Origin of the sequence: Streptomyces sp. NPDC050315 (assembly GCF_040655775.1) — a bacterium.
Taxonomy (GTDB): Bacteria; Actinomycetota; Actinomycetes; order Streptomycetales; family Streptomycetaceae; genus Streptomyces.
Window position 1 is genome coordinate 1 of the sequence record NZ_JBFAKN010000007.1, and the last position, 55,271, is coordinate 55,271.

The 55,271-nt window shown below is 70.8% G+C and carries 56 protein-coding genes and 4 pseudogenes (1 of these 60 running past the window's edge); 33 read left to right on the forward strand and 27 right to left on the reverse strand.

Annotation, left to right across the window (positions count from 1 at the left end):
* The 3 genes from AB0I82_RS25345 to AB0I82_RS25355 form a co-directional block, all read right to left on the reverse strand.
* On the reverse strand, positions 1–323 hold a 323-nt coding region (locus tag AB0I82_RS25345; protein ID WP_363259667.1), incomplete at its 3' end, for a DUF2637 domain-containing protein.
* Positions 324–462: 139 nt separating this feature from the next.
* On the reverse strand, positions 463–1,173 hold the full coding sequence (locus tag AB0I82_RS25350) for a DUF3558 family protein (RefSeq protein WP_363259668.1): 711 nt from the start codon (positions 1,171–1,173) through the stop codon (positions 463–465).
* A 150-nt stretch (positions 1,174–1,323) separates the two neighbouring features.
* Complete coding sequence (locus AB0I82_RS25355) at positions 1,324–2,421, reverse strand: hypothetical protein (RefSeq protein WP_363259669.1); 1,098 nt, start codon at positions 2,419–2,421, stop codon at positions 1,324–1,326.
* A 211-nt stretch (positions 2,422–2,632) separates the two neighbouring features.
* On the opposite strand from AB0I82_RS25355, the gene AB0I82_RS25360 reads away from it, so the two are divergent.
* On the forward strand, positions 2,633–3,826 hold the full coding sequence (locus tag AB0I82_RS25360; RefSeq protein ID WP_363259670.1) for an RtcB family protein: 1,194 nt from the start codon (positions 2,633–2,635) through the stop codon (positions 3,824–3,826).
* A gap of 99 nt (positions 3,827–3,925) precedes the next feature.
* Here the strand turns inward: AB0I82_RS25360 and AB0I82_RS25365 are convergent, their stop codons facing one another.
* The 5 genes from AB0I82_RS25365 to AB0I82_RS25385 all read right to left on the reverse strand — a co-directional run bounded on the left by AB0I82_RS25365 (position 3,926) and on the right by AB0I82_RS25385 (position 7,838).
* Positions 3,926–4,348 (reverse strand): peptidoglycan-binding domain-containing protein, encoded by a 423-nt coding sequence (locus tag AB0I82_RS25365; RefSeq protein ID WP_363259671.1) that lies wholly within the window; start codon positions 4,346–4,348, stop codon positions 3,926–3,928.
* 134 nt (positions 4,349–4,482) lie between these two features.
* Positions 4,483–4,902, reverse strand: coding sequence for a VOC family protein (locus AB0I82_RS25370; RefSeq protein ID WP_363259672.1), 420 nt, complete (start codon positions 4,900–4,902; stop codon positions 4,483–4,485).
* A 32-nt stretch (positions 4,903–4,934) separates the two neighbouring features.
* Complete coding sequence (locus tag AB0I82_RS25375; RefSeq protein WP_363259674.1) at positions 4,935–5,690, reverse strand: SDR family NAD(P)-dependent oxidoreductase; 756 nt, start codon at positions 5,688–5,690, stop codon at positions 4,935–4,937.
* A gap of 191 nt (positions 5,691–5,881) precedes the next feature.
* The gene (locus AB0I82_RS25380) at positions 5,882–6,217 is read right to left on the reverse strand and encodes a YnfA family protein (protein ID WP_363259675.1); all 336 of its coding nucleotides are present in this window, start codon (positions 6,215–6,217) and stop codon (positions 5,882–5,884) included.
* A gap of 64 nt (positions 6,218–6,281) precedes the next feature.
* Positions 6,282–7,838 carry an FAD-dependent oxidoreductase gene (locus tag AB0I82_RS25385; RefSeq protein WP_363259676.1) on the reverse strand — a complete coding sequence of 519 codons (1,557 nt, stop codon included), beginning with the start codon at positions 7,836–7,838 and terminating at the stop codon, positions 6,282–6,284.
* A gap of 108 nt (positions 7,839–7,946) precedes the next feature.
* Between AB0I82_RS25385 and AB0I82_RS25390 the strand changes: the two genes are divergently transcribed.
* Positions 7,947–8,525, forward strand: coding sequence for a TetR family transcriptional regulator (locus tag AB0I82_RS25390; RefSeq protein WP_363259677.1), 579 nt, complete (start codon positions 7,947–7,949; stop codon positions 8,523–8,525).
* Positions 8,526–8,605: 80 nt separating this feature from the next.
* A complete protein-coding gene (locus tag AB0I82_RS25395; RefSeq protein WP_363259678.1) occupies positions 8,606–8,860 on the forward strand; it encodes a twin-arginine translocase TatA/TatE family subunit in 255 nt (84 codons plus the stop codon).
* Positions 8,861–8,905: 45 nt separating this feature from the next.
* Here AB0I82_RS25395 and AB0I82_RS25400 read toward each other — a convergent pair whose 3' ends face one another.
* The 5 genes from AB0I82_RS25400 to AB0I82_RS25420 all read right to left on the reverse strand — a co-directional run bounded on the left by AB0I82_RS25400 (position 8,906) and on the right by AB0I82_RS25420 (position 13,776).
* Complete coding sequence (locus AB0I82_RS25400) at positions 8,906–9,628, reverse strand: GAF and ANTAR domain-containing protein (protein ID WP_363259679.1); 723 nt, start codon at positions 9,626–9,628, stop codon at positions 8,906–8,908.
* 56 nt (positions 9,629–9,684) lie between these two features.
* Entirely contained in the window at positions 9,685–10,530 is an 846-nt protein-coding gene (locus tag AB0I82_RS25405) for an ANTAR domain-containing protein (RefSeq protein ID WP_363259680.1), read from the reverse strand.
* Positions 10,531–10,556: 26 nt separating this feature from the next.
* Positions 10,557–12,422 (reverse strand): CheR family methyltransferase, encoded by a 1,866-nt coding sequence (locus AB0I82_RS25410; protein WP_363259681.1) that lies wholly within the window; start codon positions 12,420–12,422, stop codon positions 10,557–10,559.
* Positions 12,422–13,042, reverse strand: coding sequence for a chemotaxis protein CheB (locus AB0I82_RS25415; protein ID WP_363259682.1), 621 nt, complete (start codon positions 13,040–13,042; stop codon positions 12,422–12,424). The genes AB0I82_RS25410 and AB0I82_RS25415 overlap by 1 nt, the downstream gene beginning before the upstream one ends.
* A gap of 122 nt (positions 13,043–13,164) precedes the next feature.
* Positions 13,165–13,776 carry a hypothetical protein gene (locus tag AB0I82_RS25420; RefSeq protein ID WP_363259683.1) on the reverse strand — a complete coding sequence of 204 codons (612 nt, stop codon included), beginning with the start codon at positions 13,774–13,776 and terminating at the stop codon, positions 13,165–13,167.
* 125 nt (positions 13,777–13,901) lie between these two features.
* Here AB0I82_RS25420 and hemL point away from each other — a divergent pair, with 125 nt between their 5' ends.
* The 6 genes from hemL to ccsB are packed head-to-tail and all read left to right on the forward strand — an operon-like array spanning position 13,902 to position 20,233.
* A complete protein-coding gene (gene hemL, locus AB0I82_RS25425; protein WP_363259684.1) occupies positions 13,902–15,209 on the forward strand; it encodes a glutamate-1-semialdehyde 2,1-aminomutase in 1,308 nt (435 codons plus the stop codon).
* The gene (locus AB0I82_RS25430) at positions 15,206–15,940 is read left to right on the forward strand and encodes a histidine phosphatase family protein (protein WP_363259685.1); all 735 of its coding nucleotides are present in this window, start codon (positions 15,206–15,208) and stop codon (positions 15,938–15,940) included. Before hemL ends, AB0I82_RS25430 begins: the two co-directional genes overlap by 4 nt.
* Before the next feature lie 59 nt (positions 15,941–15,999).
* Positions 16,000–16,617 (forward strand): TlpA disulfide reductase family protein, encoded by a 618-nt coding sequence (locus tag AB0I82_RS25435; protein WP_363259686.1) that lies wholly within the window; start codon positions 16,000–16,002, stop codon positions 16,615–16,617.
* A 28-nt stretch (positions 16,618–16,645) separates the two neighbouring features.
* Complete coding sequence (locus AB0I82_RS25440) at positions 16,646–17,416, forward strand: cytochrome c biogenesis protein CcdA (protein ID WP_363259997.1); 771 nt, start codon at positions 16,646–16,648, stop codon at positions 17,414–17,416.
* 4 nt (positions 17,417–17,420) lie between these two features.
* Positions 17,421–19,148 carry a cytochrome c biogenesis protein ResB gene (locus AB0I82_RS25445; RefSeq protein WP_363259687.1) on the forward strand — a complete coding sequence of 576 codons (1,728 nt, stop codon included), beginning with the start codon at positions 17,421–17,423 and terminating at the stop codon, positions 19,146–19,148.
* On the forward strand, positions 19,145–20,233 hold the full coding sequence (ccsB, locus tag AB0I82_RS25450; RefSeq protein WP_363259688.1) for a c-type cytochrome biogenesis protein CcsB: 1,089 nt from the start codon (positions 19,145–19,147) through the stop codon (positions 20,231–20,233). Before AB0I82_RS25445 ends, ccsB begins: the two co-directional genes overlap by 4 nt.
* Before the next feature lie 64 nt (positions 20,234–20,297).
* On the opposite strand, the gene AB0I82_RS25455 is transcribed toward ccsB, so the two are convergent.
* The 6 genes and pseudogenes from AB0I82_RS25455 to AB0I82_RS25480 form a co-directional block, all read right to left on the reverse strand.
* Positions 20,298–21,659 (reverse strand): hypothetical protein, encoded by a 1,362-nt coding sequence (locus AB0I82_RS25455; RefSeq protein ID WP_363259689.1) that lies wholly within the window; start codon positions 21,657–21,659, stop codon positions 20,298–20,300.
* A 149-nt stretch (positions 21,660–21,808) separates the two neighbouring features.
* Positions 21,809–22,189, reverse strand: a pseudogene (locus AB0I82_RS25460) (DUF4291 family protein); the annotation flags it as partial.
* Positions 22,185–23,645, reverse strand: coding sequence for an alkaline phosphatase family protein (locus AB0I82_RS25465; protein WP_363259690.1), 1,461 nt, complete (start codon positions 23,643–23,645; stop codon positions 22,185–22,187). The gene AB0I82_RS25465 and the pseudogene AB0I82_RS25460, both read right to left, overlap by 5 nt.
* Positions 23,646–23,723: 78 nt before the next feature.
* On the reverse strand, positions 23,724–24,653 hold the full coding sequence (locus tag AB0I82_RS25470; RefSeq protein ID WP_363259691.1) for a 2-oxoglutarate and iron-dependent oxygenase domain-containing protein: 930 nt from the start codon (positions 24,651–24,653) through the stop codon (positions 23,724–23,726).
* Positions 24,654–24,689: 36 nt separating this feature from the next.
* Positions 24,690–25,118, reverse strand: coding sequence for a nucleoside deaminase (locus AB0I82_RS25475; protein ID WP_363259998.1), 429 nt, complete (start codon positions 25,116–25,118; stop codon positions 24,690–24,692).
* Between the two features lie 20 nt (positions 25,119–25,138).
* The gene (locus AB0I82_RS25480) at positions 25,139–25,582 is read right to left on the reverse strand and encodes a PLD nuclease N-terminal domain-containing protein (RefSeq protein ID WP_363259692.1); all 444 of its coding nucleotides are present in this window, start codon (positions 25,580–25,582) and stop codon (positions 25,139–25,141) included.
* A gap of 252 nt (positions 25,583–25,834) precedes the next feature.
* Between AB0I82_RS25480 and AB0I82_RS25485 the strand changes: the two genes are divergently transcribed.
* The 3 genes from AB0I82_RS25485 to mqnP are packed head-to-tail and all read left to right on the forward strand — an operon-like array spanning position 25,835 to position 29,857.
* The gene (locus AB0I82_RS25485; protein WP_363259694.1) at positions 25,835–27,478 is read left to right on the forward strand and encodes an IS200/IS605 family accessory protein TnpB-related protein; all 1,644 of its coding nucleotides are present in this window, start codon (positions 25,835–25,837) and stop codon (positions 27,476–27,478) included.
* A gap of 22 nt (positions 27,479–27,500) precedes the next feature.
* Positions 27,501–28,958 (forward strand): menaquinone biosynthesis decarboxylase, encoded by a 1,458-nt coding sequence (locus tag AB0I82_RS25490; protein WP_363259695.1) that lies wholly within the window; start codon positions 27,501–27,503, stop codon positions 28,956–28,958.
* Positions 28,955–29,857, forward strand: a complete 903-nt coding sequence (mqnP, locus tag AB0I82_RS25495) for a menaquinone biosynthesis prenyltransferase MqnP (protein WP_363259696.1) — start codon at positions 28,955–28,957, stop codon at positions 29,855–29,857. Before AB0I82_RS25490 ends, mqnP begins: the two co-directional genes overlap by 4 nt.
* Before the next feature lie 297 nt (positions 29,858–30,154).
* Here mqnP and AB0I82_RS25500 read toward each other — a convergent pair whose 3' ends face one another.
* Both AB0I82_RS25500 and AB0I82_RS25505 read right to left on the reverse strand, forming a co-directional pair.
* Entirely contained in the window at positions 30,155–30,901 is a 747-nt protein-coding gene (locus AB0I82_RS25500; RefSeq protein ID WP_363259697.1) for a DUF4870 domain-containing protein, read from the reverse strand.
* Positions 30,902–30,971: 70 nt separating this feature from the next.
* Positions 30,972–31,556, reverse strand: a complete 585-nt coding sequence (locus AB0I82_RS25505; RefSeq protein WP_363259698.1) for a rhomboid family intramembrane serine protease — start codon at positions 31,554–31,556, stop codon at positions 30,972–30,974.
* Between the two features lie 135 nt (positions 31,557–31,691).
* Between AB0I82_RS25505 and AB0I82_RS25510 the strand changes: the two genes are divergently transcribed.
* The 7 genes from AB0I82_RS25510 (at position 31,692) to AB0I82_RS25540 (ending at position 37,661) form a co-directional block, all read left to right on the forward strand.
* Complete coding sequence (locus tag AB0I82_RS25510; protein ID WP_363259699.1) at positions 31,692–32,429, forward strand: UbiX family flavin prenyltransferase; 738 nt, start codon at positions 31,692–31,694, stop codon at positions 32,427–32,429.
* A gap of 105 nt (positions 32,430–32,534) precedes the next feature.
* Entirely contained in the window at positions 32,535–32,990 is a 456-nt protein-coding gene (locus AB0I82_RS25515) for an Lrp/AsnC family transcriptional regulator (protein WP_363259700.1), read from the forward strand.
* 53 nt (positions 32,991–33,043) lie between these two features.
* On the forward strand, positions 33,044–34,207 hold the full coding sequence (gene mqnE, locus AB0I82_RS25520) for an aminofutalosine synthase MqnE (RefSeq protein ID WP_363259701.1): 1,164 nt from the start codon (positions 33,044–33,046) through the stop codon (positions 34,205–34,207).
* Between the two features lie 47 nt (positions 34,208–34,254).
* Positions 34,255–34,779, forward strand: coding sequence for a GNAT family N-acetyltransferase (locus AB0I82_RS25525; RefSeq protein WP_363259702.1), 525 nt, complete (start codon positions 34,255–34,257; stop codon positions 34,777–34,779).
* A gap of 94 nt (positions 34,780–34,873) precedes the next feature.
* On the forward strand, positions 34,874–35,161 hold the full coding sequence (locus AB0I82_RS25530; protein ID WP_363259703.1) for a DUF4229 domain-containing protein: 288 nt from the start codon (positions 34,874–34,876) through the stop codon (positions 35,159–35,161).
* A gap of 327 nt (positions 35,162–35,488) precedes the next feature.
* Positions 35,489–36,847, forward strand: a complete 1,359-nt coding sequence (locus AB0I82_RS25535; RefSeq protein ID WP_363259704.1) for a dicarboxylate/amino acid:cation symporter — start codon at positions 35,489–35,491, stop codon at positions 36,845–36,847.
* Positions 36,848–37,010: 163 nt separating this feature from the next.
* On the forward strand, positions 37,011–37,661 hold the full coding sequence (locus AB0I82_RS25540; protein ID WP_363259705.1) for a TetR/AcrR family transcriptional regulator: 651 nt from the start codon (positions 37,011–37,013) through the stop codon (positions 37,659–37,661).
* Positions 37,662–37,771: 110 nt separating this feature from the next.
* Here AB0I82_RS25540 and AB0I82_RS25545 read toward each other — a convergent pair whose 3' ends face one another.
* Both AB0I82_RS25545 and AB0I82_RS25550 read right to left on the reverse strand, forming a co-directional pair.
* Positions 37,772–38,644, reverse strand: coding sequence for a MaoC/PaaZ C-terminal domain-containing protein (locus AB0I82_RS25545; RefSeq protein ID WP_363259706.1), 873 nt, complete (start codon positions 38,642–38,644; stop codon positions 37,772–37,774).
* Positions 38,644–39,972: a 3-oxoacyl-ACP reductase gene (locus AB0I82_RS25550; protein WP_363259707.1), complete on the reverse strand. Its 1,329-nt coding sequence runs from the start codon at positions 39,970–39,972 to the stop codon at positions 38,644–38,646. The genes AB0I82_RS25545 and AB0I82_RS25550 overlap by 1 nt, the downstream gene beginning before the upstream one ends.
* Before the next feature lie 71 nt (positions 39,973–40,043).
* On the opposite strand from AB0I82_RS25550, the gene AB0I82_RS25555 reads away from it, so the two are divergent.
* Together AB0I82_RS25555 and AB0I82_RS25560 are read left to right on the forward strand one after the other, a co-directional pair.
* Positions 40,044–41,348, forward strand: coding sequence for an acetyl-CoA C-acetyltransferase (locus AB0I82_RS25555; RefSeq protein ID WP_363259708.1), 1,305 nt, complete (start codon positions 40,044–40,046; stop codon positions 41,346–41,348).
* A gap of 109 nt (positions 41,349–41,457) precedes the next feature.
* Positions 41,458–43,368 (forward strand): AMP-dependent synthetase/ligase, encoded by a 1,911-nt coding sequence (locus AB0I82_RS25560; protein WP_363259709.1) that lies wholly within the window; start codon positions 41,458–41,460, stop codon positions 43,366–43,368.
* A gap of 242 nt (positions 43,369–43,610) precedes the next feature.
* Here AB0I82_RS25560 and AB0I82_RS25565 read toward each other — a convergent pair whose 3' ends face one another.
* Positions 43,611–43,814, reverse strand: coding sequence for a cold-shock protein (locus AB0I82_RS25565; RefSeq protein WP_003984261.1), 204 nt, complete (start codon positions 43,812–43,814; stop codon positions 43,611–43,613).
* A 335-nt stretch (positions 43,815–44,149) separates the two neighbouring features.
* Between AB0I82_RS25565 and AB0I82_RS25570 the strand changes: the two genes are divergently transcribed.
* The 4 genes from AB0I82_RS25570 to AB0I82_RS25585 all read left to right on the forward strand — a co-directional run bounded on the left by AB0I82_RS25570 (position 44,150) and on the right by AB0I82_RS25585 (position 47,881).
* Positions 44,150–45,037 (forward strand): menaquinone biosynthesis protein, encoded by an 888-nt coding sequence (locus AB0I82_RS25570; RefSeq protein WP_363259710.1) that lies wholly within the window; start codon positions 44,150–44,152, stop codon positions 45,035–45,037.
* Between the two features lie 340 nt (positions 45,038–45,377).
* Positions 45,378–46,574, forward strand: coding sequence for a cyclic dehypoxanthinyl futalosine synthase (gene mqnC / locus AB0I82_RS25575; protein WP_363259711.1), 1,197 nt, complete (start codon positions 45,378–45,380; stop codon positions 46,572–46,574).
* A 10-nt stretch (positions 46,575–46,584) separates the two neighbouring features.
* Complete coding sequence (locus tag AB0I82_RS25580) at positions 46,585–47,145, forward strand: hypothetical protein (protein ID WP_363259712.1); 561 nt, start codon at positions 46,585–46,587, stop codon at positions 47,143–47,145.
* Positions 47,146–47,182: 37 nt separating this feature from the next.
* Complete coding sequence (locus AB0I82_RS25585) at positions 47,183–47,881, forward strand: demethylmenaquinone methyltransferase (protein ID WP_363259713.1); 699 nt, start codon at positions 47,183–47,185, stop codon at positions 47,879–47,881.
* 25 nt (positions 47,882–47,906) lie between these two features.
* Here the strand turns inward: AB0I82_RS25585 and AB0I82_RS25590 are convergent.
* Positions 47,907–48,437 (reverse strand): annotated as a pseudogene (locus AB0I82_RS25590) (NAD(P)-dependent oxidoreductase); the annotation flags it as partial.
* 55 nt (positions 48,438–48,492) lie between these two features.
* On the opposite strand from AB0I82_RS25590, the pseudogene AB0I82_RS25595 reads away from it, so the two are divergent.
* Positions 48,493–48,735: pseudogene (locus tag AB0I82_RS25595) on the forward strand (helix-turn-helix domain-containing protein); the annotation flags it as partial.
* Here the strand turns inward: AB0I82_RS25595 and AB0I82_RS25600 are convergent.
* Positions 48,688–49,200, reverse strand: a complete 513-nt coding sequence (locus AB0I82_RS25600; protein WP_363259714.1) for a GNAT family N-acetyltransferase — start codon at positions 49,198–49,200, stop codon at positions 48,688–48,690. The pseudogene AB0I82_RS25595 and the gene AB0I82_RS25600 overlap by 48 nt on opposite strands.
* A gap of 91 nt (positions 49,201–49,291) precedes the next feature.
* Here AB0I82_RS25600 and AB0I82_RS25605 point away from each other — a divergent pair.
* The 4 genes and pseudogenes from AB0I82_RS25605 to AB0I82_RS25620 all read left to right on the forward strand — a co-directional run.
* Positions 49,292–50,608: pseudogene (locus AB0I82_RS25605) on the forward strand (geranylgeranyl reductase family protein); the annotation flags it as partial.
* 277 nt (positions 50,609–50,885) lie between these two features.
* Positions 50,886–51,053, forward strand: a complete 168-nt coding sequence (locus AB0I82_RS25610) for a hypothetical protein (RefSeq protein ID WP_363259715.1) — start codon at positions 50,886–50,888, stop codon at positions 51,051–51,053.
* A 65-nt stretch (positions 51,054–51,118) separates the two neighbouring features.
* Positions 51,119–51,862: an IclR family transcriptional regulator C-terminal domain-containing protein gene (locus tag AB0I82_RS25615; RefSeq protein WP_363259716.1), complete on the forward strand. Its 744-nt coding sequence runs from the start codon at positions 51,119–51,121 to the stop codon at positions 51,860–51,862.
* Between the two features lie 89 nt (positions 51,863–51,951).
* A complete protein-coding gene (locus AB0I82_RS25620) occupies positions 51,952–52,278 on the forward strand; it encodes a putative quinol monooxygenase (RefSeq protein ID WP_030262574.1) in 327 nt (108 codons plus the stop codon).
* A gap of 106 nt (positions 52,279–52,384) precedes the next feature.
* Here AB0I82_RS25620 and AB0I82_RS25625 read toward each other — a convergent pair whose 3' ends face one another.
* Positions 52,385–53,197, reverse strand: coding sequence for an NlpC/P60 family protein (locus tag AB0I82_RS25625; protein WP_363259717.1), 813 nt, complete (start codon positions 53,195–53,197; stop codon positions 52,385–52,387).
* 724 nt (positions 53,198–53,921) lie between these two features.
* Between AB0I82_RS25625 and AB0I82_RS25630 the strand changes: the two genes are divergently transcribed.
* The 3 genes in view from AB0I82_RS25630 to AB0I82_RS25640 are tightly spaced (at most 10 nt apart) and all read left to right on the forward strand, a layout consistent with a single transcriptional unit that may run on beyond the window.
* Positions 53,922–54,281, forward strand: a complete 360-nt coding sequence (locus tag AB0I82_RS25630; RefSeq protein WP_030262580.1) for an NADH-quinone oxidoreductase subunit A — start codon at positions 53,922–53,924, stop codon at positions 54,279–54,281.
* A gap of 10 nt (positions 54,282–54,291) precedes the next feature.
* On the forward strand, positions 54,292–54,846 hold the full coding sequence (locus AB0I82_RS25635; protein ID WP_030262584.1) for an NADH-quinone oxidoreductase subunit B: 555 nt from the start codon (positions 54,292–54,294) through the stop codon (positions 54,844–54,846).
* On the forward strand, positions 54,843–55,271 hold the 5' portion of the coding sequence (locus AB0I82_RS25640) for an NADH-quinone oxidoreductase subunit C (protein ID WP_363259718.1). 345 nt of this gene lie beyond the right edge of the window; 429 of the gene's 774 nt are visible here — the first part of the coding sequence; its start codon is at positions 54,843–54,845; its stop codon lies off the right edge, out of view. The genes AB0I82_RS25635 and AB0I82_RS25640 overlap by 4 nt, the downstream gene beginning before the upstream one ends.

A 55,271-nucleotide genomic window follows, 5' to 3' on the forward strand; every position in this document is an offset into this window, starting at 1 on the left:
ATCCCGACGCCGAGCGGGTCGGGCCAGGCCGCCGCGCCGTTGAAGGCGATCGTCGCGGCCGTCAGCAGCCAGGCGGTCTGGCGCAGCAGCGGGAACGGGATGCGGATCCAGGTGAGCAGCAGGTCCAGCGCCAGCAGGACGACGATGCCCGCGTCGATGCCGATCGGGAAGACGTACGAGAAGGAGCCGAAGCCCTTCTGCTCGGCGAGCGCGCGGATCGCCGAGTACGAACCGGCGAAGCCGATCGCGGCGATGACCAGCGCGCCCGCGACGACCACGCCGATCAGTATTCGGTGCGTACGACTCAAACGCATCGCGGCCACCCGCGATCCCTCCCCGCACTCGGCTGACTGGCCTGAAACCGGCCTGATGGGCGCGCCTAGCGTGGCACACCCGATGAGCCGGGCGCGGGGAGGGCGGCAGGCGTTACGCGAGTGGTACGCCCGCGGTGCGGATATGTGCTTACTTGTTCACCTTGTTGATCTCGTAGACGGCCTGCTTCGCGGCTTCCTCCGCGTCCGCCAGCATCTCCTTGCCGTCCGGGGCCTTCGCGCCGGCCAGGCCCGCACCGTTGAAGTTGATGGTGACCACGGCGTTGGCGGTACGGGCGACGACCGTCTGGTTCTTGAAGTCGTTGCCGTCCTTCTTCAGGTCGTACGTCACCGTGGTCGCCTCTTCGCCGATGCCCTTGGCGGGCTCGCTCTTGACGTTCTTGGCGTCCTTGGTGCCCTTGGCCGCGTCGATCTGCTTGTTGTAGAAGCCGGTCGCCCGCTTCTCGCCGGAGCCCAGCGCGGGGTCGGAGTCGTAACGCTGCAGGCTGACGGCGAGCCAGCGGAACTGCGTGCCGCTGATGCCGCCCTTGCCCTGCCGCTCCTCGCTGCTCCAGGTGCAGGTGCCGTGCGCGGAGGTGTCGCTGCTCTTCCCCTCCTCGCCGCTCTCGTCCTTCACGGCGGGCAGCATCTTCTTGACGCGGTCCTTCGTGATGGCCGTGCAGGGGTCGGGGAGCTTCTTGAACTTGCCCGGTGCCACCTTGGGCGACGAGCTCGGGGCCGCGGACTTCGAGGCGTCGCCGCCCGAGTCCTTCTCCGAGTCGTCGGAGCAGCCGGCGACGAGCATCACCGGTACGGCTGCGCAGGCGAGGTAGCTGGCGAGTCGCTTGGCTGAACGGTGCATGGTTCCTTCGCTGTTCGTCGTCGTGCGAGCGGCCGTCCGCGCGCAGGGCCCGGGTGGCCCCTGCGACGCACGGTACGCGGCGGACGGGCGCCGGTCGCCGATTTGTGTGGTTACTCGCCGACGGTAACCGGTCAATCCATCCCTAACCGGTCATTCGGTCCAGTGCGCGGCCAGCTCGGCGGCCAGCGCCCGGGCCTTTTCCTGCAGCTCGCGACGGTCGGGAAGGACGGACTTGTCGGTGGACCACTGGTCGTACTCGATGGTCACAATCACATTCGACGAGCGGAACACGACCGTGATGTCGCGGTGCAGGCCGGAGTCGGCGGTGACCAGCGCGTCGTCCAGGAAGGCGGCGTCGCCGAGGTCGCCGAGCGGGCGGGGGGCGAGGCTCGCGGCGTCGTCGGGGGAAGTGGAGCTGGGGGAGCCGGAGGGGTCGGGGGCGCCGGAAGAGCCCGCGGAACCGGGGGAGGCGCTTTCGTCCGTACGGGTGCCGGAGCCCTTGCCGGGGGTGTTTCCGGCGGTGTTTCCGGCGGTGCTGCCGGCGGTTTCGGAGGTGCCGGCCTTCTCGCGGTCGGCCGTGCCGGCCGAGGGGTCGGCGGCGGGGCCCTTGCCGCCGGAGGGGCGCGTGCCGCGCTCCTCGGCACCGGAGCGTGCCCCGGTGTCGGCGCCCGACTGCTGACCCGGCTCTCCGCTCGCCTTCTCGTCCGGCGTTCCGTCCGACTTCTCGTCCGGTTTGCCGCTCGATCCCTTGGACGCGGGCGAGGTCGGGGTCCCGGTGGCGGTGTCGCTCGGGATGTGGGCCGCGAGCTCCTTCTTCGCGTACAGCTCCTGCGCCTTGTCGTCGTCGCTGACGGAGCCGTCGTACGACACCACGCGCTGCAGGTCGATGTTCAGGTGGCGGGTGCCCTCGGAGGTCTCCCGCTTCCAGTGGCAGCCGACCCGGCGGTCGGTGTCGAAGGTGATGTCGGCCCGGCCGCGGTAGACCTTGTCGGCCTCCTCCGGGGTCTCCGGGGTGCCGTCGGTGGGCAGCAGGCTGCGCAGCGTCCTCCGGGCGGGCAGCCCGCACGGCTCGGGGAGCGAGTCGAACTCGCCCGGCTCGGCGACCGGCGCCGACGACGTACTGCCGCCGCCCTTGGCGTCCTCGGCCCCCGCATCGGTGTCCGAGCTGCCGGAGCAGCTGGTGAGAATGGTGGCCAGCGCCACGGCAGCCGCCACGGCGGCCCCTCGTACGGACGACCTTCGCTGCACCGTCCCCGGCTCCTTCCGTACGAAATCCGGTTGCCGCTGAGCAGCGGCTGATGAACACAATGTCTACCGCACGCATCGCCGCACCCGCCGGTCCGTTGTCGCTGATCGGGCGCAATATCCAGCTTTTGCCTTTTATCCGCTTTGCACCTTCTGCTGCCTTCTAGCGGTATTCGTTGGTCGTCATCCATCTCATCGGGGGAACGAGGAAGTCATGTCGTACGTGGAAGTGCCCGGCGCGCAGGTCCCGATCCGCATGTGGGCGGACCCGGCCACGGTCGAGGGCGTCGCGCTGCAGCAGCTGCGCAATGTCGCGACGCTGCCGTGGATCAAGGGCCTCGCCGTGATGCCGGACGTGCACTACGGCAAGGGCGCCACGGTCGGGTCGGTGATCGCCATGCACGGCGCGGTCTGCCCGGCGGCGGTCGGCGTCGACATCGGCTGCGGCATGTCCGCGGTCAAGACCTCCCTGACGGCGAACGACCTTCCCGCCGACCTCTCCCGCCTCCGCTCGAAGATCGAGCAGGCCATCCCGGTCGGCCGCGGAATGCACGACGACCCGGTGAACCCGTCCCGTCTGCACGGTTACTCGATGTCCGGCTGGGACGACTTCTGGACCCGCTTCGACGGCATCGCCGAAGCGGTCAAGTTCCGCCAGGACCGGGCAACCAAGCAGATGGGAACCCTCGGAAGCGGCAATCACTTCATCGAATTCTGCCTCGACTCGGACGACTCCGTCTGGCTCATGCTGCACTCCGGCTCCCGCAACATCGGCAAGGAGCTCGCCGACTTCCACATCGGCGAGGCCCAGAAGCTGCCGCACAACCAGGGCCTGGTCGACCGCGACCTCGCCGTCTTCATCGCGGACTCCCCGCAGATGGCGGCGTACCGCAACGACCTGTTCTGGGCACAGGAGTACGCCAAGCACAACCGCGCGATCATGATGGCCCTCTTCCAGGACGTCATCCGCAAGGAATTCCAGAAGGCCCGCCCGACCTTTGAACCGGTCATTTCCTGCCACCACAACTACGTGGCGGAGGAGCGGTACGACGGCATGGATCTCCTCGTCACCCGCAAGGGCGCGATCCGGGCGGGGAGCGGGGACTACGGGATCATTCCGGGCTCGATGGGCACGGGCTCGTACATCGTCCGCGGCCTCGGCAACGAGAAGTCCTTCAACTCCGCCTCGCACGGCGCGGGCCGCAAGATGAGCCGCAACGCCGCGAAGAAGCGCTTCTCCACAAAGGACCTGGAGGAGCAGACGCGGGGCGTGGAGTGCCGCAAGGACTCCGGCGTCGTGGACGAGATCCCCGGCGCGTACAAGCCCATCGAAAAGGTCATCGACCAGCAGCGCGATCTGGTCGAGGTCGTCGCCAAGCTGAAGCAGGTGGTGTGCGTGAAGGGGTGAGCCCCGGCACGTGATCATCGGCTCCCGTACCGGCAACGGGGCGGGGGCCAAGGCGAAAGGGCCGGCCCCGGTGGGGCCGGCCCTTTCTGGTGTGGCGGGTCAGGCGGTGGGCTGGACCGGGCCGGCCGGGGGGCCTGCCTGGTAGAGGGCGAGCCAGGTGGTGGGGTTGACCACGCCGTTCGGGATGAGGTCGTGGTCGGACTGGAAGTGGGCCACGGCCGCCATCGTGTTGGCGTCGAAGGTGCCGCTGAGGTTGTTCCAGCCCAGGTACTGGCGGTTGGCCAGCAGGCACTGGACCTGGGAGACCTGGTCGCCCGCCGCACCGAGGGCGACGGTGCCGCGGTCCTCGGAGAAGGCACAGGCCGCGGGGCCGTGCACGACGTTGTCGCCCATCGCGGCGGAGGCGGGGGTGGCGAGCAGGCCGGTGGTCAACAGGCCCGCGCCCGCGGCCAGTACGGCCGCACGCTTGAGGGCCCTGCCGGGCTTGCGGAAACGGGGGGTGGGGATGCGAAAAGTGCTCACGCTGCCCGCGTGCCCAGTGGGTGAAAAATCATGTGGGATGGTGGTTGTGGATCTTGTGAAGGTTCGCCGCCCCGCGGTGAATTGCGCGGCGCGCGGGGTACGCCGCACGCCGCGCGTCGCGCGCACGTCGCCCCCTACGCGTCCGCCGGGTACCAGCGCAGCTCGACCGTATTGCCGTCCGGGTCCTGGACGTAGAGGGACTCGGCGGTGCCGCGGGCGCCGAAGCGCTTGCCGGGGCCGTCGAGGACGGTGAACACCCCGGAGGCGACCACCTGTTGCCAGTCGAGGGGGGCGACTACCAGGCAGAGGTGGTCGACGTTGGCGCGGGCGGGGGCCGAGTCCTCGGCCGGGGCCTGGACCAGGTCGATGATGGTCGACTCGCTCACCCGCACGGACGGGAACGGGGCCTCGCCGGACCGCCATTCGTCCACTCGGACCGGTTCGAGGCCGAGCGGGCCGCAGTAGAAGTCCAGTGCGCGTTCGACGTCGGCGACGTTCAGGACGAGGTGGTCGAAGGCGGTGACCGTCACGGGGGCGGGGGTGGCGTGACGCATGGTGGTGCTCCTTCCCTGGTAGTACCGGCCGGTCAGGACTCGCGGTGGACCTTCGTGTTGGACGCCTGGGCGCGCGGGCGGACGACGAGGAGGTCGATGTTGACGTGCGCGGGGCGGGTGACCGCCCAGGCGATCGTCTCGGCCACGTCCTCGGCGGTCAGCGGCTCGGCGACGCCCTGGTACACCTTGGCGGCCTTCGCCTCGTCGCCGCGGAAGCGGGTGAGCGCGAACTCGTCGGTCTTCACCATGCCGGGGGCGATCTCGATGACGCGTACGGGCTCGCCGCACAGCTCCAGGCGGAGCGTCTCGGTGAGGACGTGCGCGCCGTGCTTGGCGGCCACGTAACCGCCGCCGCCCTCGTACGTGCCGTGCCCGGCGGTCGAGGAGAGCACGACGACCGTGCCGTCGCCGGTGGCGGTCAGGGCGGGGAGCAGCGCCTGTACGACGTTGAGCACGCCGAGGACGTTGACCTCGTACATCGCGCGCCAGTCGGCCGGGTCGGCGGTGGCCACCGGGTCGGTGCCGAGCGCGCCGCCCGCGTTGGCGACCAAAACGTCGCAGCGGTCCAGGGTGGCCGCGAAGGCGTCGACGGCGGCGCGGTCGGTGACGTCGAGGGCGTACGCCTCGGCGTGCGGGAGCTCGGCGGCCAGCTCCTCGATGCGGTCCTTGCGGCGCGCGGCGAGGATCACGCGGTAGCCGGCCTCGGCGAGCTGCCGGGCGGTCGCGGCACCGATGCCGCTGCTCGCTCCGGTGACGACGGCGGTACGGGCGGCAGCAGCGGCGGTCATTCGTGCTCCTCGGGATTGCGGGCGTACGGAAGAAGTACGGAAGTACCGAAGTACGGGCGTACGGAAGTACGCGTCTGCTCGGCGGGCGAGTGACGGTACGCGGTCAGTGATCAGGATATGCAGGGCGGGCGGGCGCGGGGCGCGGAATTCCGGGCGGTGCGCCGCGAGTTCAGTCGCCCCACCGCGCGCGTTCACCGACCCCGCGGTGCGTACATGATCAGGGCCATGCCGGCCAGGCAGACCAGGGCGCCGGTGATGTCCCAGCGGTCGGGGCGGTAGCCGTCCGCGATCATGCCCCAGGCCAGCGAGCCGGCGACGAAGACGCCCCCGTACGCGGCGAGGATGCGGCCGAAGTCGGCGTCCGGCTGGAGCGTGGCGACGAAGCCGTACGCGCCCAGGGCCAGTACGCCCGCGCCCGCCCAGATCCAGCCGCGGCTCTCCCGCACGCCCTGCCAGACCAGCCAGGCGCCGCCGATCTCCAGGAGCGCGGCGAGGACGAAGAGGACGGCGGAGCGGACGATCGACATACGGGCAGCGTATGCCGACCGTCCGAGCCGGTCCGGGAGCGGGCCGCCTCAACCCCGGACCGCCTCAGCCCCGGGCAGGTGCCGCCGCGGCCGTCGAAGGCTCCCGCTCCGCCGGCCCCGTCCAGCGCAGCAGCGCCGCGCGCAGCGCGTCCGTGCGGGCCGCGCGGTCCATGGTGTCGGTGGCCCAGGCGATGTAGCCGTCCGGGCGGACCAGCAGCGCGGTGCGCCGGTCGCCGCGCCAGGTGCCGTGCACGAGGCGGCTCGCGTCCCGGCCGCCCAGGTCGGGAGACTCGTATGCGGGGGTGATGAGTACGAAACGGTTGCCGCGCAGCGCTTCGTAGAGGCGGCTGCCGTCCGCGAGCCGGATGTCGGGCGCGCGGCGGCCCGTCAGCGGGTGGTCGCCGCGGTGGCGGCCGTACGCGATGCCGATGCCGGTGATCATCGAGACCGCGCGGTGGGTCACCGGCGGTACCCGCTTGATGAGCTGCGTGGCCAGCCCGCGCGCCAGGCGCTGCCCGCGGGTCTGCAGCAGGGCGAACCGGATGAGCGCGCCGCTGGAGCGCAGCACCATGCGGCCCACCGGGTGGCGTTCGGCGTGGTAGGTGTCCAGCAGCGCGTCGGTGGCCCGGCCGCGCAGTACGGCGATCAGCTTCCAGCTGAGGTTGGCGGCGTCCTGCAGGCCGGTGTTCATGCCCTGGCCGCCGGCCGGGGAGTGGACGTGGGCCGCGTCGCCCGCGAGGAAGGCCCGGCCGACGCGGTACTCGGGGACCTGCCGCTCGTCGCTGTGGAAGCGGGACATCCAGCGGGCCTCCTGGATGCCGTAGTCGGTGCCGTGGGCGAGCCGGGTGAGCTCGCGGACCTCCGCCAGGCCGACCGGCGCCTTGTCGTCGGCCTGCCGGTGGCGGTGCCAGGCGATCACCCGGTACCAGCCGTCGCCGAAGCCCGCGATGAGGGCGAAGGCGTCGCCGGTGGCCTTGGCGACGAGCGGCGCGTCCGGCTCCTCGGTGAGCCGTACGTCGGCGAGTACGACGGACCGGATGACGGCCTTGCCGGGGAACGGCAGGCCGAGCGCCCGGCGGACGCCGCTGTGCACGCCGTCGGTGCCGATCAGGTAGGACGCGCGGTAGCCGCCGGTCGCGCCGTCCTTGGTGCGGACCGTGGCCGTGATGCCGTCGGCGTCCTGGTCGATGCCGGTGAGCTCGTTGCCGTACGCGAAGGTCACGCCGGCCTTGCGGGCCCGCTCCTCCAGTACCCGCTCGACCTCGAACTGCGGGGTGACCAGGATGAACGGGAAGCGGGTGGGCAGCTCGGTCGGGTCGATCGCGACATCGCCGAACAGCTGGAGCGAGGTCACCGGGTGGCCGGTGTCGATCACTTCCTCGGCGAGGCCGCGGGCGTCGAACTGTTCGAGGGTGCGGGCGTGCACGACCAGGGAGCGGGTGAGGTTGCTGATCCCGGGGGCGCGGCGCTCCAGCAGGGTGACGTCGAGGCCGGCCTCGGCGAGGTCGCCGGCGAGCAGCAGGCCGGTGGGCCCGGCGCCGACGACCAGGACGTCGGAGGTGGGGTGCGGTGTCGTCGGGCGGGCGGTGGCGCGGGCTGTGGTGGTGGGCTTGCGGTTCATGGCCGCCTCCTATGCCAACACTTGTTGGTCAACGCTTGTTGGCCGCTTATGGGCAACGTACGGCGGCTCCCCTGGCGTGTCAACAGGTGTTGGCCTACGCTTGTTGACATGGCCGACACCGATCCCTCAGCCCGCCCCCGCCGCTCCGACGCGACCCGCGCCGCGATCCTCGACGCGGCGCGCGACCGCTTCGCCGCGGAGGGGTACGAGCGCGCCACCATCCGGGCCATCGCCAGGGACGCGGGCATCGACCCCTCCATGGTCATGCGCTACTACGGCAACAAGGAGGGCCTCTTCGCCGCCGCCACCGAGATCGACCTGCGGCTGCCGGACCTGACTCTCGTACCGCGGGAGCTGCTGGGCGAGCGGCTGGTGCGCCATTTCCTGGACGTCTGGGAGCACGACGAGCGGCTGACCGGGATGGTGCGGGTCGGCGTCACGGTCGACGCGGGCGCCGAGCGGGTGCGGTCGATCTTCCGCGACCAGCTGGCGCCGGTGATCGCGGCGGTCTGCCCGGTGCCGGACGAGGCGGCGGTACGGGCCGCGCTGGTCGGCTCCCAGATCATCGGGATGGCGCTGGCCCGTTACGTCGTGCGCATCCCGCCCGCCGTGGGGCTCAGCCACGACGAGGTCGTCGCCTGGCTGGGACCCACGGTGCAGCGGTACTTGACGGCTGAGCGCCCCTGAGCGGCCGTCCCGGGGCGTATGCCCGTACACCCGGTACGCTCATGAGGCCCTCCGTGCGGAGGGGGAAGAGAGGACCGGGGATGTTCGGGATCAGTGAGATCGCGCTGCTCCTCATCGTTGTCATCGTCGTGCTCGCGGCCAAGCGGCTGCCCGATCTCGTACGGTCGGCCGGCAAGGCGACCCGCATCCTGAAGGCCGAGAACAGGGCGATGAAGGACGGGGTCCACCCGGACGACGACGGCCCGCCGCCGCGCGTCATCAAGGCGCGGCCCGGCGACGTGATCAACTCCCGCGTACAGGACGCGACGCACGACGAGCCGGGGCCCCGCGGCTGACGGCCGCGAGCCGCACCCGGCCCCCCCCGAGGGCCGGAAGTCGGCTCAGCCGAGGTCGAGCCGGCCCGCGACCACGTCGCCCGCCACGTCGGACAGCAGCCGGCGGTGCGCGCGGGCGTGGCCGCGCAACAGGGCGAACGCGCCGTCCATGGTGAGCCCGTGGCGGGTGGCGAGCACGCCCTTGGCCTGCTCGATGATCACCCGGCTGTTCAGCGCGTACTCCAGCTGCTCGCTCAGCGTCCGGCTCGCGTGCAGCTCGTGGTCGCGCTTCAGGGCCAGCGCGGTGAAGTCCGCGAGGGCCTGGGCGAGCGCCGTCTTCTCCTCCGACAGCGGGGCGTCCGCCGGGGAGCGCAGCAGGACCAGCGCGCCCACGGACCGCTCGCCGGTCCGCATCGGGAAGGCGGCGGCGCCGGTGTATCCGAGCTCCAGGGCCCGCGGCGCGTACCGGGGCCAGCGCTGCCTGGCCGGCCGGCCGTCGAAGTCGGTGCAGGAGAGCGGCCGGCCGCTGAGGCGGCTGTCCGTGCCGAGGCCCTCGCGCCACTTCAGCGCTTCCCGCTTCAGCAGCTGCGCGGCCTCCTCGGAGCCCGCCACCTGCGGTTCCGTACCGTCGTCCATGGCCGCCACCGTGCCGGCGGCGCGTACCCCGAGCAGCCCGGGAGTGCACCGCGCCAGCGTGGACAGCAGCTCCGGAGTCTCCAAGGGCGTGCCCGCGCTTCCTCCGGACAGTTCCACGAACACGTCGGCGATCTGCTGTGCCGGTGTCGTCATGAGGCCCCCTTCAGGCGAATCGCAGCGCTCCGCGAACCTTGCGCCATCTTTGCCGGTCAGGCAAGACGGAGCTGTCCATGCACGATCCGCTGCGCCAGTTCATTGACCGGTACCCCGTCGGCATACGCCTTCGCCTTGATCAGCGCGAGCGCGTCATCGACAGGACAGCGCGCCTGTACGGACACCATGCCTGCCGCCTGGTGCACCGTGTCCCGGTGGTCCGTGCCGCCGTAGAGCTCCGGATCGGCGTCCGGGCCGAGCAGTACGGTGCGCACCAGCGCATCGGTGACCTCGGTGAAGACGGCGGACCTGGCGATGCCGGGCCGGGGATCGAAGACGGCCAGCGAACCCAGGCAGCCGTCGGGTGTCTCCAAGGGTACGGCGACCACCTCGCCGAAGCCCAGCTCCGTCACCGCCGGGCCGTAACCGGGCCAGCGCCGCTCGATGGCGGGTCCGGCGGCGGTGATGCGGCAGCGGCCGGCGGCGGCGTCCCGGCAGGGCCCCTCGCCGAGTACGTACTCCAGGTCCTGGGCGGCGCGTGACAGGCCGTCGGACGCGGCCACCGCGAGCTGGCTCTGGTCGGAGCCGAGCAGGGCGAGCGCTGCGCTGTCCGTGCCGCAGGCGTCCGCGACCACGCTCATGAAGGAGGGCGGCGGTTCGGTGGGCGCCGCCGAGCTCTCCAGCCGGCGGGCGTACGCCTCTTGGAGGCGCGCCGAGGAGCGGTGGCTGGCGGCGGCCCGGCGATGGGTGGCGGCTAGCCTCAGATGGAGCTGCTGGCTGGTCTGCTGCGCGAAGAGTTCCTGCTGCTCGGCCAGGGCCTCGCAACGGTCCGCGCGTTGGCGGGAGCCGGCCGCACGAAGCCATGCGGCCGCCGCTTTTCCGGACAGGCCCCGGGGTTCCATAGAGGCAGCGTACGCGCCGGAGCCCCTCAGTCGGTCCGGTCGTCGTGTACTTCTTCCATCAGCAGGACGATGCCGCCGTTGTACCCGTCGAACGGCGAGGCGACCACCGTGCAGCGGATGGCCCGGCCGATGCGGTTCACGGCCGGGACCTCGACGGGGCCCGCGCGCCGCCCGCTGTCCAGGCACTGCTGGACCACGGTCCGCAGCTCCTCGGGGGGCAGCCCGAACTCCAGGGAGAAGAAGGGCTCTTCGGCGACCTCGTCGGGGCGCAGGCCCCACAGCTCGGCCGCGCCGCGGTTCCAGCTCTTGACCCGGAGCGCGCCGTCCAGCACCACCACGCCGGTCGCGACGCTGGTCAGGACCGCTTCGAGGAACGCGCGGGCCTCGTCCAGCTCCTCGCTGCGGATGCGCATCTCCTCATTCATGGTCTCCAGTTCCTCGTTGCCCGACTGGAGTTCCTCGTTCGTCGTCTCCAGTTCCTCATTGGTGGACTGGAGTTCCTCGTTGGTGGTTTCCAGTTCCTCGATGCTGGACTGCAGTTCCTCGTTCGTCGTTTCCAACTCCTCGTTGGTCGACTGCAGCTCTTCGTACGCGGTCTCCAGGTTCTCCCGGACCCTTTTCACTTCGGACCGCAGCTGCGTCGCGACAGTGACGTCGGTGAACGTGATGCTCGTGGCGGCCGGCATCCCGTTCGCGGACATCAGTGGCTGGATGAGAATGTCGAAGTACTGCAGCTCGTCGCTGACCCGCCGTTCGGCGCCGTTGACCCGCAGGGTCCGCCGCTCGTGCATGGCCTGCTCGATCAGGGAGCGCAGTTCGACCGGGCGATAGGAGATCTCCAGGTCCTGGAACGGGCGCCCGATGTCATTGGCGGTGAGCGCGAACTGGGTGCGCGCGTGGTTGTTGATCAGCATCACTGATCCGTCGATGTCCACGGCGATCGCCGGGGATGGCGTGGCGTCCAGGATCAGGTCGCGCAGCTGGCGGTTGCGGGCGAGGGAGTGGACCTCGTGGTGGCCGCCCGGACGGATCTTCACGGGGGCGGGGTTGTACGGCGGCCCGGCGCCGCCCGGACGGCGCCGGAAGACCCGCTGGCGCATGCTCATGACGTCGAACCGGTCGGCGTCGTTCAGCAGCATCTCCGCCTTCCCCAGGAAGAGGAAGCCGCCCGGACGCAGCGCGAAGTGGAAGCGGTCGATGATCTGGGTCTGCGCCTCGACGTTGAAGTACATCAGCGTGTTGCGGCAGATCAGCAGGTCCAGGCGGGAGATCGGCGCGTCGCGGGTGATGTCGTGCCGGCCGAAGATCACCCGGCGGCGCAGGTCGGGGCGGAAGCTGAACTGCGCGCCGTTCTGGTCGAAGTACTTGTCCCGCAGCTCGGCGGAGAGGCCGTCGAGCGCCTTCGCCGTGTAGAGCCCGGAGCGTGCGTCGCGCAGCGCTTCCTCGTCGACGTCCGTGGCGTAGATCTTGACGCGGTTCACGCACTCGTCGATGCCGAGCGCCTCGGCGAACATGACCGCGAGGGAGTACGCCTCCTCGCCGCTGGAGCAGCCCGCGCTCCACACCCGGATCTCGTCCTCGGGGTCCGCCTGCGCGAGCAGTTCGGGCAGCACCTCGCGCTGGAGGAAGGCCCAGGAGTCGGGGTCGCGGAAGTAGGAGGTGACGTTGATCAGGATGGTGTTGAAGAGCGCGCCGAACTCGTCCGCGTTGATCTCCAGCAGGTCCCGGTAGTCGGTGTACGACTCCACGTTCACGTCCGCCATCCGCTTGCGGATGCGGCGGCCCAGCGAGGATCTCTTGTAGCCGGTGAAGTCGAATCCCCGGGTGTCTCTGAGAAAGCCGAGCAGGGCCTCCAGTTCCTCGTCGGCCTCGGCCTCCTGCGCGTCACCCATCACTGCCTCTTGGTCTCGACCAGGCCACGGACCACCGTGGCGATTTCTTCCAGGGGTAGCACGAAGTCCACGGCCCCCGTGTCCACGGCCGCCTTCGGCATACCCGTGAATTCTGCCGTGCGGGGGTCCTCGGCGATGACCGTGCCGCCGCGTGACTTCACCGCCTCGATGCCCATCGCGCCGTCGTAGCCGGAGCCGGTCAGGACGCAGGCGACGGCGCGCGGGCCGTAGGCGCCCGCCACCGATTCGAAGAGGAGGTCGGCCGAGGGGCGTACGAAGTGCACCAGCTTGCTGCTGCTGAGCGTCAGGACGCCGTCGGGGCCGACGAGGAGGTGGCGGTTGGGCGGGGCGATGTACACGGTGCCCGGGAGGGCCCGCTCATTGTGGTCCGCCAGCTTGACGTCCATCGCCGCGCGCCGGGCGAGGATCTCGGCGATCACGGTGCCGTGCCGGGGGTCGAGGTGCTGGACGATGAGGACCGGGACGGGCAGCCCGGCACCCAGCGCCTCCAGGAACACACTCAGCGCATGGATGCCGCCGGCCGAGGAGGCGACCGCCACGATGGCGAAACTGTCCGGTGCGGACTCGTCGTGGTCCGGTACGGGCGGGTGTGCCGTCACACTGCGAGCCTAGTCTTCCGCGTATCGACTGGGGAGGAGCGCAGGGGCGGCCGCGTGTGCCGGTGCCATGGGGCGCGCCGGTACGAATACGTCGCCTGCCGCAGTACGGTCTCCGCCGTCCGTCAGGGCCACACCAGGCAGTACGCCTGATGTCCGGCCTCGTGCAGACGGTGGCTGAAGTCCTGCCATTCGTGGAGGAGGCGGTAGACGGCGAAGGCGTCGCGCGGGCCGCCGCGGTCGGGGACGGTGGACCAGATGAAGGCGGCGGCGCCCACCGACTCCTCGCCGACGCCGCGCAGCGGGTCGACGACCGTCATCGGGAGCTTGACCACGGCGTAGTCGGGGTGCAGGACGACCAGTTCCAGCGGGGGGACCTTGGACAGCGGTATGCCTTCTATGCCGGTCAGCACCATCGCCGCCATGGTCTCCGGCTTGATCTTGGTGAACATCCCGCCCATGCCGAGCTCGTCGCCGCCCAGCTCTTCGGGGCGCATCGAGATCGGTACCCGGGCCGCGGTGGCGCCGTCGGGAGCGCCGAAGTATTTGTACGTCACCCCCATGCGCCCGCCTCTGCTGCTGGTCCCGCTGTTGTCCGCCGGGCCGACCTGCCCGGTGCCGCTCTGCTCCGCACGGTCCTGCTCGCCGCTGTACTCCGCTCGGCGGTGGCGTCCGCGCCGGGCGCGCTCCGGGCCCCGGTCATCCGTCCCTTCGCCCAGTTCGCCACCGCGATGCATATCTCCACCCGACCACTCGCAGCCTCAGCCGCGCAACCCGATCATCGTCTCAGAGACCTCCCCCGTCACCGGCGTGTGAAACGCCCGGCCGCGCGCCCCCGTGCGCCTCTGAGACCATTGCTTGCGTGACTCACTCGTACGATGCCCCAGTTTCGCAGACGCTCTTCGACCGCGCGGCCGTCGTGACGCCCGGCGGCGTGAACTCTCCCGTGCGCGCGTTCCGCGCCGTGGGCGGTACGCCCCGGTTCATGGTGTCCGGTACCGGTCCGTACCTCACCGATGCCGACGGTCGTGAGTACGTCGACCTCGTGTGCTCGTGGGGACCGATGATCCTCGGCCACGCCCACCCGCAGGTCCTCGCGGCCGTCCAGGACGCCGTCGCGCACGGTCTTTCCTTCGGCACGCCGGGCGCCGGCGAGGTCGAGCTCGCCGAGGAGATCGTGCACCGGATCGAGCCGGTCGAGCAGGTCCGGCTGGTCTCCTCCGGTACCGAGGCGACCATGTCGGCGATCCGGCTGGCCCGTGGCTTCACCGGCCGCCCCAAGGTGATCAAGTTCGCCGGCTGCTACCACGGGCACGTGGACGCCCTGCTGGCCGCGGCCGGTTCGGGCGTGGCGACCTTCGGTCTGCCCGACACGCCGGGCGTCACCGGCGCGCAGGCCGGTGACACGATCGTGCTGCCCTACAACGACATCGAGGCCGTGCGCGCCGCGTTCGCCGCGCACGAGGGCCAGATCGCCTGTGTGATCACCGAGGCGTCGCCCGGCAACATGGGCGTGGTCCCGCCGCTGCCCGGCTTCAACCAGGGCCTGAAGGACCTCTGCTCGGCGAACGGCGCGCTCTACATCTCCGACGAGGTCATGACCGGCTTCCGGGTGAGCAAGGCCGGTTGGTACGGCATCGACGGCGTGCGCCCCGACCTGATGACCTTCGGCAAGGTCATGGGCGGCGGCTTCCCGGCCGCGGCGTTCGGCGGCCGCGCCGACGTCATGGCCCACCTCGCCCCGGCCGGCCCGGTCTACCAGGCGGGCACCCTCTCCGGTAACCCGATCGCCACCGCCGCCGGTGTCACGCAGCTGCGGCTGCTGGACGACGCCGCGTACGAGAAGGTCGACGCGGTCTCCGCGGAGCTGCGCGGGCTGGTCTCCGAGGCGCTGACCAAGGAGGGCGTGGCGCACCGCCTGCAGGTCGCGGGCAACATGTTCTCGGTCTTCTTCACCGACGAGGACGTCACCGACTACGAGAAGGCCAAGGCGCAGGAGTCCTTCCGCTTCACGCCGTTCTTCCACTCGATGCTCTCCCAGGGCGTCTACCTTCCGCCGTCCGCCTTCGAGTCGTGGTTCGTCTCCACCGCGCACGACACGCAGGCCGTCGAGCGGATCGCCGCCGCGCTGCCGGCCGCCGCCCGGGCCGCAGCCGAGGCCACCGCATGAGCGGCACGACCGGCGGCAACGGCGTCCAGGGCGGCAGCGGTGACGAGGTCACCGTCGTCCACCTGATGCGCCACGGCGAGGTGCACAACCCCGACGGCATCCTCTACGGGCGCCGCCCCGGGTACCACCTCTCCGAGCTCGGCCGGCAGATGGCCGACCGGGTCGCCGAACACCTCGCCGACCGCGACATCACGCATGTCGTCGCCTCCCCGCTGGAGCGGGCGCAGGAGACGGCCACGCCGATCGGCAAGGCGCACGGGCTGGACATCGCGACCGACGGACGGCTCATCGAGGCCGGGAACATCTTCGAGGGGAAGACCTTCGGCGTCGGTGACGGCGCGCTCAAGCGGCCGGGGAACTGGAAGTACCTCACCAACCCGTTCCGGCCGTCCTGGGGCGAGCCGTACATCGAGCAGGTCGTCCGGATGATGGCGGCGCTCGGCGCGGCCCGGGACGCGGCCCGCGGCCACGAGGCCGTCGCGGTCAGCCACCAGCTGCCGATCTGGATCGTGCGCAGCTTCGCCGAGCGGCGGCGGCTGTGGCACGACCCGCGCAAGCGGCAGTGCACGCTCGCCTCGCTGACGTCCTTCACCTTCCACGGCGACCGGATCGTGTCGGTCGGCTACACCGAGCCCGCGCTCGACCTGGTCCCCGAGCACCTGCGGGCCGGCGCCCAGCCGCGGTTCGGCAGGGGCTCCGTAAAGGGCCAGCCGAAGGCGGCCGGCGCCTGATCCCCGCGGCGGGAGGGGGGTGCGGAAGATCCGTAATGGGCCCATGCGAAACTTTTCACATGAGTGCCTGCCGCGTCCCCCGCCGCCGCGTCACCCGTCGCCGTACGCTCCTGCCGGCCGCCGGAGCCGCGGTCGCCGCCGTGCTGCTGAGTGCCTGCGGGTCAGGCGGTACGTCAGGCGGCTCGGAGCAGACGAAGTTCGTGCAGGGCAAGGACGGCGTGGACACCGTGAGGCCGGCCGACCGGCAGCCGGTGCCCGACATCTCCGGTGAATCCACCAAGGGCAAGCACCTCGACATCGCCGACTACAAGGGCAAGGTCGTCGTCCTCAACATCTGGGGATCCTGGTGCGCGCCCTGCATCGCCGAGGCCCCGAACTTCGCCAAGGTCGCGAACGAGACCAAGGACAAGGGCGTGCAGTTCCTCGGGATCAACACCCGGGACTCCAAGAAGACCCAGGCGGTCAGCTTCGAGGAACAGCACAAGGTCCCGTACCCGAGCCTGTACGACCCGATGGGCAAGCAGATGCTGCGCTTCCCCAAGGGCAGCCTGAACCCGCAGGCCATCCCCACCACGATCGCGATCGACCGCAAGGGGCGGATCGCGGCGCGCGCGCTCACCCCGCTCAGCGAGAACGAGCTGCGCAAGATGATCGACCCGCTGATCGCGGAGAAGTGATCCCGTGATCGCGCTCGACCCCGGCCCGCTGACCGCGCTCGCCGCCGCAAGCACAGCCCCGAACCAGACCGTGCTCACCGGCGCCCTGCTGGTCGCCCTGCCGGTCGCCCTCCTCGGCGGCCTGGTCTCCTTCTTCTCGCCGTGCGTACTGCCGCTCGTACCCGGCTACATGTCGTACGTGACCGGCGTCACCGGCACCGATCTCGGCGAGGCCAAGCGGGGCCGGATGCTGGGCGGCGCCGCCCTCTTCGTCCTCGGCTTCACCGTCGTCTTCGTCTCCGGCGGCGCGCTCTTCGGGTACTTCGGGCAGACGCTGCAGGACTACAAGGACGTCATCTCCAAGGTGCTCGGCGCCCTGACGATCCTGCTCGGCCTCACTTTCATGGGCGTGCTGGGCCGCTTCGGGCAGCGCGAGTTCCGGATGCTGCACAAGCGGCCCGCGATGGGGCTGGTGGGCGCGCCCGTGCTCGGCGTGCTCTTCGGCGTCGGCTGGACGCCGTGCCTGGGCCCCACCCTGACCGCCGTGAACGCCCTGTCGTTCAACGAGGCCAGCGCGGGCCGCGGCGCGCTGCTGACCATCGCGTACTGCATCGGCCTCGGCCTGCCCTTCATCCTGGTCGCGCTGGCCTTCCGCAAGGCGCTCGGCGCGTTCGGCTGGGTCAAGCGCCACTATGTCTGGGTGATGCGGACCGGTGGCGGGCTGCTCGTGATGATCGGTGTCCTGCTCGTCACAGGAATCTGGGACAGCATGATGTCCGAGCTGCAGAGCTGGACGACCGGCTTCACCGTTGGGATCTGAATTGATGGCCGCCAAGACCGACACCCACCGCGACACGCACAGCGACCCCCCGCAGGACGCCGACCTCGGCGCCGCGGGCTCCCAGCTGTCCACCGCGCCGAAGGAGGAGGTCTCCTTCCCCTCCCTCGGGCCGATCGGCTGGGCCCGCTGGTTCTGGCGCCAGCTGACCTCGATGCGGGTCGCGCTGATCCTGCTCTTCCTGCTCTCGCTCGGCGCCGTCCCCGGCTCGCTGATCCCGCAGACCAGCATCGACCCGGTCAAGGTCGATCAGTTCCAGAAGCAGCACGACATCCTCGGGCCGATCTACGACAAGCTCGGGATGTTCCACGTCTACAGCTCGGTGTGGTTCTCCGCGATCTACCTGCTGCTGTTCATCTCGCTGATCGGCTGCATCGTCCCGCGGACCTGGCAGTTCGTCGGCCAGCTGCGCGGCCGCCCGCCGGGCGCCCCGCGCCGGCTGACCCGGCTGCCCGCGTACGCCACCTGGCGCACCACCGCCGAGCCCGAGCAGGTACTCCAGGCAGCGCAGCGCACCCTGAAGAAGCGCCGCTTCCGCAGCCATATCGTGGGCACCTCGGTCGCCTCCGAGAAGGGGTACCTCCGCGAGGCCGGCAACCTGGTCTTCCACATCGCGCTGATCGTGATGCTGGTCGCCTTCGCCATCGGCAACCTGTGGAAGTCCGAGGGCGGCAAGCTGATCGCCGAGGGCGACGGCTTCTCCAACAGCCTCACGCAGTTCGACGACTTCAAGTCCGGTTCGTTCTTCGACACGAACGACCTGGAGCCGTTCGGCTTCCAGCTCGACAAGTTCGTCGCCACGTACGAGCGCGGCGGGCCGCAGAACGGTACTCCGCGGATCTTCCGCGCCGACGTCACCTACTTCAGCGGTGCCGACGGCAAGGAGCACAAGACCTCGATCAAGGTCAATGAGCCGCTGGACATCGGCGGCGACCGGGTCTACCTGCTCTCGCACGGCTACGCCCCGGACGTCACCGTCAAGGACGGCACCGGCAAGGTCGTCTACGAGGGCGCGGTCCCCTTCCTCCCGCAGGACCCGAAGAACTTCACCTCCAGCGGCGTGGTGAAGGTCCCCGGCGCCAAGACCAAGGACGGCAAGAAGAACCAGCTGGGCTTCCAGGGCTTCTTCGTCCCGACCTTCGGCGGCAAGGGCTCCGGCTCGATGTTCTCCGTCTTCCCGGCGCTGGACAATCCCCGGCTGACCCTCACCGCGTACCACGGTGACCTGGGCGTGGACTCCGGTCTGCCGCAGAACGTCTACCAGCTCGAGACCAAGAACCTGAAGCAGTACAAGGTCGACGGCCGGGCGGTCGCCCAGATGATGTCCCCGGGCCAGTCCATGAAGCTGCCGAACGGTGACGGCAGCATCAAGTTCAACGGCGTCAAGCAGTGGGCCAGCTTCAAGATCGCCCACCAGCCGGGCAACGGGCTCGCGCTGGGCGGCGCGGTCGCCGCCCTGCTCGGCCTCGCCGGCTCGCTGTTCATCCAGCGCCGCCGGGTGTGGGTCCGCGCCGAGCCGGGCCCCGACGGCGTCACCGTCGTGGAGCTCGCCGGGCTCGGCCGCAGCGAGTCCACCAAGCTCCCCGAGGAGCTGGCGGACCTGGCGTACGCCCTCCAGCCGGAAGCCCCGCAGGCTCCCGAGCCGGCATCCGAAGAGACTGAGAAGTCCGAAGAGACTGAGAAGTCCGACCCCTCCGAAGGAGCGCGCGCGTGAACCTCGCGGCCGCGGCCAACGAGAACCTGGCCAGTACCAGCAACACGCTGATCTATTCGGCGATGGCGATCTACACCCTGGCGTTCCTCGCGCACATGGCGGAGTGGGTCTTCGGCAGCCGGAGCAAGGTGGGCCGTACGGCCGCCGCGCTCACCGCGGACAAGGCGGCGGCGCCCGCCGTCACGGTGCAGTCCAAGACCAAGGCGGGCGGCACCGCCGTACTGGACCGCCCGAAGGTCGTGACCCGCTCGGCGGCCGGCAGCCGGGACGTGCCCGACGGCATCGGCGCGCACGGCGGCACCGAGAAGGGCGACCTGTACGGCCGGATCGCCGTCTCGCTGACCACGCTGGCCTGGCTGATCCACGTGGGCGGCGTGGTCTCCCGCGCACTGTCGGTGGAGCGTGCCCCCTGGGGCAACATGTACGAGTTCTCCACCACCTTCGCCGCGGTCGCGGTGGCCGTGTACCTGATCCTGCTGGTCGCCAAGAAGAACGTCCGCTGGCTCGGCCTGCCGCTGGTCACCACCGTCCTGCTGGACCTCGGTCTCGCCGTCTCGGTCCTGTACACCGCCAGCGACCAGCTCGTCCCGGCGCTGCACTCGTACTGGCTGTGGATCCACGTCAGCTGCGCGATCATCTCCGGTGCGGTGCTCTACATGGGCGCGGTCTCCACGCTGCTGTACCTCTTCCGCGACCGCTACGAGGCCAAGCTCGCCGATCCGAGCGGCAAGCAGCCGGGCGCCTTCGCCAAGTCGGTACTGGAGCGGCTGCCCTCGGCCGCCTCGCTGGACAAGTTCGCGTACCGCATCAACGCGACCGTCTTCCCGCTGTGGACCTTCACGATCATCGCGGGCGCGATCTGGGCCGAGGCCGCCTGGGGCCGCTACTGGGGCTGGGACCCCAAGGAGGTCTGGTCCTTCATCACCTGGGTCGCCTACGCCTGCTACCTGCACGCCCGCGCCACCGCCGGCTGGAAGGGCCGCAAGGCCGCCTACCTGGCCCTGATCGCCTTCGCCTGCTACCTCTTCAACTACTACGGCGTGAACATCTTCGTCACCGGTCTGCACTCCTACGCCGGAGTCTGACCGGGGCGGCAGCCGTGGGCCGCGGCGGGCCGGGGAGCTTCCCCCGGCCCGCCGCGGCCGTTTTTCAGCGGCCGGACAGTGCGACCGTGGCGGTCGCCGTCGCGGCCGTGTGGCGCGCGTCGCCCTGGTACGTGACGGTGTACGTCACCTCGCCCTCGCCGCGCGGCCGGTCGGTCACCTTGAAGGTGCCGTCGGCGGCCACGGCCACGCTGCCGAGCGGCACGGCCGAGCCGCCGGACGGGCCGGTGCGCGTCACCTCGACCGAGGTCCCCTCGCCGTACGGCAGCTTGGCGGTCAGCGTGCCGGAGACGGTCAGCGGCGGGCCGGACGGGGCGGTGGCCGGCGCCTCCACGGTGAGCTGCGAATCGGCCTTGGCGGCCTCGGTCAGGACCTTGAGCTGGAGCGTCGTGCCGGAGCCGGTGATCGCGAACAGCCGGCTGCCGTCCGGCGCCCACTCCAGGCCGCGCGTCGCCAGGGTCGCGTTCGTCGTGCCCTGGACCTCGTACGTGCGGTACGCCGCGGCCGCGCCCGGCGTGAAGAGGTAGATGTCGTCCTCGTAGTACCCGTCGATGCCCGCGGCGACCGTGCCGTCCGGGGCGATGGCCACCGCGTTCGGGTACGAGCTGGTCGGGTAGCTGCCGTTCGCCGACAGGTCCGCGAGCTTGAAGATCTGCTGCTTGTACGGCGCGCCGCTGGCCACGACGACGTTCTCGCCGTCGGCGGCGATGGCCATGTCGCGGAGGTTGGACGTGGTGGAGGAACCGTCGCCCGGGTTCCAGACCTTGGCCTTCTCCACCGGGTGTCCGGAGGACACGTCGTACACGCCCACGGTGGCCGGGCTGGAGCCCACCTCGCCCGCGACGAGCGTGTTCGGCGCGGCCGGTGAGGCGGCCAGCAGCGGGGCGTTGTACCAGGCGTACGCCGGGACCTCGTCCGTGGTGACGACCGGCTCGGCGCCCGAGAGGTCGACCGCGCCGATGCCGCCGCCCCTGGAGCCGTAGAAGCTGAACCAGACCTTGCCGCCCGTGACGACCGGTGTCGACGGCTGGTTGCCGGTACCGGTGGCATAACGGGCGGTCTCGGTGAGCGAGCCGGTGTCGATCGCGGCGATCGCTTCGCCCTCGGACAGGCCGACATAGAGCGTCCCGGAGTCCTCGGAGAGGGCGAGTCCGGACGCGCCCTGCGCGCCCGGTATCTGCCCGACGAGCTTCCCGTCGTAGTCCGCGACCAGCACGCTGTCGCTGTTCGGGGCGCTCATGAACACCCGCTTGTGGACCCCGTCCACGACGGTGTCGGTGATCCAGTCGGCGGGCAGGGGAGTGGAACTGTCGGCGTACGCGGGGCCGGCGGACCCGGGGCCGAAGAAAGTTGCGGTACCGACGAGGGCCGTCAGCGTGAGGGCGCTGACAAGTCTTCGTGTGCGCAAGTGCTTCATCCTCTGAACGAGCTCGGTGCCGAGCATGCTGAACCGACGGCCGGAAGACCCGGCCGCGAGGATGGCGATGGGGGGAACGGACGGGCGGCAGGCAGGGGAGAACCCCTGGTCGCAGCCGGTTCGTCGCGCCGAGCAGAAGATTAGGCCACGGCACTGACAGCGGACGTCGACTCCGGGGCCGGGTAGGGGCGTTCCTCCGGCAGCAGCGCACGCGCCGCCGCCAGGTCACCGTCCCGTACGTGCGCGTGGACCCGGCGGGCGAGCGGGGTGACATCGCGGATGGCGACGATCCACTCGTCGGCGTACCGACGGGCCGCCTCGCCCGCGAGCCCGAGCTGCAGCGACCGGTGGGGGAGCGGGCGCAGGTGCAGGTCGCGCTCCGGGTCCCACTGGACACGGGCGGGGGACTCGCGCAGGGCTCGCTTCCAGGTGGCGCGGTCGGCGTGCTCGGCCGGGTCGAAGTGCGAGAGGCAGGCGTGCTCCAGCGCCCAGTCGAAGCCGGCCCGGTCGATCTCTTCAGCGGCGCTTGCGGCCGCCGCGCTCCTGGCGGGGCGGGGACTGGTCGGTGCCGGGGAGTACCGGCTTCGGCAGGGTCGCGGTCTCCCGCTTGGCCGCTGTCAGGCGCTCGGTGGTGTCGCGGGGCAGCCGTGGTGGGCGGCGGGCGGGGCCGAAGCCGAAGGCCGAGGTCAGGTCGCCGAAGGTGGCCCGGCGCCAGTCGGAGATGTTGGGCTCCTCGACGCCGGTGAAGCGCTCCAGGAACTGCAGTACGGAGGTGTGGTCGAAGGGCTCGCCCGCGGCCCAGCCGCCCACCGTCCACGGCGAGACGATCAGGCACGGGACGCGGAAGCCGCCGCCGATCGGCAGCCCGCCGACGAACTCGTCCTTCGTGCCGGGGGCCGGCACCGGCGGCGGCACATGGTCGAAGAGCCCGTCGTTCTCGTCGTAGTTCAGGATGAACGCGGTCTTCCGCCAGACCCTCGGGTTGGCGGCGATGGCCTCGACCGTCCGCGCGACGAAGGCGGCACCGGCGGCCGGCAGATAGTCCGGGTGCTCCGACTCCGCCGCCGTCGGGATGATCCAGGAGACGGCCGGCAGCCGGTCGTTCCGCGCGTCGTCCTCGAAGGTGCCCGCGGGCCGCGGCCGCACCCCGTACTCGTACAGCGGGTCCCCGGGCCCGGCGTCCCGGAAGCTCTGGAACTGCTCCAGGAGGTTGCATCCGTAGTCGTCGTCCTGCTGGTACACCTGCCAGCTCACGCCCGCCGCCTGCAGCCGCTCGGCGTACGTCGTCCAGCGGAACGGCCGGCGCGCGGTGTTGTTGTAGACGGGGCCGCCCCGGGTGCCGCCGGGGTCGATCGTGCCGGTCATCCAGTACAGCCGGTTCGGCCAGGTGGGCCCGAAGACCGAGCAGAAGTAGTGGTCGCAGAGGGTGAACGCCTCGGCCAGGGCGAAGTGGAAGGGGATGTCCGCGCGGGTGTGATAGCCCATCACGTACGGGCCGTTCTTCCCGTCCGCCTTGCGGTGCGCGGGCAGCCAGCGGTCCATCTTCCCGCCGTGCCACGCCTCGTGCTGCACGGACCAGGCGTGGCTGGTGGAGGGGATGGCCTGCGCGCTGGACCTGTGCGTGTCCAGGTGGAAGGGGAGCAGGTAGCCGGCGGGATTCTCGGCGTCCGGTTGGTGGAAGACCGAGCGGCCGGTGGAGAGGGTGAGCGCTTCCGGGTCGGCGAAGCCGCGTACGCCGCGCAGCGTCCCGAAGTAGTGGTCGAACGAACGATTCTCCTGCATCAGCAGCACGACGTGCTCGATGTCCTCCGGCGAGCCGTGCCGGGGCGGCCCGGCCGCGACCGCCTTGCGCACGCTCGGCGGCAGCAGCGACAGCGCGGCGCCGCCCACCGCGCCCGCGGCGGAGCCGAGGAGTCTGCGTCGGGTCAGGTGCCTGGGGCAGTGCCCCGACCGGGCACGTCCGCCGGAGACGATCATGGCTGGAGCCTAAGCCGGGCCCACCGCTTCCTGACGGAGGCTCAGGTACGTGGTGTCGGAGAGCCGGGTCCGGCCCCGTCAGCCGACCGTGATCGCGGTCAGCTTCTCCCGCAGATAGACATGCGAGTCGGGCAGGCCGCCGAGAGACGTCCCCGGATCGCACTCGTAGAAGTACACCAGCGACATCAGTTCCTCGGCCGGCACGTCGGCCGGCGGCGGCAGCACGCGGTGCCGCCCCGACTGCCAGCGGCCGCCGGTCCAGCGCGCCATCAGATCGCCGATGTTCACCGTGAAGGAGTCCGGCGCCCAGGGCGCGTCCGTCCAGCCGTCCGCGTCGGTGAAGACCTGCAGGCCGCCCTTGCCGCGCTGCCGGTCCAGGACGGTGACCGTGCCGAAGTCGGTGTGCGGACCGATCCGGAACTGGCCCGGCAGCGGCGCGCCGACCACCTCCGTCCCCGGATACCAGTTGACGTTGAAGCCCCAGGTGGGGTGCCCGGTGTGCCGGGTGAAGAAGTCGGCGGGCTCGCCCAGCGCGCCGGCCAGCACTTCGAGGAGCAGGTCGGACAGCGCCCGCATCTCGCCGGTGTACCGCTCCACCAGCGGCCGCAGCTCCGGCACCTCGGCCGGCCAGGTGTTCGGCAGGAACCACTCCGCGTCCACGGCGGCGTTCCCCGTCGGCTCGTCGGACGCGAAGGACAGCGACTCCTTCAGGTCCGGCGGTGTCTCCGTCCCCTCCGCGTACCCGTTGGCCTCCGCGCCGGGCCCCAGCCAGCCCCGCTCGCCGACCGTGACCGCGTACGGCGCCTTGACGGCCGTCGGCAGCCGGAAGAACCGCCGGGCGGCCGTACGGATGTCCGCCCGCAGCCCGGCGTCGACGCCGTGCCCGGTGACGACGAGGAACCCGGCGGTGCGCAGCGCGACGTCGACGGTACTGGCGAGGGCCTGCCGTGCCCGGTCGTCCCCGGCCCGCCACGCGCCCAGGTCGATGACGGGAATCGCGTCACTCATCGCCGGCCTCCCTTCGGCCCTCTTCGGTTCTCTTCTTCACTCCTCGCCGATGTCCTCGTGCCACAGCTCGGGCCGGTCCGCGATGAAGGCGCGCATCATCGCGACGCACTCCGGGTCGTCCAGCACGACGACCTCCACGCCGTGCTCGGCCAGCCAGTCGTGCCCGCCGTGGAACGTCTCCGCCTCGCCGATCACCACCCGGGAGATCCCGAACTGGCGCACCAGCCCGCTGCAGTACCAGCAGGGCGAGAGCGTGGTGACCATGGTCGTGCCCTTGTACGAGCGCTGCCGTCCGGCGGCCCGGAACGCGGCCGTCTCGGCATGCACCGACGGGTCGCCGTCCTGCACGCGGCGATTGTGCCCCCGCCCGAGCAGCGCACCATCCGCGCCGTACAGCGCGGCGCCGATCGGGATGCCGCCGGAAGCGAGCCCGGCCCGGGCCTCGGCCACCGCGACGGCCAGCATCGCGGAGGCGTCGGGGCCGCTCACTCGTCCCGCTCCCCGGACTCCCGGCGCTCTCCGGTCTCCTTGCGCTCCCCGGGCTCCTCGCCGTCTGCCGACTCGCGCCGCCGCAGCTCCTCCTCGCGGCGCTGCAGGTCCGCTTCCCAGTCCTTGAGCAGCGCCTCGTCCTCGTCCTTGCGCTGCGCCCGCTCCTGCGTGCCCAGCTTCTCCAGGAACTCGGGGTTGTCGTCCGGCGCGACCCAGCCGCCCCGGCCGCGCCCCGACGCGCGGCCCTCGGCGGCCAGCGCCGCCCGGTTCTTCCCGGCGATCAGCCAGGACACCGACCCGACCAGCGGGAAGAGCAGTACGAGGATCGCCCAGAGCACCTTCGGCATGTGGCGCACATGCTTCTCATCGGTGGTGACGCAGTCGATGAACGCGTAGATGCTCAGTGCCAGCGGCACCAGGATCATCAGCACCCGCAGCATGTCTCGCTCCCCCTGGGAGTGGCCGGGCGGGCCGGTGAGCGCGGCCCAGTGACCAGTCCAGGATAGGGAACTGCTTCCCGTTTACTGAGTTCTGGTGAGCTCTGCTGTACAGGAGTGTGCGGCGGGCGGACTCGGCAACGGGGCGCGGCCGGCCCCCCCGTGGGAATAAGTGTTCTTGGGTCGAACCCGTGACCTTTGCAAGTGGTGCTCGTTGGGCGTGGTGACGGATCTTCGGCGTGGAACTGGGCGGGGGTGGGTGGGGTGCGGGAGGTGGCGGCGTCGTTCGTGGTGCCCGGCCCGGCGGGGGTGGCGGCCCGGGCCCGGCTGCGGGTGTCGGAGGCGGACGCGGTGGTGCTGGCCGAGGTCGGTGTGTTGCTGGGTTCGCTGGCGGCCGGTGACCTGGCGGCGCGGTGCCGGCAGGGCTCGGATCACGATGCCACCGCGTGGGCGGTACGAAAGCGGGCTCTGACGGGGGTCTCGTCGGCTCGGTGGGCGGGCAGTATCACCAAGGCCACGCACGACCAGTGGGCGCTGGCGAGGCGCGGGCAGGCCGCTGAGATGGCGTGGCTGCGGGGGCAGATCACGCAGATCAGGGCCCGGCTGGCCCGCCCGCTGGGCGCCAAGGCCGACAAACGCGGAGGGCTCGCGCGCGGGTACGCCACCCGGCAGGAGTGGCACGCCAAGTCCCGTCGTCTGCACGCCCTGACGGACCGGCTGGTGGCGTTGGCCGCGGACTGGGCAGCGGGCCACGTGCACGTGGTGCGTGGCGGCAAGCGGCTTGCCCGGCTGCGCCACCACCTGGGTGAGGCCGGGCTGGACGAGCCCGGGTGGCGGCAGCGGTGGCGATCAGCGCGGATGTTCCTGGCCGCGGACGGCGAGTCCGGAAAGCGCTTTGGCAACGAAACAATCCGCATCACCGACGCCGGACAGCTCTCGATCAGGCTTCCGGCCGCCTTGGCCCACCTGGCCAACGCCCCGCATGGCCGCTACGTGCTCGATGCCACTGTTACGTTCCGGCACCGGGGCGAGGAGTGGCACGACCGGATCACCGCGGACCGGGCGGTGGCCTACCGCATCCACCACGACGTGGCCCGCGGCCGCTGGTACGTGACAGCCTCCTGGCAGCGCGCCGCCGCACCAGTACTGCCGCTGGAGGCGGCCCTCGTCCAGGGGGTGGTCGCCATCGACATGAACGACGATCACCTCGCTGCGTGGCGCCTGGACGCGCACGGCAACCCGGTCGGCGAGCCCCAGCGCTTCTTCTACGACCTTTCCGGTACGGCGCAGCACCGGGACGCCCGGATTCGGCACGCCCTCACCCGCCTGTTGCACTACACGCGCCGTTGCGGGGCCGTGGCGGTCGCGATCGAGGACCTCGACTTCGCCGACGGCAAGAGCAGGGAGCGGCACGGCCGCAACAAGCGCTTCCGTCGCCTCATCTCCCGCTTCCCCACCGCGAAGCTCAGGGCCCGTCTGGTGGCGATGACCGCCGAGCAGGACATTGCGCTCGTCGCGGTGGACCCGGCCTACACCTCCCGCTGGGGCGCCCAGCACTGGCAACAGCCCCTGACCAGCAGCAACCGCAAGGTTTCCCGGCACGATGCGGCGAGTATCGCGATCGGGAGACGCGCCCTCGGGCATCCGATCCGGCGACGGACGGCACCGCCCCGTATCCACCAGAGCGATGGATACGGGCATCGGACCGCCCAGGCGGGCCCGGACACCCGGCGGCGTGAGGGACCCCGCCCCCGTAGCCCCGGACCACGTACGAGATGCGTGCCGCCCGGCAGCGGAGCGAAAGCGGGGAACCAGCATGCCCAGCACCGTTCGGGGCGTGCGGCTGAGCAGCAGTCCTGGCAGCAGGACTCACTCCCACTCAGTTTCTGGGAACGGTAGTGCGTACCGGATACTGGGACGCATGGCTTATGACGATCTTCGCTCGTTCCTCCGGGCGCTCGACCGCGAAGGTGACCTCAAGCGCATCAAGGCCGAGGTCGACCCCCACCTGGAAGTCGGGGAGATCGTCGACCGGGTGCAGAAGGCCGGCGGCCCCGCGCTCCTCTTCGAGAACGTCAAGGGCTCGGCGATGCCGCTGGCCATGAACGTCTACGGCACCGACCGCCGCCTCCTGAAGGCGCTCGGCCTGAAGTCCTACGACGAGATCAGCGGCAAGATCGGCGGCCTGCTCAAGCCCGAGCTGCCGCAGGGCTTCGTCGGCGTCCGCGAGGCCTTCGGGAAGCTCGCGAACATGACGCACGTACCGCCGAAGAAGGTGAAGGGCGAGGGCGCGCCCGTCCAGGAGGTCGTGCTCCAGGGCGACGAGGTCGACCTGGAGCAGCTGCCCGCGCTGTTCACCTGGCCCGAGGACGGCGGCTCGTTCTTCAATCTGGGCCTGACCCACACCAAGGACCCCGAGAGCGGCGTCCGCAACCTCGGTCTGTACCGCCTCCAGCGCCACGACAAGCGCACCATCGGGATGCACTGGCAGATCCACAAGGACAGCCGGAACCACTACCAGGTGGCGGCCAAGCGCGGCGAGAAGCTGCCGGTCGCCATTGCCTTCGGCTGCCCGCCGGCCGTGACGTACGCCTCGACCGCGCCGCTCCCCGGCGACATCGACGAGTACCTCTTCGCGGGCTTCGTGCAGGGCAAGCGGATCGAGATGGTCGACTGCAAGACCGTGCCGCTCCAGGTCCCGGCCAATGCCGAGGTGGTACTGGAGGGCTGGCTGGAGCCGGGCGAGATGCTGCCCGAGGGCCCGTTCGGCGACCACACCGGCTTCTACACGCCGCAGGAGCCGTTCCCCGCGCTCACCATCGACTGCGTCACGATGCGCAAGCGGCCGCTGCTGCAGTCGATCGTGGTCGGCCGGCCGCCGACGGAGGACGGGCCGCTGGGCCGGGCGACGGAGCGGTTCTTCCTCCCGCTCCTCAAGATCATCATCCCGGACATCGTGGACTACCACCTCCCGGAGTCCGGCGGCTTCCACAACTGCGCGATCGTCTCGATCGACAAGAAGTACCCCAAGCACGCGCAGAAGGTCATGCACGCCATCTGGGGCGCGCACATGATGTCGCTGACCAAGCTGATCATCGTGGTCGACGCCGACTGCGATGTGCACGACCTGCACGAGGTGTCCTGGCGCGCGCTCGGCAATACGGACTACGCCCGCGACCTGACGGTCGTGGAGGGCCCGGTGGACCACCTGGACCACTCCTCGTACCAGCAGTTCTGGGGCGGCAAGGCGGGCATCGACGCGACCGCGAAGTGGCCCGAGGAGGGCTACACCCGGGACGGCGGCTGGCCGCAGATGATCGTCTCGGACCCGGAGATCTCCGAACGGGTCACCAAGCGCTGGAAGGAGTACGGGCTGTGAGCGCCTCCGCCGCCGCGATCCCGCAGCCGGGCCGCACCCGGGCCTTCCTGCGGCTCGTCATGATCGAGCACTCGGTCTTCGCGCTGCCCTTCGCCTACATCGCCTCGCTCACCGCGATGTTCCTGCACGGCGGCAGCATCGACTGGGTCCGGCTGCTGCTGGTCACGGTCTGCATGGTCGGACTGCGGACCTTCGCGATGGCCGCGAACCGCATCATCGACCGCGAGATCGACGCCCGTAACCCGCGCACCGCGGGCCGCGAGCTGGTCACCGGCGCGGTCTCGGTCCGCTCCGCCTGGACCGGCGCGCTGGTCGCCGTCGTCGTCTTCCTGGGCGCCGCCGCGCTGCTCAACCCGCTGTGCCTGGCGCTGGCGCCGGTCGCGGTGGTGCCGATGGTGGTCTATCCGTACGGCAAGCGGTTCACGAACTTCCCGCACGCCATCCTCGGTATCGCCCAGGCCATCGGCCCGATCGGCGCCTGGCTCGCGGTCACCGGCAGCTGGTCGTGGGAGGCGGTGATCCTCGGTCTCGCGGTGGGCGTCTGGATCGGCGGCTTCGACCTGATCTTCGCCTGCCAGGACGTGCGGGCCGACCGCGCGCACGGCGTGAAGTCGGTACCGGCCCGCTTCGGCATCCCTGGCGCGCTGTACGGCGCGCGCGCCTGCCACGTCGTCACGATGGTGCTGCTGGTCTGGTACGCGCTGGCCACCGGCGCCGGTGCGTTCTTCTGGGTCGGCCTGGTGATCGTCGCGGGCGCGTTCCTGTACGAGCACACGATCGTCCGGCCGCACGACCTGTCGCGCCTGAACCGCGCGTTCTTCACCGTCAACGGATTCATCGGCATTGCCCTGTTCGTGTGCAGCCTGCTCGATCTCGTAACCCGGGGCCTCACGCTCTGACTACCCTTTGGCCCAGACTCCCACCCACCCATTGAGGGGTGGGGGAGGGGGATGGCGCAGGGGCGCGGGCTGACGCTCTGAGGGAGGGGCGCGGGCCGACGCTCCGAGGGAGGGGCGGGGGCTGACGCTCCGAGGGAGGGGCGGGGGCTGACGCTCTGATCCGGCGCTGTTCCGGTGATCGGGCGCTGGTCCGGCTCTGATCCGGCGCTGGTCCGGTGATCCAGCGCTGATCCGCTGCATACGGAAGGGCCGGTACCCACCCGGGTACCGGCCCTTCCGCACGTCCGCCGTGCGGCGTCAGTTCTTGACGAAGCGCCAGGACAGGAACTTGGGGTAGGACCACATCTGGCCGTTGTTGGCCTTCACCGTGCCGATGATGCCGAAGACCAGCGCGGTGATCCAGTACGCGCCGAAGAGGACGATGTAGCAGATCAGCGGGATGAAGAAGACCGCACCCGGGTCACCGGTCCCGGAGTCGGCGGTCACGCCCGCGGTGATCACCACGGCGAAGTACAGCACGCCGGTGATCACCGCCATGATCGCCTGGGTGATGCCGTAGTTCATCCCCTGGGCCGAGTGGTGGCGGATGTACGGGTCGTGCTCGTTCTGCGCGTTGTTCCGGATGGCCATCGGGGCGATCCAGCCGCACAGCATGCCGATGCAGCACATGCCCGTGCCGACGAAGACGGTGAGCACCGCGCCGAGGTGGGACCACATCGCGGGGCCGGTCGAGGGCCGGGTCGGGGCGGAGTAGCCGTATCCGGGGGGCTGGGAGCCCCAGCCGGGGCCGCCGGGGCCGGGCACGCCGGGACCGCCGGGACCGCCGTACGGCGCCTGCTGGCCGGGGCCGGGCGGCGGGCCGGGGTAGCCGTAGCCGGGCTGCTGCCCCTGCGGCTGACCGTACGGCTGCTGCTGCCCCTGCTGCGGGTAGGGCTGGCCGTAGGGCTGCTGCCCCTGCTGGCCGTAGGGCTGCTGGCCGCCGTTCTGCTGCGGCGGCTGTCCCTCGGACGGCGGTTCGGATGCGGACTTGTCGAACTCGACCACGGGCTGATCCCCCCGATGATGTGACTGGTGTGGGCGGCGCGCCATGGCCCGGCGCTGCCGCGTCCTGAGACTACGGGACGCGGCCTCCCGTGCGGAGGCCCGGCGTCCGCACCCGGAAGACGTACGCGGCCAGCGCCCCGCCGGCGAGCCCGAAGAAGTGCGCCTGCCAGCTGATGCCGTTCGAGGCCGGGAGGGCGCCCCACAGGATCGAGCCGTAGAGCACCGCGACGAGCACGCCGATGGCGATGTCCAGCGCCTTGCGCTCGATGAAGCCGCGCACGACGAGGTAGCCGAAGAGCCCGAAGATCACTCCGGAGACGCCCGCGGTATTGCTGCCCGGCGGCGATATCAGCCAGACGCCCAGGCCGCTGACGACGGCGATGAACAGCGCGACGCCGATCAGTCTGCGTATCCCGGAGCGCAGCCCGGCCAGGAAGCCGAGCACGAGCAGCGGGAGGGTGTTGGCCATGAGGTGGGCGAAGCCGAAGTGCACGGCGGTCGCCGGCAGCACGTCGACCAGCTCGCCCAGCTCGCGCGGCCGGATGCCGAAGGTGTCCAGCGCGTTCCCGGTGGCCACGTCCACCGCCTCCAGCAGCCAGAGCAGCCCGACCCAGGCCAGCACCAGCAGCGCAGCGGGTTTGGCGCGTCCTCCCATGTCGGGCCCTCCTCGCCTGCCGGCCGGTGTCCGCCGTACCGGCATGTCCGCCGAGGTCCGCGCGACGGCCGCGCGCCCTCACAGGCAAGAACGGCTGTGACGGTGCTCCTGGTTCCGCCGGATAGGCTCGGTGCCGTGGAGCCGCCGCACAACGTCACCAGTCAGCACGCCGGTACGAGTCCCCGCAGGCCGTGGGTCGTCGGGATCTCCGGCGCGTCCGGGACCCCGTACGCCGCGTCCGTGCTGCGCGGCCTGCTGGCCGCGGGCGAGGCCGTGGACCTGGTCGTGAGCCGGGCCTCGCGGCTGACGCTGCTGGACGAGACCGGGATCTCCTTCCGGGATGCGCACTGGCGCGCGGACCTGCGCGAATGGCTGGCGCGCGGCGCGGACGGCAAGCCGGAGACCTTCCCGGTCACGGAGGCGGACCTCGCGGACGTACGGCACTGGCCGGCCGGTGACCTGGCCGCGGGCCCGTCCTCGGGCTCGTACCCGGCCAAGGGCATGCTGATCGTGCCGGCCAGCACGGCGTGCGTGGCCGGGGTGGCGCTGGGGCTCTCCAAGGATCTGCTGCAGCGGACGGCGAGCGTGACGCTCAAGGAGCGCAGGAAGCTGATCGTCGCGGTGCGCGAGACGCCGCTGAACGGGCAGACCCTCAAGCACCTGGTCGCCCTGGACGAGGCGGGCGCCGTGGTGCTGCCGGCCTCGCCCGCGTTCTACGCGGGCGCGACGCACCTTCAGGACCTGGTGGACTTCGTGGCGGGCCGGGCGCTGGACGCGGCGGGCGTGCCGCACGGCCTGTACCGGCGCTGGTCGGGCGAGATCGGCGGCGCGGGCGGTGCTGGTGACGCGGGCGGTGCCGCCAGAGGTCAGTGATCAACCTCTGTTTTTTACCTGGGATTGCGGGCTAAATCGCCCTGCATGCCTTAGATTCTGTAATCAGTAGTGGCAATGCGGAAAGATTGAAAGGTCGGGGACGCAATGGACGCGGTGGACAGGCAGCTCATCCAGGCACTGCGCGAGAACGGCAGGGCCTCGTACGCGGAGCTCGGCCGGCTGGTGGGCCTGTCCGGCCCCAGCGTCACGGACCGCATCAACCGGCTGGAATCGGCCGGCGTGATCACCGGCTACCGCGCGACCGTCGACGCCGCCTCGCTGGGCCTGGGCGTCACGGCGCTGGTCGGCATCTCGCTCTCGGACGCCACCGACCACGAGGAGCTCGCCCACCGGCTGCGCGACCTCACCGAGATCGAGGACTGCTGGTTCATCGCGGGCGACGACTCGTACATGCTCAAGGTCCGGGTGAACGACGTGGACGGCCTGGAGCGGACCATCCGCCGGCTCTCCGGTACCAAGGGCGTCTCCCGTACGCGCACCACGATCGTGCTCTCCACGAAGTGGGAGAACCGGGTCGGGGAACTTCCCGAGGAGTCGTAGGCGTACGCTCGGTTGAGGCTTGTATCGGTAGAAAACATGGGAGGCGGACCGGAATGGACGCTGGGCTCAAGCGCGAGCTGGAGGAGAAGGTCCACGCCGGTGAACGGCTGACCCGCGAGGACGGCATCGCCCTCTACGAGTCCGACGACCTGGCGTGGCTCGGCGGCCTCGCGCACGAGGTGCGCACCCGCAAGAACGGCGACGTCGTGCACTTCAACGTCAACCGTCACCTCAACATGACGAACGTGTGCACCGCCTCCTGCGCCTACTGCTCCTTCCAGCGCAAGCCGGGCGAGAAGGACGCGTACACGATGCGCATCGAGGAGGCCGTCCGCCTGGCCAAGGCCATGGAGAACGAGAACCTCACCGAGCTGCACATCGTCAACGGCCTGCACCCGAACCTGCCCTGGCGTTACTACCCCCGCTCCCTGAAGGCCCTCAAGGAAGCCCTGCCGAACGTCGGGCTGAAGGCGTTCACGGCGACGGAGATCCACCACTTCGAGTCCATCTCGGGCATGGACGCCTCGGACATCCTCGACGAGCTGATCGAGGCCGGTCTGGAGTCGCTGACCGGCGGCGGCGCGGAGATCTTCGACTGGGAGGTCCGGCAGCACATCGTCGACCACCGCACCCACTGGGAGGACTGGTCGCGCATCCACCGCCTGGCGCACCAGAAGGGCCTCAAGACCCCGAGCACCATGCTGTACGGGCACATCGAGGAGCCCCGGCACCGCGTGGACCACGTGCTGCGGCTGCGTGAGCTGCAGGACGAGACCGGCGGCTTCCAGGTCTTCATCCCGCTGCGCTACCAGCACGACTTCGTGGACATGCAGGACGGCAAGGTCCGCAACAAGCTGCAGGCCCGCACGACCATGGCCACCGGCGCCGAGGCCCTGAAGACCTTCGCGGTCTCCCGACTCCTCTTCGACAACGTGCCGCACGTGAAGTGCTTCTGGGTCATGCACGGCCTGCAGACCACCCAGCTCGCGCTCCAGCACGGCGCGGACGACATGGACGGCTCGGTCGTCGAGTACAAGATCACGCACGACGCCGACAACTACGGCACGCCGAACAAGCTCACCCGCGAGGACCTGCTGGACCTCATCCGGGACGCGGGCTTCCGGCCGGTCGAGCGGAACACCCGGTACGAGATCATCCGCGAGTACCCGGGCCCGGACGCGAACCTCCGCGAGGAGCCGCAGCCGATGCGGGTGTGACGGAAAGAGCTTTCCGGTCACCGGAGTGACGATTTAGGGTCCAGGTCATGAGCGTGCGCTTCGACCTGGACCCTTCTGTCACTCCTGAACTGCGCGACGGGATCTGCTCCTTGTGGGCGGAGGTCTCGAACGCCGGCGGGGCTGTCGGGTTCGTGCCGCCCGTGACCGGCGAGGACATCCGTCCCGAGCTGGTCAAGCACCTGGCCGCGATGGCCGAGGGCCGGGCCCGCCTGGTCGTCGGCCGGGACGCGGACGGTACGCCGCTGGCGACCGCCTTTCTGTACGAGAACACGCACCGGCTCATGCGGCACTACCTGTGGGTCTACAGCGTGATGGTGCACCCGTCCCTGCAGGGGCGGGGCGTGGGCCGCGAGCTGATGGCGGCGGTCGAGGGCGCCGCGCGCGCCACCGAAGGGATACGTGCCATACGGCTCACCTGCCGCGGCGGCACCGGCGCGGACCGCTTCTACGCCTCCTGCGGATACAAGGAGGTCGGCCGGGTCCCCGACGCCATCAAGGTCGCCGACGACGACTACCGCGACGACATCACCATGTGGCAGGAGCTGCACTGATACGCCCGCGGCCGGGGGCGGGAAAGATCACACAGACTGCTGTGCTTGACTGGATGCAGACCCTTTCGGTTGTCGTTGAGAAGAAGGTCCGACCGTGAGCAGCCAGAAGCACGCCGCACTCCTGTACACCGCTTCCCGCCTGGGCCTCTTTGTCGCCTGCTTCGCGGTCGTCTGGGTGCTCGCGTACTTCCGCGTCATCCCGCTGGGCATCGGCGCCTCGAACACCATCTGGCTGCTGCTGCTCGCCATCGTGATCTCCGCGCCGCTCAGCTTCGTGCTGCTGCGCAAGCAGCGGGACGCGATGTCCCAGCAGATCGTGGCCAAGGTGGACCGCCAGAAGGAGCGGCTCGCGGCCAACCGCAGCCAGGAGGACGGCGTGTAAGACGCCTCACACACCACAAGCGCCCGCCCGGGGAGTTTCCGCTCCCCGGGCGGGCGTTGGCGTTTCCCGTCCTGTCCGGAGTCCGGGATGCCAAAGATTTTCTTTGAGTACCCCAAAGTTCAAGTGTTAACGTGTTGGACATGATGACAGCAGCCGCGCACCGATTCGCCATGAGCGTTCCGCTCGTGGTGCGCCTGCACGTCGATCTTTGCCGCTGCATGTCCGCGGCCTGTTGCCGCCGCTGAGCATCGACCGCAGCGGCCGGAGATCCCGTACGGACCTCCTGGCGCTCCACGCCCTTTCCTCGAAGCCCGTTTTGCACCCGGAGTGTGCCCGTTGTCCTCGTCCCCCGCGTCGTCCACCAAGACGTCCCGAATACCCAAGGTCCCCTTCTGGGCGCAGATCCTGCTGGGTCTCGTCCTCGGTGTGCTCCTCGGCTGGATCGCCAAGAGCGGCGACATCGGCTGGCTGGTCACCACCCTCGGCAAGATCGGTGAGCTCTTCGTCCAGCTGCTGAAGCTGGCCGTGGCCCCGCTGGTCTTCTTCGCCATCGTGGTGTCGATCACCAACCTGCGGCAGGTCAACAACGCCGCCCGGCTCGCCACCCGCACCCTGCTGTGGTTCATGGTCACCTCGCTGATCGCCGTCGCGATCGGCCTGGCCATCGGCCTGGTCACCAACCCCGGTGCCGGTACGGGCCTCACGCCCGCCGACGGCTCCAAGCCCGACGAGGCCGGTACCTGGATCGACTTCCTGACCGGGATCATCCCGACCGACATCATCACGCCCTTCACCGAGCTGCAGGTCCTGCAGATCGTCTTCATGGCGGCCGTCGTCGGCATCGCCGCGCTCCAGCTGGGCGAGAAGGCCGAGCCGGTCCTCAAGCTCAGCCGCTCGGTCCTCGAACTGCTGCAGAAGGCCCTGTGGTGGGTCATCCGGCTGGCCCCGCTGGGCACCGTCGGCCTCATCGGCAACGCGATCGCCACGTACGGCTGGAACCTCATCGGCAAGTACGCGACCTTCACCGTCGACATCTACGTCGGCTGCGCGCTGGTGATGTTCGGCGTGTACCCGCTGCTGCTGGCGACCGTCGCCAAGGTCAGCCCGCTGCAGTTCTTCAAGGGCGCCTGGCCCGCCATCCAGCTGGCCTTCGTCTCCCGCTCCTCGGTCGGCACCATGCCGGTCACCCAGAAGGTCACCGAGCGCCTCGGCGTCCCGAAGGAGTACGCGTCCTTCGCGGTCCCCTTCGGCTCGACCACCAAGATGGACGGCTGCGCCTCCATCTACCCGGCGCTCGCCGCGATCTTCATCGCGCAGATCTTCGACGTCCCGCTGAACGTCGGCGACTACATCCTGATCGCCTTCGTCTCGGTCATCGGTTCGGCCGCCACCGCCGGCCTCACCGGCGCCACGGTCATGCTGACCCTGACCCTCTCCACGCTGGGCCTCCCGCTGGCCGGTGTCGGGCTCCTCATGGCCATCGACCCGATCCTGGACATGATGCGGACCGCCACCAACGTGGCCGGCCAGGCCGTCATCCCGATCCTGGTCGCCGCCAAGGAGAAGATCCTGGACCGCGAGGCCTACGCCAACGCCACCAGCATCAGCCTGGACGGCGACCCGGACGCGGCGCCCGCCACGACCGACGCCGACCAGAAGGTGCCGGCCCCGGCCCCCGCGGCCTGACCGGTCCCCGCACCTCCGCACCGCGCCCCGAAGCCACTCGGTTCCGGGGCGCGGTGCGTTGTGCGGGGGTTTATCGACATCTGGCCCGAAGGCGACCATCGCGCCGGGGTGGGGGTCCGTAAACTTACTTGGCGGTAAGCGGTGGGGTGGAAGGACATTCGGTGTGGGTGGCGTGAAGAGCAAGCGGGTGCCGCGGGCGGTGCGTGAGCAGCAGATGATGGACGCGGCCGTGCTGACGTTCGCGCGGCGGGGGTACCGGGCCGCCTCGATGGACGAGATCGCCGAGGTCGCCGGGGTGTCCAAGCCGCTGGTCTACCTCTATCTGAACTCCAAGGAAGAGCTGTTCACCGCGGTCATCCAGCGGGAGGCGGCGGCGCTGGTCGCGGCCGTACGGGGTGCCGTGGAGCAGGGCGCGGCGGCCGACCGGCAGCTGTGGAGCGGGCTGAAGGGCTTCTTCGCGCACACCGCCGAGCACCCGGAGGGGTGGGCGGTGCTGCACCAGCAGGCGCGTACGCACGGGGAGCCGTTCGCCCTGGAGGTCGCCGCGATGCGGGCGGAGATCGTGGAGTTCGTGACCGGGCTGATCGGGGCCGCCGCGCGGGAGGCGGGCTGCGACGAGAACCTGGCGGAGCGCGAGGTCTCGGGGCTGGCCCATGCGCTCGTCGGCTCCGCCGAGTCGCTCGCCGAGTGGGCCAACGCCCGCCCGGAGGACGCCCGCCCGTCCGCCAAGGAGACCGCGGCGACGCTGATGAACTTCGCCTGGACCGGCCTGGGCCCGCTGATGGGCGGCGAGCGGTGGGCGCCCGGCGGGTGACCCCGCGCCCCGGCGGGTGACCCCGCGCGAACGCGAGCGGCCCCCGCGCGAGGCGGCCGCGGCGACGCGGCGGGGTCCGGGCCGTGCCGCCGCGACGACCCGCGCGCGGGTCACCCGGGTATTCGGAGGTTCCCCTCCAGATGGATGCACTCTTTCCGGCCGGATTCTCCGGTCAGCCGGAAGGCGTGGCCGTCGGAGCCGTACATGACGGTCGTCGGGAGCAGGACCGGGGCGCGGAAGCGGGCGGTGAGCCGCAGCGCCGGGGTATCGGCCGGTACGGCCTCGGCGGCGCACCGCGCAACCGTCCACATGCCGTGCGCGAGCGCACGCGGGAAGCCGAGCGCGCGGGCGGTCAGCGGGTAGAGGTGGATGGGGTTGTAGTCGCCGGAGACGGCGGCGTGCCGGCGGCCGAGGTCGGCGGGCAGGTGCCACTCCTGGCGCTGGGGCAGTACGGCCTCGGGCGCGCCCGCCGTGCGCTCCTCGGCCGATGCCGATGCCGATGCCGATGTGCGGTGCCGGGCCAGATATGTGCTGCGGTCCTCCCACACCAATTCGCCGTCCCGCCGCGCCTCCGTGACCAGGACGGCCTCGGTGCCGCGCCGGTGCGGGCGCAGCTCCTGTGCGTACACCGTCAGGTCCAGCGGCCGGTCCGCGTACAGCGGCGCGTGCTGGGTGATCTCGATCGAGGTGTGCACGAGGCCGAGCATCGGGAGCGGGAAGCTCCGGGCGCTCATCAGCCGCGCGGCCAGCGGGAAGCCGAGGATGTGCGGGTAGGTGACCGGCATTACCGGGCCGGGTGCGCCGAAGCCGCAGACCTCGGCGTAGGCGGCGGTGCGTGCGGCGTCCGCCCGTACGCCGGGGAGCGTGAGCCGTACGGCGGGCAGCGGCGCGTCCGGCCGTGGCCGCTTGCCGACCCCGGTCAGTACCCCTTTGCCCAGCGCCGGCATCAGGCGCGGCGCGCGCTCCAGCGTCAGGTCCGTCATCACGCCCCCAGCAGGCTCTGCCCGCACACCCGGACGACCTGGCCGTTGACGCCGCCGGAGGCCGGGCTCGCGAGCCAGGCGATGGTCTCGGCGACGTCCACGGGGAGGCCGCCCTGGCCGAGCGAGTTCATCCGGCGGCCCGCCTCCCGGATGAAGAGCGGTACGGCGGCGGTCATCTTGGTCTCGATGAAGCCGGGAGCCACGGCGTTGACCGTGACGCCGTACTCCTCAGCGGCGCGCGGCGCCAGCGAGCGGACCAGCCCGATGATCCCGGCCTTGCTCGCCGCGTAGTTGGTCTGCCCGGTGTTGCCCGCGATCCCGGCGATGGACGCGGTGGCGACGACCCGGCCCGTACCGCGCCGCAGCGTGCCGGCGGCCAGCAGGTGGTCGGTGGTCCGCAGGACGGAGCCGAGGTTGACGTCCAGTACGGAATCCCAGCGGTCGGCCGCCATGTTGGCCAGCCGCCGGTCCCGGGTGATCCCCGCGTTGTGGACGAGGACGTCCAGCCCGTCGGGGAGCGCGGCGGCGATCCGCTCGCCCGCGTCCGGTGCGGTGATGTCCAGCGTGAGGGCCTGCCCGCCCAGCCGCTCGGCGACCGCCCGCGCATCCGCCTCGGCCTGCGGCACGTCCAGGCAGACCACCCGCGCGCCGTACCGGGCCAGCGTCTCCGCGACCGCCGCGCCGATGCCCCGCGCGGCGCCGGTGACCAGCGCGGTACGCCCGTCCAGCGGCCGGTCCCAGTCCCCGGGGACGGTCCCGTCGTCGGCCGCTGCGACCTCGATGACCTGCCCGCTCACGTATGCGGACCGGGGCGAGAGCAGGAAGCGCAGGGTGGACTCCGCGGCCCCGGCGGACGCGGGCGCCAGCCGCAGCAGGTGGGCCGTCCGGCCGCGGCCCACCTCCTTGCCGAGCGACCGTACGAACCCTTCGAGGGCCTGCTGGGCCGCGGCCTGGTGATGGTCCGTCGGGTCGGGCGCGGAGCCGAGTACGACCACCCGGGCGTCGTCCGTCAGCGACCGCAGCACCGGGTGCAGCCCCTCGTACACCTCGCGCAGCGTGGCCACAGCGCCCGCACCCGTGGCGTCCACGACGACCGCCGCGTACCGTGCCCCGGCCTGCCGCGAGGTGTGCACCGGGAGGCCGATGCGGCCCAGTACCGCCGCGGGCTCGACCGCGCTCTTACCCGCCGTCAGATGCAGCAGCGGTCCGTCCAGTACCGGCCGTTCCGCGCTCCACCGGTGCAGCGGCGCCGGCTGCGGCAGCCCCAGCCGCCGGGTCACGAAGCGGCCCGGACCGGACTGCGTGAAACGAAGGTAGCGATCGGGCATTGGCCGGCTCCTGGATCTCGCGTAAATTTACTTCTGAGTAAGGTTACTCAAGGGTCAGGAGCTGGTCGAGGATGAGTGGGTCGGGGACGAGTACGCAGCAGAGCGCCGCGGGCATCCGGCGGGTCGCGGTGATCGGCGGCAGCCGCATCCCCTTCGCCCGCTCGGACGGCCCGTACGCCACCGCTTCCAACCAGGAGCTGCTGACCGCCGCGCTGGACGGGCTGGTCGAGCGCTTCGACCTGGAGGGCGAGCGGATCGGCGAGTTCGTCGCGGGCGCGGTGCTCAAGCACAGCCGCGACTTCAATCTGGCCCGCGAGACGGTGCTCGGCTCGGGCCTGGACCCGCGCACCCCCGCGTACGACATCCAGCAGGCGTGCGGCACCGGTCTGCAGGCCGTCATCGCCGCCGCCAACAAGATCGCCCTCGGCCAGACGGACAGCGCGATCGCCGGTGGCTCGGACACCGCCAGCGACGCCCCGCTCGGCGTCAACGAGGAGCTGCGGAAGATCCTGCTGGCCACCCGCCGCGCGAAGACGGCAGGCGCCCGCCTCAAGCAGCTGTCCCGTATACGCCCGCGCCACCTCGTCCCCGAGATCCCGCGCAACGCCGAGCCGCGCACCGGACTCTCGATGGGCGAGCACGCCGCCCGTACGGCCAAGAAGTACGGCATCCAGCGCGCCGACCAGGACGCCCTGGCCGCGACCAGTCACCAGCGGCTCGCCGCCGCCTACGACCGCGGCTTCCTCAAGGACCTGGTCGTCCCCTTCCGCGGCCTGGACCGCGATCAGAATCTGCGGCCGGACTCGACGGTCGAGAAGCTCGCCCGGCTCAAGCCCGTCTTCGGCGTCCGGGACGGCGACGCCACGATGACGGCGGGCAACTCCACGCCGCTGACGGACGGCGCGGCAACCGTGCTGCTGGCGAGCGAGGAGTGGGCCAGCGCGCGCGGCATCGAGCCGCTGGCCCATCTCACCGCGTACGAGACGGCTGCGGTGGACTACGTGGACGGGGACGACGGGCTGCTGATGGCGCCCGCGTACGCCGTGCCGCGGATGCTGGAGCGGGCCGGGCTCGGCATCGAGGACTTCGACCTGGTCGAGATCCACGAGGCGTTCGCCTCCCAGGTACTGGCCACCCTCGCCGCCTGGGAGAAGCAGGGGCTGGCGCCCGTCGACCGCGACCGGCTCAATGTCGCCGGGTCCTCGCTCGCCACCGGCCACCCCTTCGCCGCGACCGGCGCCCGCATCGTCGCCACCCTCGCGGAGCTGCTGGCCGAACGGGAGCCGGCCGCCGACGGCCGGCCGGTCCGCGGGCTGATCTCGATCTGCGCGGCGGGTGGCCTGGGCGTGACGGCGATCCTCGAACGCGCGCAATAACCCCCGCGCGCAACACCCCTTGCCGGGCAGCCCGTACCGCGTCGTATCCAGCAACAGCGTCCCCCGCAGCAGCCGAAGCCGTACCGCAGCAGCACCGAAGGAGCCGCTCGTGTCCAGCCAGGAAGCCGCACCACCCGCCACGCCCGTACTGGTCCCGCCGCACAAGACCGTCGAGGACGGTGTCGTCCGCGAGGCCTCCGTCCCGCCGCTCGCCCCCGCCGTCCCCACCGGCTCCCTGGGCGACATCCCCTTCGACAACGCCGCCGAGGCCCCCACCGACGTCGTCCTCGCCCGCAAGCAGCACGACGGCAGCTGGCGGGAGGTGACCGCCGCGGAATTCGCCGATCAGGTACTCGCCCTGGCCAAGGGCCTGATCGCCCTCGGCCTGCGGCCCGGCGACCGGCTCGCCATCATGGCCGGGACCAGCTACGAGTGGACCCTGATCGACTTCGCGTCCTGGGCGGCGGGGCTGGTCACCGTCCCCCTCTACCCGACCTCCTCGGCCCACCAGGCCCAGTCGATCCTGCAGGACTCGGGCGCCCGGGCCTGCGTCGTGGAGTGCGTCGAGCAGACCCGCATGATCAGCGGTGTCCGCGGTGGCCTCCCGGACCTCGCCCACCTCTGGCAGCTGGACACCGGCGCCGTCGCCCAGATCACCTCGGCGGGCCGCGACCTGCTCCCGTACGAGGTGACCAAGCGGCGCGCCGGACGCGGCCCCGCCGACACCGCCACCCTGATCTACACCTCCGGCACCACCGGACGCCCCAAGGGCTGCGTCCTGACCCACGGCAACTTCTTCGCCGAGGTCGACAACGCCATCGAGCTGCTGCACCCCGTCTTCAAGTCGGTGAGCAAGGACCCCGCCTCGACCCTGCTCTTCCTGCCCCTCTCGCACGTCTTCGGCCGGATGGTGGCGGTCGGCTGTCTGCGCGCCCGCGTGAAGCTGGGCCACGCGACCAGCATCCAGACCGAGGACCTGCTCGCCGACCTGGCCGGCTTCCGCCCGACGTTCCTGCTCGCCATCCCGTACGTACTGGAGAAGGTCCACAACACCGGCCGGGCCACCGCGGAGAAGATGGGCCGGGCGGCTTCCTTCGACCGCGCGGCACGGATCGCCCGCCGCTACGGGGAGGCGGTCGAGGCTGCCGAACACGGCATCGGTTCCGGTCCCGGGCTCGGCCTGAAGGCGGCGCGCGGCCTGTACGACCCGCTCGTCTACCGCCGTATCCGCGCGGCGCTCGGCGGCCGGGTCCGCTACGCGATCTGCGGCGGCTCCCCGCTCGGCCGGCGGCTGGCCGCGTTCTACGAGGGCGCCGGCATCCAGGTCTTCGAGGGATACGGCCTGACGGAGACCACCGCGGCCGCCACCGTCACCCCGCCCCTCAAGCCGCGTCTGGGCACCGTGGGCTGGCCGCTGCCCGGCAGCGCGGTCCGCATAGCGGAGGACGGGGAGGTGCTGCTCCGCGGTGGCCAGGTCTTCAGCGGGTACTGGGACGCGGCGAGCGGGACCGCCGTCCCGGCCGTGGACGAGCAGGCCTGGTTCCCCACCGGTGACCTCGGTGCGCTGGACGCCGACGGGTACCTGACCATCACCGGCCGCAAGAAGGAGATCATCGTGACCGCCAGCGGCAAGAACGTGGCGCCCGCGCCGCTGGAGGACCGGCTGCGCGCACATCCGCTGGTCGGCCAGTGCCTGGTGATCGGCGACGACCGCCCGTACATCACCGCGCTGCTCACCCTGGAGCCGGACGGGCTCGCGCACTGGCGGCAGATGCAGAAGAAGCAGGACGTGCCGCTCGCGGAGCTGGTGCACGACGAGCGGCTCCGCGCCGACCTGCAGCGCGCCGTCGACGACGCGAACCGGCTCGTCTCGCGCGCCGAGTCCATCCGCCGCTTCGCCGTGCTGCCCGCCGACTTCACCGAGGAGGCCGGTCATCTCACGCCTTCGTTGAAACTGAAGCGAGTGGCTATTGCACGGGACTATGCGAAAGACATCGACGCGTTGTACGAAAGTAGTTGAGCGCGGAACCTACCCCCGCCCGTCGTACGTCGAACCGGGCGCGTCAGACTGGAGTCCCGTGTCGCCTCTGTGGGGGAGGCGGCGCGGGGCTTCACCTTTTCTGCCCGTTTTGCCGGGCACCGGCCCATGAGCCCGGCTCGTGAAAAGGCGGAAAAGGCAGGAGCCCCGCTCGCCACCGGAGTGGCGGAGCAGGGCTCCTTGGGTACTGCTACTAACGGCCGCGACCGGCCGGCCCGGGCAACTTAGACCGGGGTGACGTTCTCCGCCTGCGGGCCCTTCGGACCCTGGGTGACGTCGAAGTTCACCTGCTGGTTCTCCTCAAGGGAGCGGAAGCCAGAGGCGTTGATCGCGGAGTAGTGGACGAAGACATCGGGGCCGCCGCCGTCCTGGGCGATGAAGCCGAAGCCCTTCTCGGCGTTGAACCACTTGACGGTTCCGGTAGCCATAAGCCCTCCTTGGGCCAAAGGGTTGCCCTGCTCCAGAACCTGCAAAGAAGTCTGAAAACTACAAACGCCTGCGGGTCACATGATCCGCAGGCTCTGTACTGCAAGGGAAACCAAACTGCAACTTGCGCTGAGCCTAGCACGGTGCGCTCAGAAGGCGGAAGAGCCAAAGATCACGTTTATCTTCGTGCCGGGGTTTGCGGTCGGTTCCCGGTCGGTTCTCGGCAGGGTTCCCGTCCGGTTCTTACCGGGTTCTCGCCGGGGTTCCGCCCGGTTCTCGGTGCCGCGCGGAGGCCCCCGCTGCCGCGCGGCGCGCCCCGCGGGTCTAGCCTCCACATGTGGACAATTCAACCGTAGGAGACGCACCCGCACCGACCTCCGGCCACCGCCGGGTCCGGCCGCGGGTGGGCCACATCCAGTTTCTGAACTGCCTGCCCCTTTACTGGGGCCTGGCCCGTACGGGCACCCTGCTCGACCTGGAGCTCACCAAGGACACCCCTGACCAGCTGAACGAGAAGCTGGTCAGCGGCGAGCTGGACATGGGACCGATCACCCTCGTCGAGTTCCTCAAGCACGCCGATGAGCTGGTCGCCTTCCCCGACATCGCGGTCGGCTGCGACGGCCCGGTGATGTCCTGCGTGATCGTCTCGCAGAAGCCGCTGGACAAGCTGGACGGTGCCCGGGTCGCGCTCGGCTCGACCTCGCGCACCTCCGTACGGCTGGCGCAGCTGCTGCTCGCCGAGAAGGTCGGCGTCACGCCCGACTACTACACCTGCCCGCCCGACCTGGGCGTGATGATGCAGGAGGCGGACGCTGCGGTCCTCATCGGGGACGCCGCGCTGCGCGCCAACCTGCACGAGGCGCCGCGTCTCGGCCTTGAGGTGCACGATCTCGGCCAGATGTGGAAGGACTGGACGGGTCTGCCGTTCGTCTTCGCGGTGTGGGCGGCCCGGCGCGACTACCTGGAGCGCGAGCCGGTCGTCGTACAGAAGGTGCACGAGGCGTTCCTGGCCTCCCGCGACCTGTCCCTGGAGGAGGTCGGCAAGGTCGCCGAGCAGGCGGCGCGCTGGGAGCACTTCGACGAGGACGTGCTCGCGAAGTACTTCACCACGCTGGATTTCCGCTTCGGCCCCGACCAGCTGCGCGGCGTCACGGAATTCGCCCGCCGCACGGGCCCGACGACGGGCTTCCCGGCGGACGTACGGGTGGATCTGCTGGGCGCCTGACCCAGGGGGCCGGCTGCTCGCAGGCGCCGGCCCCTTACTTTTTCCTTGCTGTATACATCTTTCTTTCTCATCCCTTCCGCCCCGGATTCCTCCCGGAATTCTTGGTGAATATTGAACGAATGAAGGGATGGATTCCGGTGCCGCGCACCATGTCCGGCCGCCGTCGGACCCAGGGAATTCCTTCCGCCGCTATTCGCGGCAAGAAGGAAGGGGGCACCGGCCGCCTCCGCCGGGCGCCTCCCACCCCCACCGGTGGGAGGTGGCAGGGCCGTAAAACCCCTGGCGTACGCTGGATCGGTCGTGACGCATGCCCGCCCAAGAACCTCGAAAGGGACGCCCGGTGACCGAGAACGCCGACCTTCAGTCCGTACTCGACCGCGCCGCGGAGGGCGGGCGGATCACCCCCGAGGAAGCCGTCGAGCTGTACCGCTCCGCGCCGCTGCACGCCCTCGGCAAGGCCGCCGACGCCGTGCGCCGCCGCCGCTACGCCGGTACGGAGCACATCGCGACGTACATCATCGAGCGGAACATCAACTACACGAACTCGTGCGTGACGGCGTGCAAGTTCTGCGCCTTCTTCGCCGCACCGAAGAGCGACGACGTGTGGACGCGGGATCTGGACGACATCCTGCGCCGCTGCGCCGAGACCGTGGAGCTGGGTGGCACCCAGATCATGTTCCAGGGCGGTCACCACCCGGACTACGGCGTCGAGTACTACGAAGAGCACTTCGCGGCGATCAAGAAGGCGTACCCGCAGCTGGTCATCCACTCCCTCGGCGCCTCCGAGGTCGAGCACATGGCCCGCATCTCCAAGGTCTCCACCAAGGAGGCCATCCAGCGCATCCACGCCGCCGGTCTCGACTCCTTCGCGGGCGCCGGCGCCGAGCTGCTGCCGGCCCGCCCCCGCAAGGCCATCGCCCCGCTCAAGGAGTCCGGCGAGCGCTGGCTGGAGATCATGGAAGAGGCCCACAACCTGGGCGTCGAGTCCACCTCCACCATGCTCATGGGCACGGGCGAGACCAACGCCGAGCGCATCGAGCACCTGCGCATGATCCGCGACGTACAGGACCGGACGGGTGGCTTCCGTGCCTTCATCCCGTACACCTACCAGCCGCAGAACAACGCGCTGAAGGGCCGCACCCAGGCCACGATCTTCGAGTACCTCCGCATGATCGCCATCGCCCGGATCTTCCTCGACAACGTCGCCCACATCCAGGGTTCGTGGCTGACCACCGGCAAGGAGGTCGGCCAGCTCTCCCTGCACTACGGCGCGGACGACCTCGGCTCGATCATGCTGGAGGAGAACGTCGTCTCCTCGGCCGGTGCCAAGCACCGCTCCAACCGCCAGGAGATCATCGACCTGATCCGCAAGGCGGGCCGCGTCCCCGCGCAGCGCGCCACGACGTACGAGCACCTCGTCGTCCACGACGACCCGGCGAACGACCCGGTCGACGACCGCGTCGCCTCGCACATCTCCTCGACCGCCATCGAGGGCGGCACGGCCCACCCCGAGCTGAAGCTCGTCGAGACGAACTGAGCCGTCCGCGATGCTGACCCTGCACCACGTCCGCGCGGTCGAGGCCGCCCCAGCCGCCGGCGCCGCTGCCGGCGGCCCGGTCCCCGGCGCGGACGCGGTGCTGGTCTCCGGCTCCCGCATCGAGGCCATCGGCCGGTACGAGGAGCTCGCCGCCGAGTACGGCTCGCGGGCCCGCGTACGGGAATGGGACGGCGTCCTCACCCCCGGCCGCCACGAGCCCGACGCCGCGGCGTACCTGGAAGCGGCGTACCACCCCGACCCGCGCGAGGCCGCCGAACTGGGCACGGAGCCGCTCCGCGGCGCGGCCCTCGCCGCGCTGGACATGTCCGAAACCCGCTGGGGCGGCAGCGCCCGCCGCGGCCTCCAGCGGCTGCTGGCGAACGGGACGACGTCCCTGACGGGTCCGTTCACCCGCCCGTCGGTCCGCACAGCGGTCACCCGCTCGGGCCTCCGCGACCGCCCGGCCGCCCTCGTACCGGGCGCCCCGGCCGACTTCGCGGTCTTCGCCGAGGACGGCACCTGTCTGGTGACGGCCCTCGGGGGCCGGCTGGTGTACCGGCGCCGGGGGTGAGCCCGCGCGCCGCGGCCCGTGGTGAACAATGGGCTCCGTGACCCGAGCATCCCTGGACAAGCAGCCGCACGAAGTCGCTTCGATGTTTGATGACGTGGCGGAACGGTACGACCTGACCAATGACGTGCTGTCCCTGGGGCAGGCGCGGTTGTGGCGCAAGGCCGTGGACAAGGCCGTTGCCGCGCGGCCTGCCGAGCGGGTGCTCGATCTTGCGGCCGGTACGGGGACCTCGTCGGTGCCCTTCGCGCGGACCGGTGCGTATGTCGTGCCGTGCGACTTCTCCATCGGGATGCTGCGGGAGGGGAAGAAGCGGCAGCCGTGGCTGCCGTTCACGGCGGGGGACGCGACCAGGCTCCCCTTCGCGGACGACTCGTTCGACGCCGTCACGATTTCGTTCGGGCTGCGGAACGTGCAGGACACCGATGCCGCGCTGGCCGAGCTGTACCGCGTCACCAAGCCCGGCGGGCGGGTCGTGATCTGCGAGTTCAGCCAGCCGACGTGGGCGCCCTTCCGGACCGTCTACACCGAGTACCTGATGCGCGCGCTGCCGCCGGTCGCGACCGCCGTCAGCTCCAACCCCGACGCGTACGTCTACCTCGCCGACTCCATCCGCGCCTGGCCCGACCAGCCCGCGCTGGCGGCGCTGCTCCAGAAGGCGGGCTGGCAGAAGGTCGCCTGGCGCAACCTCACGGGCGGGATCGTGGCGCTGCACCGGGGGACGAAGCCGGCCGCCTGACGGACCAAACCGGCCGTCTGACGGATCAAACCGGTCGCGCCAGCAGGTCGATCACGCCCGTCGTGCTCTCGTCGCCGTGTCCGGCGGTGAGGCGGCGCTCCATGAGGGAGAACAGCGGCGTCAGCAGTTCGGGGCTGACGCCCTGCTCCTCGGCCGTGCGCAGCAGGGTCGCGCTCCCCGCGACCTGCATGGCCAGGTGGGAGACCACGCCCTTGGTGTAGTCGCCGGTCTCCAGGTGTTCGGCGGCCTCGTGCACGGAGGCGGTCATCGCCGATAGCCAGCCCGCGACCAGCTGCGCGAAGTTCTTCGGCGCGATGTCCTCCGGCGCGATGTCCTCGCCGACGTTCTTGGTGGCGACCGGCACTGCCAGGGTCTCCTGGTGGGTGGCGAAGAGGGCGCGGTCGCCGCTGTAGAAGACAAAGCTCCCGGTCTCCGGGGCGCCGATCATCGGCGGTGTCGCCATGATGCCGCCGTCCAGGAAGCGGGCGCCCCGCTCCCCGGCCCAGGCGGCGCGGGCCCGGGCCTGCTCGGGGGTGCCGGTGGTGAGGTTGACCACCAGGTGGGAGGGGCGGGGCGATGGTGACCGTACGGCGGCGGCGAGGGACGGAAACGTGAGCGAGAAGGTGCTCGCCTCTCATCTGCGCGAGCTGGAGGAGGACGGCGTCGTGCGCCGCGAGGTGTACGACGAGGTGCCGCCCCGCGTCGAGTACTCCCTCACCGACCTCGGCAGGTCGCTGAACGAGGTGCTGGAGCCGCTCGGCGCCTGGGGCCGGGAGCACATACTCGGCGCGGCGTATCCGGGCGGCTCAGAGGTCCAGCCGGTGGCAGAGGCCGGTCACCTTCGAGACGGGTGAGATGAAGGTCTCCGCCTGCCGCATTCCGAGCCGTCGGGTGACCGCGATCGAGCGCGCGTTCTCGGCCTGCACCATGGCCACGACGTGCCGTACGCCCGCGGCCCGTACGTCCTCCAGGGCGCGCCGGGCCACGGTCGTGGCGTAGCCCTTGCCCCAGTACGCCCGGCCCAGCCGCCAGCCGATCTCGATCTCGCCGACCGGGCCCCACTCCGTGCGCGGCCACGGCTGCGCGCCCGCGAAGCCGATGACCGCGCCGTCCGTGGGGTCGGTGATCGTGTAGAAGCAGAAGCCGCGTTCGGCGTGGTGGCGGCGCTGACGGGCGGTCAGCTCCTCGTAGGCCGACACCTCGGCGGACGCGCCGCCGTGGAATTCCATCACCTCCGGGTCGTCGAAGACCCGGTGCCAGTTCCATGCGTCCTCCTCGGTGGGGACGCGCAGCTCGACGGGGGGAAGCGGCTTCTGCATGGACCAACCCTTCGGAATCCGATCAGGTACGCCTGCATAGACTGCACGGGTCCAGTGCCGGTCGGCACCCAGATATCGAGTTCCGGGAGATTACGCCGTGACCGACGTGACCGAGGCCGACGCGCCCGCCCAGGCCCGCTCCGAGCACACCGCCGATGTCATCGTCGTGGGGGCCGGGCCGGCCGGCTCGACCACCGCGTACTACCTCGCCAAGGCCGGCCTGGACGTCCTCCTGCTGGAGAAGACGGCCTTCCCGAGGGAGAAGGTCTGCGGTGACGGGCTGACCCCGCGCGCCACCAAGCAGCTGGTGTCCATGGGCATCGACATCTCCGAAGAGGCCGGGTGGCTGCGCAACAAGGGGCTGCGGATCATCGGCGGCGGGGTGCGGCTGCAGCTCGACTGGCCGGACCTGGCCTCGTACCCGGACTACGGACTCGTCCGTAAGCGTGACGACTTCGACGAGCAGCTGGCCCGCCAGGCGCAGAAGGCCGGCGCCCGGCTGTACGAGCGCTGCAACGTCAGCGGCCCGATCGTCAACGACCTGACCGGCCGCATCGAGGGCGTCACCGCCAAGCTCGGCGAGGAGAAGACCCCGGTTTCCTTCCACGCCCCGCTCGTCGTCGCCGCCGACGGCAACTCCACGCGCCTCTCCCTGGCGATGGGCCTGCACCGCCGCGAGGACCGCCCGATGGGCGTCGCGGTCCGTACGTACTTCACCTCGCCCCGCCACGACGACGACTACCTGGAGTCCTGGCTGGAGCTGTGGGACCGCAGCGGCCCGCAGGACCGGCTGCTGCCCGGCTACGGCTGGATCTTCGGCATGGGCGACGGCACGTCGAACGTCGGCCTCGGTGTCCTGAACACCTCCAGCAGCTTCAAGGAGCTGGACTGGCGCGAGATCCTCAAGGCCTGGTGCGCCTCGATGCCGGAGGACTGGGGGTACACCCCGGAGAACATGACGATGCCGATCCGCGGCGCGGCGCTCCCCATGGCCTTCAACCGCCAGCCGCACTACACCAAGGGCCTGCTCCTGGTCGGTGACGCGGGCGGCCTGGTGAACCCCTTCAACGGCGAGGGCATCGCGTACGCCATGGAGTCCGGCCAGATCGCCGCGGACGTCATCGTGCAGGCGCACGCGCGCGCCACGTACGCCCAGCGCGAGCTGGCCCTGCAGCGGTACCCGAAGATCCTCAAGGACACCTACGGCGGCTACTACTCGATGGGCCGCGCGTTCGTGAAGCTCATCGGCAACCCGAAGATCATGAAGCTGGCCACGCAGCGCGGCCTCACCCACCCGATGCTGATGCGGTTCACCCTGAAGATGCTGGCCAACCTCACCGACCCCACCGGCGGCGACGCGATGGACCGCATCATCAACGGCCTGAGCAAGGTCGCGCCCAAGGCGTGACCCGGGCAAGTACGGCCTGACGTGCCGCCATCGGCTCTGCCGGTGGCGGCACCGTGCTTTCCGGGCCGGCTGCTTCCCGAGCCGTCTGCCTCCGGCTGTCTGCTTTCCGGGCTGTCTCAAGGCCGGCCTTGACACGTGAAGTTGGCGGATTGTGCCCACTGTCGTGCAGGCGTGCGGGCGGCCAGGCTGGGGAGGAGCACACACAGCGCCGAGTGGAACACGGAGCGTGAACCATGAGGATGGCGAGGGCACGGCGCCGGTTGCGAGGGGGCACGTCATGAGGGACGGATCGAAGGGGGGCGAACGGGATGAACGGGACGAGGGGACCGAGCGTCCCGAGTCGGCGGAGCGGACGGACGAGGCGCAGGGGGAGGACGACCGCCGGGCGGAGCTGAGGGCGAAGGTCCGGGAGGCCAACCGGCAGAGCACACTCTGGCCGCGGTGAGGGATCCTGGAGCCAGTAGCAGCAGTAGCAGCAACTGCCGCCCGAGACGCCTGGAGGGCCCCGCCATGTCCGCCGCACCCGCCAACGGACCGCTCTCCGTCGACCGGGCGCTGGACGTGCTCGACGCGGTGGCCGGGTCGGCGGGGCCGGTGCCGGCCAAGGCGCTGGCCCGGCGGCTGGGCTGTTCACTGTCCACGGTCTACAACCTGTTGGGGCCGCTGACCGCACGGGGGCACCTCACGCGTACGGGCGGGGGGTACGCCCTCGGGCCCCAGGTGCCCGCGCTGTACCGGGCGTTCCAGCGGCAGACCGGCATCGAGGATGACGCGCGCGAGCTGCTGCGGCACGTACGGCGCGCGACCGGGACGCACGCGTACCTCAGTGCGGTGGGGCGGGGGCGGATCGCGGTCCTCGACAGCACGCTGCCGGTGTCGGCGGCCGGCACGCCGTTCGCGGTGGGGCCCGACCACGGCGCGCACGCCACCGCGCACGGCAAGGTGCTGCTCGCCGCGCTGAACCGGCCCGCGCGCCGCCGCTACCTCGACGCGCACGGCCTGCCCCGGCTGACGGACCGTACGATCACCTCGCCCGAGCGCTTCGAGGCGGAGCTGGTGCGGGTGCGCAGGGAGGGGCTCGCCGTGTCGGTCGGCGAGACCGATCCGGCCCACACCTGTCTCGCCGTCCGCCTCCCGGGCGAGGGCCCCGACGGCTCCGTCCGCGCGCTGTCGGTGTCCCTGCCGACCGCCGACTACCCGGCGCGCCGGGGCGAGCTGGCGTCGGTACTGACCCGTGCGGCGGCCGCGGTCTGAGGCCGGTACCGGCACCGGTTTTTCCGGCATCGGTGGAATGGCGGCCCCGTCGGCTCGCGGCGCGGCCGCCCGCGGCGCACAGTGGTCGCATGATTTTCATCGCTGTGAAGTTCACCGTCCGGCCCGAGAAGAGCGACCAGTGGCTGTCGCTGACCGAGCCCTTCACGCTCGCCACCCGCGCCGAGCCGGGCAACATCTTCTTCGAGTGGTCCCGGAGCGTGGACGACCCGAACCAGTTCGTGCTGCTGGAGGCGTTCGCGGGCCAGGAGGCGGGCGTGGCGCACGTGCAGTCCGACCACTTCAAGGAGGCCATCGAGCTGATGTCCGGCCTCGTCGCGAGCACCCCGGAAATCATCAACGTCGAGACCGAGGGCACCGGCTGGGGCGAGATGGCCGAGGTCAAGCCGCGCCAGTAGTGAGTACGTGAACGGGCGAAAGCCGCAAAGTACGCCGAAAGGGCCGTCGTTCCCGAGCGGGGGGAACGACGGCCCTTCGTGATGCCTACGGCCCAGGGGAGGGGCCTCAGCGGACGCGGACGGCGCCCGTCGGCCGGTCGTAGCTCAGGTCGTGCTGTGCGACACCGTCGTTCGGGTTCTGCGCGCCGATGTACTGGCCGTCGCCGATGTAGACCGCGACGTGGTACGCGCTGCCCGCGCTGCCCCAGTAGAGGATGTCGCCCACCTGGAGGTTGTCCAGGCCCACCTGGGTGCCGGCGGTCGACTGGTCCTGGGAGACGCGCGGCAGGTCGATGCCGATCTGCCGGAACGCGGTCTGGGTGAGGCCGGAGCAGTCGTACGCGGACGGGCCGGTCGCGCCGCTCACGTACGCCTTGCCGACCTGGGCCTTGAGGAAGTCCACCAGGGAGGCGGTGGAGCCTTCGAGCGATCCGGTGTCGACCGAGGCGGACGCGGAAAGGAGGGGGCCACGGTCCGCGGAGCGCGAAGCGCGGGCCTGCTCGGCTTCCTCGGCCTTGCGGGCCGCGGCGGCCCGCTTCTCCGCCTCGGCCTTGCGCTTGGCCTCGACGGCCTTGTCCTGGGCCTTCTGTGCGGCCTTCTCGGCCTTGGAGAAGACGGCGTCCTGCGCTGCCTGCAGCTCGTACTGGTTCGCCACCTGCTGGGTGCTGTCCGCGGTCTTGGCCACGGACGTCGCGAGCGTGGCGCTGATGGTCGGCATCTCCTGCGTTTCGGAGGGCGACTTCTCGGCGGCGTTCGCGGGGACGGCGGTACCGGTCACCGCCAGCGTGAGGATGCCACCGGTGAACCCTGCGCGCACGGCTCGCGAAGTCGCGGAGCGGCGGGGCTTCCGGTGGCTGGGTATGAGTGCGTTCGGGGACATGGCACCACGGCTATCAGGAGCCCCAGGTTGCTGCCAACAAAGGTGGTGTGCACCACTTTTGACGCGTACACGGTGAACAAACCGGACCAATCGGCCAGTCGCGTGTCGGCCGAGGGGGTGTCCGAATTTCGTGATCATGTTCCTGCGCACGGCTTTTACCGCTCGATGCGCCTCAGCACGGCACTTACCACCTTCGCAACCGACACGCCAAGGCTTCCCGACCGTCAAGGTTTTAGAAGCGTGAAACGCGTGGGATAGCTCACTCCTGAGTGGCCGTTATGTCCTCGTGATGCGCGCTCGTGAAGCGATGCACGTACCGACGATCACAGCGGGGTCACGACTGGGTCACGCGGACGGGTGGGCGCGCACTAGCAGTTGACGGTGTCCAGCGCCAATTTGCGTGCGGAGCGTAGTTCTTGATAGCGGGGGCATCCTTTTGACCAGCGACGACCGCTGGTTTTGTCACTTGAAGTGATCACTCGGGCGCTTCCGGTACGAAGATCGCCGCTCATCCGACTTCATGATCCTTCGTCAGGTGGTGGAGATCACAAAGGCGTTGTCGCACCCCGTGTCGCAGATCACAGACTCACGGGCATAGGATGCAGGCGGCCACGGCTTGTGAACTGCCTCACATGGCAGCGATCTCTGTCGAGATCCGTCGAGGAGTGAACGGGCCCGGGCCGGACCGCCAACCAGTCATCGTCGACTGAAGGGAGCGAGGACGGTGAACGCCTATGCGCCCATCCTCGTACTGGGAGCCCTCGGGGCAGGCTTTGCGATCTTCTCTGTCGTCATGGCCACGCTCGTCGGACCCAGGCGCTACAACCGGGCCAAGCTCGAGGCGTACGAGTGCGGGATCGAGCCGACCCCACAGCCTTCAGGCGGCGGTCGCTTTCCGATCAAGTACTACCTGACGGCGATGCTCTTCATCGTCTTCGACATCGAGATCGTCTTCCTCTACCCCTGGGCCGTCACCTTCGACGCCCTGGGGCTGTTCGGGCTCGTCGAGATGCTGCTCTTCGCGCTCACCGTCTTCGTCGCCTACGCCTACGTCTGGCGCCGCGGCGGCCTGGAATGGGACTAGGGGTCACCCAATGGGACTTGAAGAGAAGCTGCCCAGCGGCTTTCTGCTGAGCACCGTCGAACAGGCCGCGGGCTGGGTGCGCAAGTCATCGGTCTTCCCGGCGACGTTCGGGCTCGCGTGCTGCGCCATCGAGATGATGACCACCGGCGCCGGTCGCTACGACCTGGCGCGCTTCGGCATGGAGGTCTTCCGCGGCTCGCCCCGGCAGGCCGACCTGATGATCGTGGCCGGCCGGGTCAGCCAGAAGATGGCGCCCGTACTGCGCCAGGTCTACGACCAGATGCCGAACCCGAAATGGGTCATCTCCATGGGCGTCTGTGCCTCTACGGGCGGAATGTTCAACAACTACGCCATCGTGCAGGGCGTGGACCACATCGTCCCGGTCGACATCTATCTCCCGGGATGCCCGCCCCGCCCCGAAATGCTGATGGACGCCATCCTCAAGCTCCACGAGAAGATCCAGGGCTCCAAGCTCGGGGTCAACGCCGAGGAGGCGGCCCGCGAGGCGGAGGAGGCGGCGCTCAAGGCACTCCCGACGATCGAGCTGAAGGGGCTGCTGCGGTGAGCGACCCGAAGAACGGCGCGAGCGGGCCGAAGAACGGTACGACGGCCAACGGGGTCAATCCCGACAAGGAAATCGGCGTGGAGAACCTCCCAGGCCAGCGCCTGGACCACGGCGAGGTCATCGGCACCCGCAGGGGCATGTTCGGCGCCAACAACGGCGGCGACACCTCGGGGTACGGCGGGCTCGTACGGACGGTACGGCTGCCGGGGGCGAGCGCGCGGCCGTACGGCGGCTGGTTCGACGAGGTCGCCGACGAGCTCGAAGGCGCGCTGGAGGAGCAGGGGCTGGTCCCCGAGAACGTCATCGAGAAGACCGTCGTCGACCGCGGCGAGCTGACGTTCCACATCGAGCGGGAGTACCTCCCGGTCGTCGCGAAGACGCTCCGCGACGACCCGGCCCTCCGCTTCGAACTGTGCACCGGCGTC

Coding starts and splice junctions, on each gene's coding strand:
- AB0I82_RS25350 (WP_363259668.1), bottom strand. CDS start 1,173: ATGCACCGTTCAGCCAAGCGACTCGCCAGCTACCTCGCCTGCGCAGCC.
- AB0I82_RS25360 (WP_363259670.1), top strand. CDS start 2,633: ATGTCGTACGTGGAAGTGCCCGGCGCGCAGGTCCCGATCCGCATGTGG.
- AB0I82_RS25370 (WP_363259672.1), bottom strand. CDS start 4,902: ATGCGTCACGCCACCCCCGCCCCCGTGACGGTCACCGCCTTCGACCAC.
- AB0I82_RS25375 (WP_363259674.1), bottom strand. CDS start 5,690: ATGACCGCCGCTGCTGCCGCCCGTACCGCCGTCGTCACCGGAGCGAGC.
- AB0I82_RS25380 (WP_363259675.1), bottom strand. CDS start 6,217: ATGTCGATCGTCCGCTCCGCCGTCCTCTTCGTCCTCGCCGCGCTCCTG.
- AB0I82_RS25385 (WP_363259676.1), bottom strand. CDS start 7,838: ATGAACCGCAAGCCCACCACCACAGCCCGCGCCACCGCCCGCCCGACG.
- AB0I82_RS25390 (WP_363259677.1), top strand. CDS start 7,947: ATGGCCGACACCGATCCCTCAGCCCGCCCCCGCCGCTCCGACGCGACC.
- AB0I82_RS25395 (WP_363259678.1), top strand. CDS start 8,606: ATGTTCGGGATCAGTGAGATCGCGCTGCTCCTCATCGTTGTCATCGTC.
- AB0I82_RS25400 (WP_363259679.1), bottom strand. CDS start 9,628: ATGACGACACCGGCACAGCAGATCGCCGACGTGTTCGTGGAACTGTCC.
- AB0I82_RS25405 (WP_363259680.1), bottom strand. CDS start 10,530: ATGGAACCCCGGGGCCTGTCCGGAAAAGCGGCGGCCGCATGGCTTCGT.
- AB0I82_RS25410 (WP_363259681.1), bottom strand. CDS start 12,422: ATGGGTGACGCGCAGGAGGCCGAGGCCGACGAGGAACTGGAGGCCCTG.
- AB0I82_RS25420 (WP_363259683.1), bottom strand. CDS start 13,776: ATGCATCGCGGTGGCGAACTGGGCGAAGGGACGGATGACCGGGGCCCG.
- AB0I82_RS25430 (WP_363259685.1), top strand. CDS start 15,206: ATGAGCGGCACGACCGGCGGCAACGGCGTCCAGGGCGGCAGCGGTGAC.
- AB0I82_RS25435 (WP_363259686.1), top strand. CDS start 16,000: ATGAGTGCCTGCCGCGTCCCCCGCCGCCGCGTCACCCGTCGCCGTACG.
- AB0I82_RS25445 (WP_363259687.1), top strand. CDS start 17,421: ATGGCCGCCAAGACCGACACCCACCGCGACACGCACAGCGACCCCCCG.
- AB0I82_RS25465 (WP_363259690.1), bottom strand. CDS start 23,645: ATGATCGTCTCCGGCGGACGTGCCCGGTCGGGGCACTGCCCCAGGCAC.
- AB0I82_RS25470 (WP_363259691.1), bottom strand. CDS start 24,653: ATGAGTGACGCGATTCCCGTCATCGACCTGGGCGCGTGGCGGGCCGGG.
- AB0I82_RS25475 (WP_363259998.1), bottom strand. CDS start 25,118: ATGCTGGCCGTCGCGGTGGCCGAGGCCCGGGCCGGGCTCGCTTCCGGC.
- AB0I82_RS25480 (WP_363259692.1), bottom strand. CDS start 25,582: ATGCTGCGGGTGCTGATGATCCTGGTGCCGCTGGCACTGAGCATCTAC.
- AB0I82_RS25490 (WP_363259695.1), top strand. CDS start 27,501: ATGGCTTATGACGATCTTCGCTCGTTCCTCCGGGCGCTCGACCGCGAA.
- AB0I82_RS25505 (WP_363259698.1), bottom strand. CDS start 31,556: ATGGGAGGACGCGCCAAACCCGCTGCGCTGCTGGTGCTGGCCTGGGTC.
- AB0I82_RS25515 (WP_363259700.1), top strand. CDS start 32,535: ATGGACGCGGTGGACAGGCAGCTCATCCAGGCACTGCGCGAGAACGGC.
- mqnE (WP_363259701.1), top strand. CDS start 33,044: ATGGACGCTGGGCTCAAGCGCGAGCTGGAGGAGAAGGTCCACGCCGGT.
- AB0I82_RS25525 (WP_363259702.1), top strand. CDS start 34,255: ATGAGCGTGCGCTTCGACCTGGACCCTTCTGTCACTCCTGAACTGCGC.
- AB0I82_RS25545 (WP_363259706.1), bottom strand. CDS start 38,644: ATGACGGACCTGACGCTGGAGCGCGCGCCGCGCCTGATGCCGGCGCTG.
- AB0I82_RS25550 (WP_363259707.1), bottom strand. CDS start 39,972: ATGCCCGATCGCTACCTTCGTTTCACGCAGTCCGGTCCGGGCCGCTTC.
- AB0I82_RS25555 (WP_363259708.1), top strand. CDS start 40,044: ATGAGTGGGTCGGGGACGAGTACGCAGCAGAGCGCCGCGGGCATCCGG.
- AB0I82_RS25565 (WP_003984261.1), bottom strand. CDS start 43,814: ATGGCTACCGGAACCGTCAAGTGGTTCAACGCCGAGAAGGGCTTCGGC.
- AB0I82_RS25580 (WP_363259712.1), top strand. CDS start 46,585: ATGCTGACCCTGCACCACGTCCGCGCGGTCGAGGCCGCCCCAGCCGCC.
- AB0I82_RS25600 (WP_363259714.1), bottom strand. CDS start 49,200: ATGCAGAAGCCGCTTCCCCCCGTCGAGCTGCGCGTCCCCACCGAGGAG.
- AB0I82_RS25610 (WP_363259715.1), top strand. CDS start 50,886: ATGAGGGACGGATCGAAGGGGGGCGAACGGGATGAACGGGACGAGGGG.
- AB0I82_RS25615 (WP_363259716.1), top strand. CDS start 51,119: ATGTCCGCCGCACCCGCCAACGGACCGCTCTCCGTCGACCGGGCGCTG.
- AB0I82_RS25620 (WP_030262574.1), top strand. CDS start 51,952: ATGATTTTCATCGCTGTGAAGTTCACCGTCCGGCCCGAGAAGAGCGAC.
- AB0I82_RS25625 (WP_363259717.1), bottom strand. CDS start 53,197: ATGTCCCCGAACGCACTCATACCCAGCCACCGGAAGCCCCGCCGCTCC.
- AB0I82_RS25635 (WP_030262584.1), top strand. CDS start 54,292: ATGGGACTTGAAGAGAAGCTGCCCAGCGGCTTTCTGCTGAGCACCGTC.